Origin of the sequence: Kitasatospora sp. NPDC088160, from assembly GCF_044741445.1 — a bacterium.
Taxonomy (GTDB): Bacteria; Actinomycetota; Actinomycetes; order Streptomycetales; family Streptomycetaceae; genus Kitasatospora.
This window is the reverse complement of the sequence record NZ_JBIUSS010000005.1, coordinates 338,374-383,316: the sequence shown is the minus strand read 5'-3', so window position 1 is coordinate 383,316 and position 44,943 is coordinate 338,374. Positions and strand designations below refer to the sequence as shown.

Annotated in this window: 38 protein-coding genes, 1 tRNA gene and 1 pseudogene (1 of these 40 only partly in view); 22 read left to right on the top strand and 18 right to left on the bottom strand. The window is 71.8% G+C overall.

Annotated elements, in window-relative coordinates:
- Positions 1 to 111 precede the first annotated feature (111 nt).
- Positions 112 to 1,356 (top strand): phosphotransferase, encoded by a 1,245-nt coding sequence (locus tag ACIOGZ_RS10505; RefSeq protein ID WP_400985570.1) that lies wholly within the window; start codon positions 112 to 114, stop codon positions 1,354 to 1,356.
- 103 nt (positions 1,357 to 1,459) lie between these two features.
- Positions 1,460 to 2,017 (top strand): GNAT family N-acetyltransferase, encoded by a 558-nt coding sequence (locus ACIOGZ_RS10500; protein WP_400985568.1) that lies wholly within the window; start codon positions 1,460 to 1,462, stop codon positions 2,015 to 2,017.
- A gap of 61 nt (positions 2,018 to 2,078) precedes the next feature.
- On the opposite strand, the gene alaS is transcribed toward ACIOGZ_RS10500, so the two are convergent.
- From alaS to ACIOGZ_RS10470, 6 genes are all read right to left on the bottom strand, one after another.
- Complete coding sequence (gene alaS, locus ACIOGZ_RS10495; protein ID WP_400985566.1) at positions 2,079 to 4,730, bottom strand: alanine--tRNA ligase; 2,652 nt, start codon at positions 4,728 to 4,730, stop codon at positions 2,079 to 2,081.
- A 228-nt stretch (positions 4,731 to 4,958) separates the two neighbouring features.
- Positions 4,959 to 5,627: an HAD family hydrolase gene (locus tag ACIOGZ_RS10490; protein ID WP_400804147.1), complete on the bottom strand. Its 669-nt coding sequence runs from the start codon at positions 5,625 to 5,627 to the stop codon at positions 4,959 to 4,961.
- A complete protein-coding gene (locus ACIOGZ_RS10485) occupies positions 5,624 to 6,175 on the bottom strand; it encodes an orotate phosphoribosyltransferase (protein ID WP_400804150.1) in 552 nt (183 codons plus the stop codon). The genes ACIOGZ_RS10490 and ACIOGZ_RS10485 overlap by 4 nt, the downstream gene beginning before the upstream one ends.
- A complete protein-coding gene (locus ACIOGZ_RS10480) occupies positions 6,172 to 6,789 on the bottom strand; it encodes an LOG family protein (RefSeq protein ID WP_400985565.1) in 618 nt (205 codons plus the stop codon). The genes ACIOGZ_RS10485 and ACIOGZ_RS10480 overlap by 4 nt, the downstream gene beginning before the upstream one ends.
- Positions 6,786 to 7,658, bottom strand: a complete 873-nt coding sequence (locus ACIOGZ_RS10475; protein WP_400985563.1) for a hypothetical protein — start codon at positions 7,656 to 7,658, stop codon at positions 6,786 to 6,788. Before ACIOGZ_RS10475 ends, ACIOGZ_RS10480 begins: the two co-directional genes overlap by 4 nt.
- Before the next feature lie 36 nt (positions 7,659 to 7,694).
- Positions 7,695 to 8,528, bottom strand: coding sequence for an aspartyl/asparaginyl beta-hydroxylase domain-containing protein (locus tag ACIOGZ_RS10470; protein WP_400804159.1), 834 nt, complete (start codon positions 8,526 to 8,528; stop codon positions 7,695 to 7,697).
- Positions 8,529 to 8,907: 379 nt separating this feature from the next.
- On the opposite strand from ACIOGZ_RS10470, the gene ACIOGZ_RS10465 reads away from it, so the two are divergent.
- The 3 genes from ACIOGZ_RS10465 to ACIOGZ_RS10455 are packed head-to-tail and all read left to right on the top strand — an operon-like array spanning position 8,908 to position 11,301.
- A complete protein-coding gene (locus ACIOGZ_RS10465; protein WP_400985561.1) occupies positions 8,908 to 10,311 on the top strand; it encodes a hypothetical protein in 1,404 nt (467 codons plus the stop codon).
- 23 nt (positions 10,312 to 10,334) lie between these two features.
- Positions 10,335 to 10,934 carry a GNAT family N-acetyltransferase gene (locus tag ACIOGZ_RS10460; RefSeq protein WP_400985559.1) on the top strand — a complete coding sequence of 200 codons (600 nt, stop codon included), beginning with the start codon at positions 10,335 to 10,337 and terminating at the stop codon, positions 10,932 to 10,934.
- 4 nt (positions 10,935 to 10,938) lie between these two features.
- Positions 10,939 to 11,301: a hypothetical protein gene (locus tag ACIOGZ_RS10455; protein WP_400985557.1), complete on the top strand. Its 363-nt coding sequence runs from the start codon at positions 10,939 to 10,941 to the stop codon at positions 11,299 to 11,301.
- Between the two features lie 26 nt (positions 11,302 to 11,327).
- On the opposite strand, the gene ACIOGZ_RS10450 is transcribed toward ACIOGZ_RS10455, so the two are convergent.
- Complete coding sequence (locus tag ACIOGZ_RS10450; RefSeq protein ID WP_400985555.1) at positions 11,328 to 12,308, bottom strand: hypothetical protein; 981 nt, start codon at positions 12,306 to 12,308, stop codon at positions 11,328 to 11,330.
- A 383-nt stretch (positions 12,309 to 12,691) separates the two neighbouring features.
- Between ACIOGZ_RS10450 and ACIOGZ_RS10445 the strand changes: the two genes are divergently transcribed.
- A complete protein-coding gene (locus ACIOGZ_RS10445) occupies positions 12,692 to 13,732 on the top strand; it encodes a restriction endonuclease (RefSeq protein WP_400985553.1) in 1,041 nt (346 codons plus the stop codon).
- Positions 13,733 to 14,293: 561 nt separating this feature from the next.
- On the opposite strand, the gene ACIOGZ_RS10440 is transcribed toward ACIOGZ_RS10445, so the two are convergent.
- Positions 14,294 to 14,367, bottom strand: a tRNA-Gly gene (locus ACIOGZ_RS10440).
- 274 nt (positions 14,368 to 14,641) lie between these two features.
- On the opposite strand from ACIOGZ_RS10440, the gene ACIOGZ_RS10435 reads away from it, so the two are divergent.
- Positions 14,642 to 14,863, top strand: a complete 222-nt coding sequence (locus ACIOGZ_RS10435; protein ID WP_079135746.1) for a hypothetical protein — start codon at positions 14,642 to 14,644, stop codon at positions 14,861 to 14,863.
- Between the two features lie 72 nt (positions 14,864 to 14,935).
- Positions 14,936 to 15,511, top strand: coding sequence for a dCTP deaminase (dcd, locus tag ACIOGZ_RS10430; RefSeq protein WP_363579803.1), 576 nt, complete (start codon positions 14,936 to 14,938; stop codon positions 15,509 to 15,511).
- A gap of 84 nt (positions 15,512 to 15,595) precedes the next feature.
- On the opposite strand, the gene ACIOGZ_RS10425 is transcribed toward dcd, so the two are convergent.
- The 4 genes and pseudogenes from ACIOGZ_RS10425 to ACIOGZ_RS10410 form a co-directional block, all read right to left on the bottom strand.
- Entirely contained in the window at positions 15,596 to 16,486 is an 891-nt protein-coding gene (locus tag ACIOGZ_RS10425; protein ID WP_400985552.1) for a metal-dependent hydrolase, read from the bottom strand.
- 133 nt (positions 16,487 to 16,619) lie between these two features.
- Positions 16,620 to 17,684 (bottom strand): Yip1 family protein, encoded by a 1,065-nt coding sequence (locus ACIOGZ_RS10420; RefSeq protein ID WP_400985550.1) that lies wholly within the window; start codon positions 17,682 to 17,684, stop codon positions 16,620 to 16,622.
- A gap of 243 nt (positions 17,685 to 17,927) precedes the next feature.
- Positions 17,928 to 19,001, bottom strand: a pseudogene (locus tag ACIOGZ_RS10415) (sugar phosphate nucleotidyltransferase); the annotation flags it as partial.
- Positions 19,002 to 19,308: 307 nt separating this feature from the next.
- Positions 19,309 to 21,531 carry a (Fe-S)-binding protein gene (locus ACIOGZ_RS10410; RefSeq protein WP_363579806.1) on the bottom strand — a complete coding sequence of 741 codons (2,223 nt, stop codon included), beginning with the start codon at positions 21,529 to 21,531 and terminating at the stop codon, positions 19,309 to 19,311.
- A gap of 340 nt (positions 21,532 to 21,871) precedes the next feature.
- Here ACIOGZ_RS10410 and dnaK point away from each other — a divergent pair, with 340 nt between their 5' ends.
- The 5 genes from dnaK to ACIOGZ_RS10385 all read left to right on the top strand — a co-directional run bounded on the left by dnaK (position 21,872) and on the right by ACIOGZ_RS10385 (position 27,466).
- The gene (dnaK, locus tag ACIOGZ_RS10405) at positions 21,872 to 23,704 is read left to right on the top strand and encodes a molecular chaperone DnaK (RefSeq protein ID WP_350876573.1); all 1,833 of its coding nucleotides are present in this window, start codon (positions 21,872 to 21,874) and stop codon (positions 23,702 to 23,704) included.
- Entirely contained in the window at positions 23,701 to 24,336 is a 636-nt protein-coding gene (grpE, locus tag ACIOGZ_RS10400; RefSeq protein ID WP_063348542.1) for a nucleotide exchange factor GrpE, read from the top strand. Before dnaK ends, grpE begins: the two co-directional genes overlap by 4 nt.
- A 238-nt stretch (positions 24,337 to 24,574) precedes the next feature.
- A complete protein-coding gene (gene dnaJ, locus ACIOGZ_RS10395) occupies positions 24,575 to 25,732 on the top strand; it encodes a molecular chaperone DnaJ (protein WP_363579807.1) in 1,158 nt (385 codons plus the stop codon).
- Positions 25,733 to 25,739: 7 nt separating this feature from the next.
- Positions 25,740 to 26,264 carry a heat shock protein transcriptional repressor HspR gene (locus tag ACIOGZ_RS10390; RefSeq protein ID WP_363579808.1) on the top strand — a complete coding sequence of 175 codons (525 nt, stop codon included), beginning with the start codon at positions 25,740 to 25,742 and terminating at the stop codon, positions 26,262 to 26,264.
- Positions 26,265 to 26,458: 194 nt separating this feature from the next.
- The gene (locus ACIOGZ_RS10385; RefSeq protein ID WP_363579809.1) at positions 26,459 to 27,466 is read left to right on the top strand and encodes a helix-turn-helix domain-containing protein; all 1,008 of its coding nucleotides are present in this window, start codon (positions 26,459 to 26,461) and stop codon (positions 27,464 to 27,466) included.
- 18 nt (positions 27,467 to 27,484) lie between these two features.
- Here the strand turns inward: ACIOGZ_RS10385 and ACIOGZ_RS10380 are convergent, their stop codons facing one another.
- Positions 27,485 to 27,661 (bottom strand): hypothetical protein, encoded by a 177-nt coding sequence (locus tag ACIOGZ_RS10380; protein ID WP_363579810.1) that lies wholly within the window; start codon positions 27,659 to 27,661, stop codon positions 27,485 to 27,487.
- 352 nt (positions 27,662 to 28,013) lie between these two features.
- Between ACIOGZ_RS10380 and ACIOGZ_RS10375 the strand changes: the two genes are divergently transcribed.
- Positions 28,014 to 28,640, top strand: a complete 627-nt coding sequence (locus tag ACIOGZ_RS10375) for a hypothetical protein (RefSeq protein ID WP_063348539.1) — start codon at positions 28,014 to 28,016, stop codon at positions 28,638 to 28,640.
- Between the two features lie 7 nt (positions 28,641 to 28,647).
- Here ACIOGZ_RS10375 and ACIOGZ_RS10370 read toward each other — a convergent pair whose 3' ends face one another.
- The 4 genes from ACIOGZ_RS10370 to ACIOGZ_RS10355 form a co-directional block, all read right to left on the bottom strand.
- Positions 28,648 to 29,625, bottom strand: a complete 978-nt coding sequence (locus tag ACIOGZ_RS10370) for a LuxR C-terminal-related transcriptional regulator (protein WP_363579811.1) — start codon at positions 29,623 to 29,625, stop codon at positions 28,648 to 28,650.
- The gene (locus ACIOGZ_RS10365) at positions 29,625 to 30,614 is read right to left on the bottom strand and encodes a LuxR C-terminal-related transcriptional regulator (protein ID WP_400804193.1); all 990 of its coding nucleotides are present in this window, start codon (positions 30,612 to 30,614) and stop codon (positions 29,625 to 29,627) included. The genes ACIOGZ_RS10370 and ACIOGZ_RS10365 overlap by 1 nt, the downstream gene beginning before the upstream one ends.
- Positions 30,615 to 30,704: 90 nt before the next feature.
- The gene (locus tag ACIOGZ_RS10360; RefSeq protein ID WP_363579813.1) at positions 30,705 to 31,694 is read right to left on the bottom strand and encodes a LuxR C-terminal-related transcriptional regulator; all 990 of its coding nucleotides are present in this window, start codon (positions 31,692 to 31,694) and stop codon (positions 30,705 to 30,707) included.
- 580 nt (positions 31,695 to 32,274) lie between these two features.
- Positions 32,275 to 33,414: a TDT family transporter gene (locus tag ACIOGZ_RS10355; protein ID WP_363627872.1), complete on the bottom strand. Its 1,140-nt coding sequence runs from the start codon at positions 33,412 to 33,414 to the stop codon at positions 32,275 to 32,277.
- Between the two features lie 70 nt (positions 33,415 to 33,484).
- On the opposite strand from ACIOGZ_RS10355, the gene ACIOGZ_RS10350 reads away from it, so the two are divergent.
- The 4 genes from ACIOGZ_RS10350 (at position 33,485) to ACIOGZ_RS10335 (ending at position 39,281) form a co-directional block, all read left to right on the top strand.
- Complete coding sequence (locus tag ACIOGZ_RS10350) at positions 33,485 to 34,444, top strand: LysR family transcriptional regulator (protein ID WP_363627873.1); 960 nt, start codon at positions 33,485 to 33,487, stop codon at positions 34,442 to 34,444.
- 80 nt (positions 34,445 to 34,524) lie between these two features.
- Positions 34,525 to 37,131, top strand: coding sequence for an ATP-dependent chaperone ClpB (clpB, locus tag ACIOGZ_RS10345; protein ID WP_400985549.1), 2,607 nt, complete (start codon positions 34,525 to 34,527; stop codon positions 37,129 to 37,131).
- Between the two features lie 312 nt (positions 37,132 to 37,443).
- Positions 37,444 to 38,001, top strand: a complete 558-nt coding sequence (locus ACIOGZ_RS10340) for a YbjN domain-containing protein (RefSeq protein WP_363627875.1) — start codon at positions 37,444 to 37,446, stop codon at positions 37,999 to 38,001.
- A gap of 119 nt (positions 38,002 to 38,120) precedes the next feature.
- On the top strand, positions 38,121 to 39,281 hold the full coding sequence (locus tag ACIOGZ_RS10335; RefSeq protein ID WP_400985547.1) for a pyridoxal phosphate-dependent aminotransferase: 1,161 nt from the start codon (positions 38,121 to 38,123) through the stop codon (positions 39,279 to 39,281).
- On the opposite strand, the gene ACIOGZ_RS10330 is transcribed toward ACIOGZ_RS10335, so the two are convergent.
- A complete protein-coding gene (locus ACIOGZ_RS10330; protein WP_400985546.1) occupies positions 39,261 to 39,875 on the bottom strand; it encodes a TetR/AcrR family transcriptional regulator in 615 nt (204 codons plus the stop codon). The genes ACIOGZ_RS10335 and ACIOGZ_RS10330 overlap by 21 nt on opposite strands.
- 92 nt (positions 39,876 to 39,967) lie before the next feature.
- Here ACIOGZ_RS10330 and ACIOGZ_RS10325 point away from each other — a divergent pair, with 92 nt between their 5' ends.
- The 4 genes from ACIOGZ_RS10325 to ACIOGZ_RS10310 all read left to right on the top strand — a co-directional run.
- Complete coding sequence (locus ACIOGZ_RS10325; protein WP_400985545.1) at positions 39,968 to 41,383, top strand: amidase; 1,416 nt, start codon at positions 39,968 to 39,970, stop codon at positions 41,381 to 41,383.
- Positions 41,384 to 41,874: 491 nt separating this feature from the next.
- The gene (locus ACIOGZ_RS10320) at positions 41,875 to 42,405 is read left to right on the top strand and encodes a DUF2617 family protein (RefSeq protein ID WP_363579821.1); all 531 of its coding nucleotides are present in this window, start codon (positions 41,875 to 41,877) and stop codon (positions 42,403 to 42,405) included.
- 139 nt (positions 42,406 to 42,544) lie between these two features.
- Complete coding sequence (locus ACIOGZ_RS10315; RefSeq protein ID WP_363627879.1) at positions 42,545 to 44,182, top strand: polyamine aminopropyltransferase; 1,638 nt, start codon at positions 42,545 to 42,547, stop codon at positions 44,180 to 44,182.
- Between the two features lie 92 nt (positions 44,183 to 44,274).
- On the top strand, positions 44,275 to 44,943 hold the 5' portion of the coding sequence (locus tag ACIOGZ_RS10310; protein WP_400985544.1) for an SRPBCC family protein. Its footprint extends 351 nt past the window's final position; the window shows 669 of its 1,020 coding nt (coding positions 1-669); it begins with the start codon at positions 44,275 to 44,277; the stop codon falls past the right edge of the window.

Genomic DNA, 44,943 nt, shown 5'->3' with positions numbered 1-44,943 from the left:
CGGTCCGATATCCGCTCACTCGCAGGCGCCTTGACCTGCCCCACCCTCGCCACACCACAACCAACGAGACACCGACCACAAAGTCACCGGCATTGAACCTAGGCCCGCCCGATGGAGTTACTGGAGATCGGGCCACGTCCGGTCCTCAGGTCCTACATCGCGAACGCCATCGCCGTCAGCCAACACGCGTTCACGAACCTGTGCGCCCTGACCACGACGAGGTCAGCTGGAGGCTGGACTGGGGTACCCCCGAACCGACCGCATTGGTGTCCCTGCTCCGCTAGCCTGCTTGGAGTGACGGACGCGACTTTCAACGCCCCGAGTGGCGCTCGGTACAGCGAGATCGCGGAGGATCTGGCGGTTCTTGGCCAGGCTTTCGGGCTGGGTGAGGTTCGGGAGTGCCGCTTCCTGTCGGACGGGCTGATGAACGGGAACTGGCGGCTGGATACGGCCGAGGGCTCGTTCGCGTTGAAGCGGATCATGGATGTGCCGCTGCCGCTGGCTCGCCGGAACCTGGCTGTGCTGGCGGAGCTGACCGACAACGGCCTGCCGGTGGGCAGGGCGCGGCTCTCCGTAGCCGGGGACGCAGTGGTCGAGGTCGCCGGCCGCGGGTACTGCCTGCTTCCGTGGATGGAGGGAAGCCATCTACCGGGCACGGCACTCTCGATCGGGCAGGCCGGTGACCTCGGCGTTCTCCTCGGTCGGATCCATCGGAGCTTGAACAGTGAGCGGCTGGCTGGCCTGCTGCCGCCGGGGCCGGAGCAGGTGACCGTCTCGGTGACCAAGCCCGCTTCGGCTCGCGGGGAGGCTGATCGGTTCCTGGCGTTGATCGCAGGCTTGAAGAACCGTACGGCGTTCGACGTCGAGGCGACTGCGGCGCTGGCTGAGCGCAAGGTGCTGCTGGAGAAGTACGGGCACGAGCGCCCGGCCGGCGAGGTGGCGGTCGGCCCGGCAGGGTGGACGCACGGTGACGTCCAGCACCGGAACGTGCTGTGGCAAGACGGCGAGATCGTCGGGGTGATCGACTGGGACCGGATCCGGGTGCGGCCGTTCGGCGAGGATGTCGCCCGCACCGCCACGGTGCAGTTCGGCGGTGAGGACGGCTTCCTCGACCTGGAGCGGACCTCCGCGTTCGTGGCCGGCTACCGGTCGGTGGTGCCACTCCCGGTGTCGGCCCTGGCGGACGCGGTCGAGCGGCTGTGGTGGAAGCGCATGTCGGACTACTGGCAGCTGGTCTTCCACTACGACCGCGACGACCACTCCTGCGACCACCTGTTCCTGCCCACCGAGCGCTTCCTGGCCTGGTGGACGGAGCGGCGCGAGGACGTGCAGGAGGCGTTCGAGGCCATGCCCTGAGTGGCACCCGGTCGCTACGCGCTGGCCGGTCACGGGCAGCGCGTAGGCAAGCCCAACGGGTTCCCGGAGGCCCTCCGGCTGCATCGGAGCGAGACTGTTCGTTGTGATCTTGCGCAGCGTTCACGGCCGGGCGGCTGGCTCCGGGGGAGGCATCTCGATACGGCGATTCACCGATGGCGATTCGGCAGAGGAGCTCACCCTGCTCCTGCACCGCGCGTATGCCGCCCATGCAGCGGCTGGCAGGGTCTTCTTCGCGTCGTACCAGTCCGTGCAGGACACGGCTACCCGGGCGGGGAGGGGTGAGTGCTGGCTCGCCTTCCGGGGTGCTGAGCTGGTCGGGTCGGTGACAGTGGCGGCGCCGTACACGGTGCCCACGGGGTATCCGGCACCATCCGACGCGGGCTCGTTCTGGCAGCTGGCGGTGGATCCCGTGTGTCAGGGGACGGGCCTCGGGCACCGGCTGCTGACCGTGGCGGAGGACCGCATCGTCGCTCTCGGGGCCGCAGAAGCGGTCATCGATACGTCGGCCGAGGCCACTGAGCTGGTCGCTTGGTACCGCCGCCGGGGGTACGTCCCTGTTGGGACGTGGCGGTGGGACGTGACCAACTACGAAAGCGTGGTCTTGCTGAAAGACCTTGCCGCAGCCGGACGAGAGCGGTGAGAACGCGCGGTCGGCACCTCCCCAGCTGGGAGGCACCGACCGCACGCGCCAGCGGCCGGCGCTACTGGCCGAGGGCTCGGGCAGCGTCCTGGGCTGCGATGGTGAGGGCCTCGTCGAGGGCCTCGGTGTGGCGTCCGCCGGCACTGGCGACGGGGCCCTTGCCGCCGGCTCCGCCACCGACCGTGCGGGCAGCCGGGATGAGGATCTGGCTAGCGTGGGTGCCGGTGTCGTGGAGGCTGCGGGTGATCGCGGCGGCGAGGAGGGCCTTGCCTCCGTGCTCGGTGCCGAGGACGACGACGGCGTGGTCGTCGCCCAGGAGGTCGGCGGTGCGGGTGGCCAGGGTGCGGAGCTCGTCGGGGCTGAGGCCGGTGAGCTTCTCGGTGACGATCCGGCCGCCGGGGACGATGCGGGCGGAGGCGGCGAGTTGTTGGGCGCGGGTGCGGAGCTCGGCGTCGCGGAGGCGGGCGAGTTCCTGTTGGGCGGTGGTGAGGGCGTCGAGGCGCTTGCGGAGGGTGTCGGGGGCGTCCTGGGGGCGGGTGCCGAGGAGGGTGGCCAGTTCTTCGAGGAGGCGGCGTTCGGTGTCGTGGTAGGTGAGGGCGTCGCGGCCGGTGAGGGCTTCGATGCGGCGGAGGTTGGAGCCGATGGAGGCTTCGCCGAGGATTCGGACGGGGCCGGCGCCCGCGCCGTGGGGGACGTGGGTGCCGCCGCAGAGTTCGCGGGAGAAGTCGCCGATGTCGACGATGCGGACGTGGTCGCCGTACTTCTCGCCGAACAGGGCGGTGGCTCCGGCGGCCTCGGCTTCGGAGCGGGTGGCGTGCCAGATGCGGACTTCGGGGTCGTCGAGGAGGTGGTCGTTGACGAGGGTCTCGATGGCGGCGAGCTGGGTGCGGTCGACGGCGGAGAAGTGGGCGAAGTCGAAGCGCAGGCGGCCGGCGTCGACGAGGGAGCCGTGCTGGCGGGCGTGGTCGCCGAGGGTGCGGCGGAGCATGGCGTGCAGGACGTGGGTGGCGGAGTGGGAGCGGGCGACGGCGTCGCGGCGCTGGCCGTCGACGAGGGCTTCGGCCTGCTCGCCGGTGCGGATCTCGCCTTCGCGGACGCGGACGGTGTGAACGTGGAAGCCTTCCAGGCCGAGCCTGGTGTCCAGGACCTCCAGGAGCGCGCCGCCGGTGGTTCGGATGGTGCCGGTGTCGCCGACCTGGCCGCCGGATTCGGCGTAGAACGGGCTGCGGTCCAGGACCAGTTCGACGGTCTCGTCTTGATCGGCGCCGGGCACGACGGTGCCGTCGGAGACGAGGCCGAGGACGGTGGCCTCGGTGTCGAGGCGGTCGTAGCCGGTGAAGTCGGTGCGGCCGTGGCGGGAGGACAGCTCGCGGTAGGCGTCCTGGCGGCGCAGGGCCTCGGCGGTCTTGGCCTTGCCGCCTGCCTTGGCACGCTTCTGCTGCTCGGCGAGCAGGGCGGTGAAGCGGTCCTCGTCGACGCTCAGGCCGGCGTCGCGGGCGGCCTCGATGGTCAGCTCGACGGGGAAGCCGTAGGTGTCGTGCAGTTCGAAGGCGGTCTCGCCGGTGAGGGTGGTGGTGCGGCCCTCGCGGCTGCGGGTGATGGCGGCGTTGAGTAGCCGGGTGCCTTGGGTGAGGGTGCGGGTGAAGGACTCCTCCTCGGCGGTGACGACCTGCTCGATGAGGGAGGCCTGGCCCACCAGTTCGGGCCAGACGTCGCCGAGGTTGGCGATGACGCTGGCGGTGGTCGGGGCGAGGACGGGCTGGTCGATGCCGAGCAGGCGGGCGTGGCGGATCGCGCGGCGCATCAGGCGGCGCAGGATGTAGCCGCGGCCGTCCTTGGCGGGCAGGACGCCGTCCGCGATCAGGTAGGCGATGGAGCGGGCGTGCTCGGCGACGACCTGGAAGGAGACCTTCTCCTCGCCGCTGCCCGGGTAGTCGCGTCCGGCAAGTTCCTGGACGGTGGTGAGGGTGGGCAGGAGCAGGTCGGTGCCGCAGACGTTCTCGACGTCCTGGAGGATCGCGGCGAGGCGGTCGAGGCCGAGGCCGGTGTCGATGCTCTGCCGGGCGAGGTCGCCCAGGATCGGGAAGGTGCCGTTGTCGTCGTCCTCGCCGCGCAGGGACTGCATGAAGACGAGGTTCCAGATCTCGACGTACCGCTCGCCGTCGACGGCCGGTCCGCCTTCGCGGCCGAAGGCCGGACCCCGGTCGTAGTTGAGCTCGGAAGAGGGGCCGCACGGGCCGGGGACGCCCATGTCCCAGAAGTTGTCCGCGCCGAGGCGCTGGATGCGCTCGGCGGGGACACCGATCCTGCGCCAGAGCTGTTCGGCCTCGTCGTCGTCCTGGTGGACGGTGATCCAGAGACGGTCCTTCTCCAAGTTGTAGCCCTGGGTAAGGAGTTCCCAGGCGTAGGCGATGGCGTCGGCCTTGAAGTAGTCGCCGAAGGAGAAGTTGCCCATCATCTCGAAGAACGTGGCGTGCCGGTTGGTGCGGCCAACGTTGTCGATGTCGGAGGTGCGGGCGCACTTCTGGATGGTGGTGGCGCGCGGGTAGTCCGGGGTGACCTCGCCCAGGAAGTAGGGCTTGAACTGGTTCATGCCGGCGTTGGCCAGCAGCAGGGTCGGGTCGGACGGGATGAGCGGGCTGGACGGGACGTGGCGGTGGCCGCGCGAGGTGAAGAAGTCCAGGAAGGTGGAACGGATCTGCGTCGAGCGCATGGCGGTATGGCCCTCACGGAAGAGTCGCGGAGAGAGGTGGGGTGATCACACGCCGAGCCGGGCCGAGAACGAGGACTGAGTGGTTCTCAGTTCTCCAGCTCGGCGCAGATAGCTCGCGCCCCCACGGTGTAGACCATGACTCCGGTATCCGTCGCTCTGAGGTGGCGCAGCCGATACGGGACGCAACGGTCCGCTGCGACTGCGCCACCAACAGTAGCGGGTCCGGGGTCAAGATCGCTTGGAGTTGTCCTCCTGTCGGCCGATGCCGACCAGGAGGGGCAGGACGAAGGCGGCGTGGTCGGCTCGGGGCATCACGAGGTGGGCTCCGGCCCGGGTGAGCGCTTCGGGGCCGGCGAAACCCCAGCCGGCGCCGACGGCGGTGACGCCCGCGGCGTGGGCAGCGTGGATGTCGGTCTCGGTGTCGCCGACGAAGATGCCCGCTCTCGGGGTGACGTCGAGCCGGTCGAGGGCGAGCAGTACGCCGTCGGGGGCGGGCTTGGGCTGGGCGTCCTCGTAGCAGACGACCGTGTCCAGCTGGTCGAGGATGTCCTGTGGCAGAAGCCAGTTGACCCGTTCGCGGCTTCGCAGGGTGACGACCCCGGTGCCGACTCCGGCCTCGCGGAGCGCGGCGAGGGTCTCGGCGACGTACGGGAACACCTCGGCGGTGAGGGTGGCGGTGGCGCTCGCCGCCGCCCAGCTGTCCTCGTTGATCGGCCCGTCCAGCCCGAGTTCGGAGAGGACGTACTCGCGAGGGGTGGTCGCGGCGGCGGGCGGGAGGTCCGCGACGGTGACGCGCCTACCGAGAGCGGAGGTCGCGTAGCCCGCCAGCGTGGCGAGTTGGGCGGCCCGGCTGTCGACGAGGACGCCGTCGAGGTCGAAGAGCACGGCCCGCTTCACGCGGCACCACCCGTCCGGGGCGCCGGCAGGTCGGCCTCGGTGAGCAGGGAGTGCAGGGTGACGCGGTGGTCGGCCAGCAGAGCCCGGCCGCCGAGTGGGCGTTCCAGGACGCACAGGGCGTGGGTGACCGGTCCGCCCACCATCCGCAGGATGCGTGCCATGTGGAGCAGTTGGCCGCCGGAGCGGACCACGTCGTCGACGAGCACGGTGCGGCGGCCGTCGATGGCGAGGCCCTCGACCTGGTGGCACGAGCCGTAGCTCTTGGGCTTGCGGCGTACGAAGACGGCGGGCAGGCCAGTGGCGGCGGACAGCGCCACGACGAGGGGGACGCCCCCGAGTTCGATGCCGGCGAGTACCTGGGCGTCGTCGGGGACGAGGTCGGCCAAGGCAGTGGCGGTGTCGCGCAGGAGCGCGGGGTCGGAGGCCATCCTGTACTCGTCGAAGTAGGCGTCGAGCTGGGTGCCGTTGGCGAGCGTGAACGGGGCGTCGACGCAGGCGGTTTCGGCGAGCCGGGCGGCGAGGCCGGCCGGCGGGGTGCGGGTGGTCATGCTTCTCCGATCGGGGCGGTGTCGAGCGTGGCGAGGTGGGCGCGGAAGGCGTCCGCGGACTCCGCGGTGGCGAGGAAGCCGAGCGGCCGGGTCGGGGTCTCGTACAGCCACCGCTCCTCGCGCAGGAAGGCGAGCAGACGAAGGGCTGCCGGTCCGGCGACACAGACCGGGACGGACCGGATGACGGTCGCGTAGTAGAGGGCGGCGGTCAGCTCGTGGAGGGTGCCGACACCGCCGCCCATGGCGACGATCAGGTCGGCGTGCTCCAGGTAGTGGTTGAGTCGTGCGCCAGGGTCGGGCAGGTGAACGGACAAGGTGGTGTGCGGGTTGAACCCGCCCCACTCGCCATGCTTGCCGATCAGCGTGACGGCGGTGACCGTGGCTCCCTGGCCTCCGGCTCCGCGGGCGGCGGCCTCCATCAGGCCGTTGTAGCCGCCGTGCAGGAGCTGGTACCCGGCCTGGGCCAAGCTCCGGCCGATCTCCTCGGCCAGTGCCTCCTCCTCGGCCAGTGCCTCCTCCTCGGCCGAGGCGGGGACGACACCGCCGAAGAAGACGGCGGTCAGGCCCTCGCGGGCCCGGCTGGCGGCCGGGCCCGCGAGGTGGAGTGCGTTCACACCAGCTCCTGGTAGGTGCGGTAGGCGGCGACAGCGTCGTGCAGGCCGTCGAGCGCCTGCGGGCAGGCCCGCTCCGTCAAGGCGAGCACCCGCTCGATCGCCTCGGTGACATCGGCCGCCTCCGGGATCGCCGGACCGCTGATCGCCGCATCCAGGTCACCCAGGCAGGCCCGGCCGATCGGGGTGACGGCGATCTCCTCGCGCAGCTGGTACCAGCCCCAGTACCGCGAGGCGGGGGCCAGGGCGGTCTTGATCAGGTCCTTCGTCGCGGTGTGCAGCCGGTGCCACTCGGAGTACGCCACGAACCGCTGGCCGCGCCGGATCCGCTTGTGCAGGAGCACGGCCAGCACCAGGTGCTCGATCAGCAGCTCGGTGCAGGAGCGCGGCCGGGCGGCGAAGGCGGCGACGAAGCTCTCGGCCGCCGCGATGTCCGCCACGTCGACCGGTCCGGGCCGGCGGTCGAGGAGGACTGCGGTGCTGACCATCGCCTGCAGCCGCGGGATCCGGGAGGCCGGTGCGACGTAGAGGTCGATCTGGTGAAGCTTCCCCTCGTCCGGGACGAGGAAGACCATCCCGACGCCACCGAGGTCGGCGACGATCGTGTCGCGCCAGCCGGGCAGCAGAGCGCCGGCCTCGACGGGCATCAGGGTGTCCAGCGCCTCGACGAAGGCCGGGAGTTGGACGTCGTGGACGCCGACGACGAAGTCGACGTCGGACAGGCGGTCGGCGGTGCCGTGGGCCAACGACCCGCGGACCATCAGGTGAGTCACCGACAGGGAGGTGGCCAGGATGTCGGCGAGCTTCGACAGCAGCGGCAGCTGTGCGGGCCGGTTGGCCTGGGTGATCGCCGCCAGTTGCAGGGTGGGCATGCGCTTCTTCCTTCCGGGCGTAGGCGCGGGCTGGGATCAGGCGGGGAGGGCGAGCAGGCGGCGCTTGGCGGTCTCCCAGCGCGTCGCGGCCTCCATGTCGCCGAGGAAGGTGTGCAGTTCGGCGATCAGGTCGTACGCCGTGCCCTCCGGCAGGGCGTAGGTGTAGAAGAGCCGCAGCAGCATCCGCTCGGCCGCCTCCGTGTAGCCGAGGGCGGCCATGTTGCGAGCGGCCTCCAGCCGCTCCGCGAGGACCGTCTGGTCGGCGACGGGCAACGGCTCCGCGACGGTCGGGCTCAGCATGGGGCGGCGGGCCAGGCGCTGGTAGGCGTCGTCGGCGTACACGTCGGCGATCAGGTGGATCCGGTCCGGGCCGAGCAGGTTGCACACCCCGTGGGCGTAGGTCGGGGTGAGCCGCCAGATCCGCCCGCCGGCCATGTGCACCTTGGTGCCACCGGTGACCAGGAACGCCGAGGTGTTGGTGTGCAGCGGGACGTGCAGCCGGTGCCGCTCGACCTGGTGGAGCTCGTCGTAGTCGCGGTGCTCCCAGAGGAAGGCGTTGCCCTCCAGGCGGGCCAGCCGCACCCACATGAAGTTCAGGCCGAGGTCGGCCAGGAACGCGGCGGTGGCCGGCATCCGCCCCAGCAGGTCGGTCGGGCGGGCGGCGCAGTCGCCGATCGTCACGTCGGCGGCGTCGCCGGAGGCGTTCATCAGCGAGGTGGTCCACCAGCCGCCGGACTGGTAGGCGCCGTACTCTGCCTTCCACGGCGCCTGGGCGGTCAAGGCCTCGTGGCGCATCCGCTCCAGATGGGCGGAGTCCACGGCGTCCAGCTGGGCGATCTGCCCGGCCAGAGCGGTCAGGGTACTGTCCATCGGTTCCCTCCCGGGCCGGCTCACGGCATGGCGAGCCGGAATACACGTGGTGCTGGATGGGGTTGATCGGGCGCCGGTCCCAGCGCCCTTGATCTCACGCTTCGCTGCCATCGATGCACAGACAGTGAAGCGGCGTTCAGGATGGCGGCGCCCGGTGCGGCACCGATACGACGCGGCTGCCGTCGCCATCCCGTCGCCCTGAGGGCGGCGAGGCCGGCGCCATGGCGGTGTGCGTCATGACTGCCGTCATGGCCACCGCCATCTGGTCCGGTACGGCCTCGAACGGGTTTCCTGTCGAGTGCCGATGGCTATCGTCAGAGCAGACGAACGGGGACGGAGATGATCCGCGATGGCTGAAACTCCCACACTCCTAAGGGTTTTGACGCTTCAGCGGCATTGGCAGGTCTACGAGACCTTCCGCCTCCGGTTCGAGGCGACGGCGAACTCGCTCGCCGAGCAGGAGCGCGACCCCCGACTCCGGGGCCTGTCGGTCTCCAAGCGGCAGTTCGAGCGCTGGTACGGCGGAGCGGTGAAGACCCGCCCCTACCCGGACCAGTGCCGGGTGCTGGAGGCCATGTTCGGCGTCGGCGTCGACCAACTCCTCGCGCCCGCACCGGCCGGCCCCGTGCACGCCGCCACCGCCTCGTTCGTCGTCCCGCCACCACGGCCGGCCCCTGTCCTCCTCCCACCCGAGCAAGCAGCGGCACCGCCTGTCGGTGGCCCGTCCAGCAGCGAACCCCGCTTCGACGCGGGCACCACGGAATTGGAAAGGCAGGTCATGATGGCGGCTCGTCGCGCACTTCGGTTCACCGCGATGGCGGAGGGCAGCAGTATCGGCTCGGAGACCCTGAGCCAGATCCACGACGAGGTACGGCGGTTGACCGCCGCCTACCCGAAGCTGGCACTGCCGACCCTGCTCGGCGACCTGGTCGAGGTCCAGGACCTCACCTTCCGACTGCTGGAGCACGGACGGGTCAAGCCGTTGCAGGCCCGGGAGCTGTACCTGCTCGCCGGGATCACCTCCGGCATGCTCGCCAAGGCCAGCCACGACCTCGGCAACCCGAGCGCCGCGATGATGCAGGCCCGCACTGCCTTCGTCTGCGCCGACAACGCAGACCACCACGCCATGCGCGCCTGGGTGCGCTCGCTCCAGTCGCTCATCTCCTACTGGGCCGGCCGCCCCGGCGAGGCCGCCGAGTACGCGGCTCTCGGGCAGAGCGTGGCCGGCGACGTCCGCGGCACCACCGGCGTCTGGCTGGCCTGCCTCTCCGCCCGCGCCCACTCCCTCCTCGGCGACGGTGAGGCCACCCGTGCGGCCATCCAGCGGGCTGAGGACGCCCGCGAGGCCGTCGAGCCCGACGACCTCGACGCCTTCGGCGGCATCATGACCTTCCCGGTGCCCCGCCAGCTGTACTACGTCGCCGAGGCCACCGTGCAGCTCGGCCAGGACGCCGCGCTCGGCGAGAACCAGTCCGAAGCGGCCGTCGCCGCCTACCGCAGTGCCTCCGAGGACGAGTGGGCCTTCGGCGACCAGGCCGGCGCCCAGACCGACCTCGCACTCGCCCGCATCGCCCGCGGCGAGATCGAAGGCGCCGCCGAGGCCGTCCGCCCCGTGCTCGACCTCCCCGTCGAGCAGCGGAACTTCGGCATCGTGAGCAGCGCGCAGCGCGTCCACGCCGCCCTGCGCGGCGACGGCCGCCGCAGCGGCAGCGGCGCGGCGGCCGGTCTGCGCGAGGAGATCGAGGCCTTCACCGCCACCCCGACCTCGGTCCTCGTCCGGTGACCCCGCGGATAGGCTCCGCAGCCATGACTCCAGTTCACCTGACCGGCCCCAACCTGGCACTGCGCGAGGTCGAACCCGAGGACACCGACGACCTCCTGGCCATCTACGGCGACCCCGAGGCCACCCGCCACCTCAGCTTCGAACCCCGCACCCGCGAGCAGGTCCAGGCGATCACGGACCGCTCCATCGCCTCCGCGCACGCCTCCCCGCGCGACGAGTACTGCCTCGCCGTCACCCTCTTCGACGAACACCGACTGATCGGCTACGCACGCCTGGCCACCGAGCCGCAGCAGGCCGCCACCATCGGCTTCGCCCTCCACCAGGCTGCATGGGGCAAGGGCCACGGCACCGAGACCGTCCACCTGCTGTGCGCCCTCGGCTTCAATGTCCTCGGCCTGCACCGCATCTGGGCCGCCCGCTCCCCGCTCAATGAAGCCTCCGCACGCACCCTCCTGCGCGCCGGCATGACCGAGGACGGCCGCATCCGCGACCACGTCTTCGTCCATGGCGCCTGGCGCGACTCGATCACCTACTCGATCCTGAAACACGAGTGGTCACCGATCGCCGGGTTGGGGACCGACGAAGCTGCCGAATCCGACGGCGGACACAGCCCGGGCAGGTGATCCCATGCTGCCCGAGCCGCACATCGTGATCCCCGGCATCGCGGGGTTCGCCCGCGGCTACGTGCCCGACCCGCCCGCGACCGATGACGGCAACACCTGGTTCGACGGCTTCTGCTGGCTGTACTGCGGCCAGCAGTGGACCCGTGTCTTGTGGATCGGCCCTGCTCACGTCGCCGGCGCCCAGGCGCCCATGTATGCCTGCGGGCCCTGCATCCGCGAACTCCAGGAACGGGTCTGGCGCTCGATCCTGCTGAACGACGAGCCGTCCTGCTCGACCCAGCCCACCCCGCAGGGCCAAGAACCCCGGGCAGCCGCAGGGCGCCCGGGGCGGCACCGCCGTTCGCGCTGGTCGCTGATCCCCCGGTAGCGCCGGCCGCCGGACGGACGCGCCAGTCAGCCGACCGGGACCAGGGTGCCGATGCCCAGCCCGGTCGGTCGCGCAGTACGCAGAGCTGCCCGGACGCGGGCCGCTCCGCCGCGAGCGACCGCTTCGTCTCCCCCGACGGCGAGCGTGCGCCCGCCGAGGCCCGCACAGGGGCGGCAGATACCCGGCTGCGGTATGGGGTCGTGGCACTCGGTGCACTCGGTGCACTCGGTGCACTCGGTGCACTCGGCGTACCGCGCCGCTGCGGGGCGGGCAGGGACCGGAACAGGCGGCATCTTGTGCTCCAGGCGGTAGCGGACCACCGCTGCTGCCGAGTGAAGCGGGACGGGAAGGCCGGGCAGCAGAGCCTGGGCGAGGTCAGCGTCGGTCGCGCCGCGCTCCAGCCACTGGGCGACCAGCGGGGCGAGCTTCCGGGCCTCGGCCTCACCAAGGCGCAGGCGCGGTTCGGGGCGGATCGCCCGGAAGAGCGTGGAGACCGCCGCACGAACCTGCTCGTCGGGCAGCAGGTCAGCGTCACCGACTTCCTGCTGATCTTTCTCCCTCCCGCCCGGCTCCTCCACCTCGTCGTCGGCCGCCTGGCCGCCGACGAGGTCGGCAGGGAGGGAGAGTTCTTTCACCAGGTCCTTTACAAGGGTGCCAGTACCGCCGGTGGTCGCTTCACCGGAGACCGGACGGGTGACACCCGGCACCGCCTTGAGCTGCGGGGTGTCGTAGACGTGGGTCTCGGTGATGATCGTGCCGTCCGGCATGCGGATCTTCTCGACCCGGTAGAAGCCGGCGTCGGCCAGCTCCTTCAGGGCCTTGCGGATCGCGCCTCGGCCCTGGGGACTGGTGTCGGCCATATGCCGACCGTCCTCGCGCCAGCCGTTGGGACGGGAGAGGAGGTCCGCGAGCAGGCCACGGGCGGTGTAGGAGAGCCGTCGGTACTGCAGGACGGCGTTGGGCAGCACGGTGAAGTTGCGCACGTGGGCGCTACGATGGACGCGCATCGGGAGGTTGAGACTCCTGTTGCCGGACCCCGGAGCGTTGGCGCGCTGCCGGGGTCGCCTATTTTCAGTTGGACCACGGAACGTAGCACACGCACCGGTCGAAGATCGACACGATCGGCGAGCGATCACAATCACACCCCTCCGGTCTCACCCGATCTCCAAACGACAGAAGTCCAGTCAGCACTCCCACCCTCCACAATCGCGCGGTTCGAATGGTTTGCAACGCAAAGGGTCTCTCAGTTTTTCGAAGGGAGTCTCATGGCCTTACTCATCACTCCAGGCCCATTTGATTCAATCTCTGTTTAGAACTTCTGTTCTAAACTCGAACGAAATGCCCCTTTAATCGATGAACAAGGTGCCAGTTCACCGAGCGAACAACTGTCGTGGACACCGTGGTTGATGATGTGTCAGACCATCTCGGTAGCTTCTACCCCGTGAAAGATGTGACAACTAAACTTCTCGACGAGCTGATGATCCTCAGCGGCTGCGGTGTTCGCGACCTCTACCAACGCGAAACCGAGCTCCCCGGCCATGACCACGAACTACTCCCCCTAGTGATCGCCTGCCTTCGCCGCATCACCAAGGGGGGCGCATGGAAGCGCTCACCCATGCAATACCAGGACAAGCTTCTCGATACGGCAGCCCTGGCCGAGACGCTTCTGAAGATCTCGAAAGACGTCCAGGACCGCATGGACTCAGTCGAGAGGAAAGCCACGCCCGTGATGGCCGCCTGCAAGGGTTATCTGGGAGAACAGCGAGGCGTGGTTTCCTACTGGTTCCACGAGGAGGAGAAGAAGATCCGTAAGGCGCGGACTTCACTGGCCGAGCTCACCCATCTGTGCTGGAAATCGCTGGAAGACTGGCACCAGGAGGCCATCCCGAAGGCACAGCGCTCAAGGAGCACGTCGCCGATCGAGCATCCAGACAAACTGGTTGAGCTCGACTCCGTGGTCACTCAGTCCGCGACACAGATGATCACGTTGCTTGAGAAACAACCCGCCGTCTTGTTCGAGCCTGGCGGGAGGGTCCCGGTCGCCGCGATCAAGAACCTCGCCCCCGCCGCTTTCGAACAGCTAGTGTCCGCCCTGTTGGAACGCGACGGCTTCACCGTGCACCAGGCTGTCGGCCGCTCCGGCGACAACGCCGCAGACTCCGTCGCTACCGGTCCCATGGGACTGCGCTACGCGGTGCAGGTGAAGCACACCAAGGGCAACCGCAACATCGGCCCCACCCCCGTGCGCGAGTTGGCCGGAACCCTTCGCAGGGTCCACGGATCCGACATCGCCGTGATCGTCACGAATGGCGGCTTCACTCGACACGCGGTGACCAACGCCGAACAGACCCGCGTGCTCCTCGTCGACCTGTTCCGGCTCGAGCGCTGGGCGGAACACGGCGAATCTTTAGTCGCCGTCCTGAGCAGTTGAGACGCCGCTTCGGAAGCTCGCTGCGAATCTTCTGGAGCAGATCCGTCTCGAGAGTTGCTCGTGGCATCGGTCCTGCTCTGTTCCCTTGGTGTCGACGTCGAGGGCGATCAACCGGTATGCGAGGGTGCGTGTTTCGGGCTTGAGGCGGCCACGGAAGCGGGGGCGGGAGGGTTTCCCGCCCCCGCTGGGCTGGTTACCGCTTGGGACGGTACAGCCCAGACACTGGCGGCGCCGGGGGCGTGGGCGGTGGACAGGGCCGCGCGGGTGCGCCGTTCGTCCGGAATGGCGATCGGCGCCGGGGCGGGTAGGCCGCGTCGCGGCGAATGCGCCAGGTGAGCACGGCAGCGGGCGAGTCCACGGTGGCCAGCTCGCGTCGTCCGGCCGCGTGGGCGAGCAGGGCGGTCGGGTCGTGGCCAGCCGCTTCGGCCTGGGCGAGCGTGGCGGCAAGGGCAGAGGCCTCGCGCCAGGCCGACCATCATCTGGCACGGATCTGGCACGACGGGGCCGGATTGGTCTAGACAACGCGAAAGGCCCAGGTCATGTGACCTGGGCCTTTACTGCTGGAGCGGGCGACGAGAATCGAACTCGCGCTCTAAGCTTGGGAAGCTCATGTTCTACCATTAAACTACGCCCGCCTGATGAGCCGTCAGAGACCGCTCAATCCAGTGTCACTGTACCCCATTCGCGACTGTGGTTGCACGGCCCGCCCGGGGAGTGGCGGGGCGGGCGGGGGTGGAGGGGGGCGTACTGTGTGGGCCGCGTACGAGTCCTCCGGCGGGTGGGTTCGGGGCGGCGAGCCACGGTGTGGAATGTCCGGAGCATCCCCTAATGTGACGCTGTCCCGGGGCGAGGTCCCGCGGGGCGCGATGAGTACGGGTGAGTACTGGGTTAGGGATGGGAAGGGGATCGATGGAGCAGCGCGCCGTCGTTCGTTGTGCCGAGGGGCACCTGTTCAGCACCACCACGTTCCCGATGCAGAACCTCGGTCCGGGCCGGCTCGGGCCCGGGCGGCTGATCCGCTGTCCGCAGTGCGGGCGGCTGAGGAGTTCGGTGCTGGCCGACGTGCGGGAGCTGTCGGCGCCGCAGCTGGACCGGGCGCTGCGGCTGGAGGCCGCGGAGTTCCTGGCCTGACGGTCGACGCGAGGACGGAACGGGCCCCGGGCGGATTCGTCCGGGGCCCTGTCGTGCACGTAACCTCGAAGCGTGCTGCTCTCTGACAAGGACATCCGGACCGAAATCGACCTGGGTCGGGTCGTCGTCGACCCGTTCGACCCGGCGATGATCCAGCCGTCGAGCATCGACGTGCGCCTCGACCGCTTCTTCCGCGTGTTCGAGAACCACCGCTACCCGCACATCGACCCCTCCGAGGAGCAGCCGGACCTGACCCGGCTGGTGGAGCCCGAGGGCGACGACGCGTTCATCCTGCACCCGGGCGAGTTCGTGCTGGCCTCGACGTACGAGGTCATCTCGCTGCCCGACGACGTGGCGTCCCGGCTGGAGGGCAAGTCGAGTCTGGGCCGGCTGGGCCTGCTGACGCACTCGACGGCCGGCTTCATCGACCCCGGTTTCAACGGTCACGTGACGCTGGAGCTGTCGAACGTCGCGACGCTGCCGATCAAGCTGTACCCGGGGATGAAGATCGGGCAGCTCTGTCTGTTCCGGCTCTCCTCGCCGTCGGAGCACCCGTACGGCTCGGAGCGGTACGGCTCGCGCTACCAGGGCCAGCGCGGCCCGACGCCGTCCCGTTCGTTCCTGAACTTCCACCGCACCGACGTCTGATCCGGGCGGAGCGCACGCAGTACGGGCGGCCGACCCTCGCCGATGACGGACGAGGGGCGGCCGCCCGTCGCGTTTCCCGGGTGCTCAGGCCCGCTTGGGGCGGGTGACGGCGACCAGTTCGGTGCCGTCCTCGGAGAGCCGCAGTTCGGTGCGGAGTTCGGCGAGTTCGCCGAGGTGGTGCAGGTGGGTGCCGCCGCAGAAGATCTGCGCGCCGCCCTCGGGCAGCTCGCAGTGCCACTGGCGGCGGGCGGTGAGCTCGGGGCCGGGGACCTCGATGCGGACCGGGGCGTCGGCGGCGACCCAGGCGGCGAGCCGGGCGTTGACGGCCTCGGTGAGGGCGGGCAGAGCGTCGACGAGGGCGGGGAGCTCGTCGGTGGCGTCCGCCGTGAAGCCCTTCTTCTTCAGCGACTTGCCGAGCCGGTAGGTGTCGGTGCTGGCCTCGGTGTCCATCACCGAGGTGGCCATCGCGAGGCTGTCGAAGTCGGGGTGGCCGAGGGCGTCGGAGCGGCCCGGGTCCTTGCGCCAGCGCGGCGCGAGGGCCTCGTTGAGGGCGAGGGCGAGCAGGTGGCAGCCGCTGTGCGAGGCGCTGAGGGCGGCCCGGCGGTCGGCGTCGACGGCGAGGACGGCGGTGCGCCCGACGAGGTCGCCGGGGTCGGTGTCGACGACGTGCAGGACCAGCCAGGACCACTCCTCGTCGCCGCGCCGGACCGGGATGTCGGCGCCGGCCAGCGGCGTTCCGCCGTCCGGGCCGACGGCGCCGGTGAGGCAGTCGACGACGTCCAGCTCGGTGCCGTCGACGGTGAGGGTGCCGAGGTCCGCGGGCTGGTCGGGCCAGGTGTGGTCGAGCGGGTGGAACGGGGTGGCCCCGGTCACGACGGCGTGCCGACCGTCCCCCAGCGGGTGCACCGCGATCACCGTCGACTCGCCGGTCACCGCCCCGGCCGGGAAGCTGACGTGCGTGGTGGGGAGGGTCATTCCTGGCTCCGGTGACGTGGAACGGGTGAGGGGGTGGGGGAGTGAGGGGGTGGGGGGTGAAGGCTGAGGGGGTGAAGAGGGTGGACGGGCCCCGGCCTGACCGGGATCCGTCCACCATTGTGCCCTCCGGCCGTCAGCCCAGGGTCGGCAGCTTGATCAGCACCAGCAGCGCGAGCAGTTGCACCGCCGAGGCGGCGGCCGCCTTGCCCCAGGGCAGGTCGTGCACCCGCCGGACCATGCTGGTCAGCAGGTACGCGCAGAACGCCCAGGTGGCCCATCCGGCGACCTGGACGACCGCGCTGCCCGAGGGCAGCACCAGGTCGAGCAGCAGCCGGGGCGCGTCCGTCAGCCAGCCGATCAGCGCGGCCAGGCCGACCGTCGACTTCCACGGGCCGTCCCCGCCGAGCTGGCGGGCCAGCGCGTAGGTGACGCCGCCGAAGACCGCTCCGGCCACGGCGAAGCCGATCGCGGCGGCGGCGATGCCGGTCAGCGCGACGGTGAAGGTCGAGTCGACGATGTCGTCGTGGGTCAGGCCGATGCCGAGCACCGCGAGCGCGCCGTACAGCATCGAGACGGTGAGGGCGGGCAGCCAGACCTGGTGGTCGCGGGCGCGGTCGAAGGTCGCGGTGGGGGCGCGGAAGATGCCGATGAGCAGTTCGCGCCAGTGCGGGCGGGGCCCGGCGACGTGCGGGGCGGACTGGCCGCCGGCCCGGTAGACGGTGACGTTGTCCTGGCCGTACGGCGGCTGCTGCTGCGGCCCGTAGCCGTCCTGGCCGTAGCCGTCGCCCTGCGGGTGTCCGCCCTGGTCGTAGCCCTGGTCGTAGCCCTCGGCGCCGTACCCCTCCTGTGGGTACCCGGGGTAGCCGGGGTGCCCGGGGTAGCCGGGGTGCCCGGGGTACTGGCCCTGGTCGTAGTACCCCTGGTGGGGCGGCTCCTGCGCGTACGGGTCGCCGGTCGGGAAGGCCCGGGTGCCGCCGGGCCGGTCGGCGGCGTACGGGTCGTAGCCGCCCTGCGGGCCCGGGGCGCCGGGGCCTCCGGGCGTGCCGTCGGGGCCGTCGGTCACGCCCCGGTGCGAGGTCGTGAAGTACTCCGGCCCGTCCGTCTGCCCGTGCCCCCCGGGCCCCGCCGGCGGCGGAGGGGGCGCCCACCCGCCGTGGGGGTCGGCGCCCTGCCCGCTGTCGTATCGATTACCAGCCACGCTCTGACGGTACCCGTCCGGCCCAATCCGCGTGGGGCCTGGACGGAGCCGGGGCCGGTTTGCAGCGAGCCTGAGACGAACGCGGCCGAAATCCCGCCGCCGACGGCGCCACCGCCGACCCGGCGACAACGGCCCGGCCCGGCGACAGCGGCCCGGCCCGGCGTCCTGCTACCGCTGCGCGCTGACCGAGGGCCCGTGCACCGCGGCGGCCGCGGCGGTGCCGGCCGGGCAGCCGCCCGGGCCGGCCGAGGTGCGGACCGCGCCGACCGGCAGCAGGGTGCCGCAGGCGATCCGGATGCCGTTCGGCAGCTCGTTGTCGGACTCGACGATCGCGCCGTCGCCGATCACCGCGCCGTCCAGCGCCGAGCGGGCGCCGACGGTGGCGAAGGCGCCCACGATGGAGTCCTTGACCAGGGTCTCCGGGCCGACCACCGCGCCCGGCAGGATCACGCTGCCCTCGACGATCGCGCCGGCCTCGACCACCGCGTTCGCGGAGACCACGGTGCCGCCGCTGAGCACCGCGCCGGGGTGGACGGTGGCGCCGGGCAGCAGCAGGGCGTCGCCGGTCGGGCCGGGGACGGCCGGGGAGTCGACCTTGCCGAGCACCAGGTCGGCCGAGCCGCGGACGAACGCGGCCGGGGTGCCGAGGTCGAGCCAGTACGAGGTGTCGACGACGCCGCGCAGCAGCGCGCCGGTGGCCAGCAGCTCGGGGAAGGTCTCGCGTTCGACGGACACCTCGCGGCCGGCCGGGATGCGGTCGATGACGGACCGGGTGAAGACGTAGCAGCCGGCGTTGATCTGGTCGGTGACGATCTGCTCGGGCGTCTCCGGCTTCTCCAGGAACTCCAGCACCCGCCCGTTCGCGTCGGTCGGGACGAGGCCGAAGGCGCGCGGGTCCTCGACCCGGGTGAGGTGCAGGGTGACGTCGGCCCCGGCGGCCACGTGGCCGTCGCGCAGGGCGGCGATGTCGACGCCGGAGAGGATGTCGCCGTTGAAGACCAGCACGGGCTCGTCGGGGCCGCAGGTCAGCCCGGTCGCCGCGTTGCGGATCGCGCCGCCGGTGCCCAGCGGCTCGCGTTCGGTCAGGTAGACCAGCTCGATGCCGTACGGGGTGCCGTCCTGGAAGTGGTCCTCGAAGACCTCGGCCAGGTAGGAGGTGGCCAGCACGACGCGGGTGACGCCGGCGGCGGCCGCGCGGGCCAGCTGGTGTGCGATGAAGGGGACGCCCGCCACCGGCAGCATGGGCTTGGGGGTGTGGGTGGTCAGCGGACGCAGTCGCGTGCCCTTACCACCGACCAGCATGATCGCCTCGGTCATGGTCTGCGCTGTTCCCCTTGTGCTCTGCGGCCCGGCCCGGCGGGCCGATACCTCCGTCGGTGGTCAGGACCCGTCCGGCCGTCCGGAACGGGTCGACCGGCGCGAGGCCGGTCTGCCGCCTACTGTATTTCCTCCCAACGGGCGGACACTCAGGCGGCCGTGCGATTGGCACCACTCCCCTACGGGTCCCGCCCCGGATCCGCCCCCGGTCCGGCCCGTCCCGGCCCCCCAAAAGCCAGGCCCGGCGGGCGCTCTCGCGGCGACCACCGGGCCGGGCAGTTGTAGCAGAACTGTCGAACAGAGGACGCTACGCGTCCACCGTCGCAGGCTCCTCGGCGGCGGCCGGCGGGGTCGCCCTCACCGAGTCGAGCAGCAGCTGGGCGACGTCGACCACCTTCAGGTGCTCCTTGGCGGCGCCCTCGTTCTTCTTGCCGTTGACCGAGTCGGAGAGCATCACCAGGCAGAACGGGCAGGCGGTGGAGACGATGTCCGGGTTGAGGGACAGCGCCTCGTCCACGCGCTCGGTGTTGATCCGCTTGCCGATGCGCTCCTCCATCCACATCCGGGCACCGCCGGCGCCGCAGCAGAAGCCGCGCTCCTTGTGCCGGTGCATCTCCTGCTGGCGCAGACCGGGGACCTTGTCCATGATCTCGCGCGGCGGGCTGTAGACCTTGTTGTGGCGGCCCAGGTAGCAGGGGTCGTGGTAGGTGATCAGGCCCTCGACCGGGTTGACCGGGACGAGCTTGCCCTCGTCGATCAGGTGCTGCAGCAGCTGGGTGTGGTGGATGACCTCGAAGTGGCCGCCCAGCTGCGGGTACTCGTTGGCGATGGTGTTGAAGCAGTGCGGGCAGGTGGCGACGATCCGCTTGACCGGCGCGTCCTCCAGGGCCGCGTTCAGCGTCTCGACGTTCTGCGCGCCGAGCATCTGGAAGAGGAACTCGTTGCCCAGCCGGCGGGCGGAGTCACCGGTGCAGGACTCCTCCTTGCCGAGGATGGCGAACTTCACGCCCGCGGTGTGCAGCAGCTCGGCGAAGGCCTTGGTGGTCTTCTTGGCGCGGTCCTCCAGGGCGCCGGCGCAGCCGACCCAGTAGAGGTACTCGACCTCGGCGGGGTCGATGTCCTCGCCGATCACCGGCACCTCGATGCCGGTCTCCTTCTTGAGCTCCTTGACCCAGTCCAGGCGGGCCTTGGTGGCCATGCCCCACGGGTTGCCCTTGTTCTCCAGGTTCTTGAGCATCGTCCCGGCCTCGGTCGGGAACGAGGACTCGATCATCACCTGGTAGCGGCGCATGTCGACGATGTGGTCGATGTGCTCGATGTCCACCGGGCACTGCTCGACGCAGGCGCCGCAGGTGGTGCAGGACCACAGGACATCCGGGTCGATGACGCCGTTCTCCTCGGCGGTGCCGATCAGCGGGCGCTCGGCCTCGGCCAGGGCGGCCGCCGGGACGTCCTTGAGCTGCTCGGCGGTGGCCTTCTCCTCGCCCTCCATGTCCTTGCCGCCACCGGCCAGCAGGTAGGGCGCCTTGCCGAAGGCGTGCTCGCGCAGGCCCATGATCAGCAGCTTCGGCGAGAGCGGCTTGCCGGTGTTCCAGGCCGGGCACTGCGACTGGCAGCGGCCGCACTCGGTGCAGGTGGAGAAGTCGAGGATGCCCTTCCAGGAGAAGTGCTCGACCTGGGAGACGCCGAACACGGCGTCGTCGGCCGGGTCCTCGAAGTCGATCGGCTGACCGCCGCTGGTCATCGGACGCAGGGCGCCGAGCGCGGTGCCGCCGTCCTCCTCGCGCTTGAAGTAGATGTTGAAGAAGCCGAGGAAGCGGTGCCAGGCCACGCCCATCGAGGGGTTGATGCCGATGGTGGTCGCCCACGCGAACGAGATGCAGATCTTCAGCATCGCGAAGAGGTAGATCAGGTTCTCCAGCGTGCCGTGCGACAGGCCGCTGAAGGCGGAGACCAGCGGGTACGAGACCAGGTGCTCGGGCCCGTACGAGTCGACGCCGTTGAGGGCGCCCTCCAGGGCGCGCAGCATCAGGATGCAGAGGCCGATGCCGAGGATCGTGTACTCGACGTAGAAGGCCTGCCAGGCGATCGAGCCGGCGAAGCGGGACTTGCGGCCGGACCGGGACGGCAGGCTGAGCAGCCGGATCACGATCAGCGTCGCGATGCCCAGCGTGGTGAGGGTGCCGACGAGCTCGACGAAGAGCTGCCAGAGCATCCAGTGGCCGATGATCGGCAGCGCGAACTCGGCGTCGAAGAGCTGGCCGAAGGCGTTGACGATGGTCAGCACCAGGCTGAAGAAGCCGACCGCGACGAACCAGTGGGCGATGCCCACGATCCCCCAGCGGTTCATCCGGGTGTGTCCGACGAACTCGACCGCGACGGTCTTCACCCGCTGGGCGGGCTGACCGAAGCGGGTGGGGTCCGGCTGGCCGGTCCGTACCACTTTGTAGATGTACAGCGCCGCACGGGCGGCGAGCGCGGTGCCGATCACGAACGTGACCAGCGAGATGACGATCGCTGCTAGCTGCATCGGCTCTCCGTCTCCTGCGGCTTGCTGTTGAGCGGTCTTTGAACGGTCTTGCGTGGAAGGGATTGTACTCGCCGGTAACTTTCCGGGCCGACGGCCCGGACATTACCGCCCACCACCAGTCCTCCAGAAGGTTCCCAAGCTATGGCGGCAGTCACGTGGCGCCACACGCGCCGCGGCCGGCGACCACGGCCACGACCAAGGCCACGGGAAGTCGCCGCGGCCGCGGGAAGGAGACCGCTCAGCAAAGTTGAGCGGCGGCGACTCATCCCTGTTGACGACACCCATCCGGTCATGCATCCTTGAGCCTGTAAAGCTCAACTCTTCCGTGGAGGTATTTACGATGGCACGCGCGGTCGGCATCGACCTCGGTACGACGAACTCGGTCGTCAGCGTTCTGGAGGGTGGCGAGCCCACCGTCATCACGAACGCCGAGGGCGCGCGGACCACGCCGTCCGTCGTCGCTTTCGCGAAGAACGGCGAGGTCCTGGTCGGCGAGGTGGCCAAGCGTCAGGCGGTCACCAACGTCGATCGCACCATTCGCTCGGTCAAGCGCCACATGGGCACCGGGTGGAAGATCAACCTGGACGGCAAGGACTTCAACCCGCAGCAGATCAGCGCCTTCGTGCTGCAGAAGCTGAAGCGGGACGCCGAGGCCTACCTGGGTGAGACCGTCACCGACGCCGTCATCACCGTTCCGGCGTACTTCTCCGACTCCGAGCGCCAGGCCACCAAGGAGGCCGGTGAGATCGCGGGCCTCAACGTCCTGCGCATCGTCAACGAGCCGACCGCGGCCGCCCTGGCCTACGGCCTCGACAAAGACGACCAGACCATCCTGGTCTTCGACCTCGGCGGCGGCACCTTCGACGTCTCCCTGCTGGAGATCGGCGACGGGGTCGTCGAGGTGAAGGCCACCAACGGTGACAACCACCTCGGTGGTGACGACTGGGACCAGAAGGTCGTCGACCACCTGGTCAAGGTCTTCCAGGCCGGCCACGGCGTCGACCTGTCCAAGGACAAGATGGCCCTGCAGCGTCTGCGCGAGGCCGCCGAGAAGGCCAAGATCGAGCTGTCCTCGTCCTCCGAGACCTCGATCAACCTGCCCTACATCACGGCCTCCGCCGAGGGCCCGCTGCACCTGGACGAGAAGCTCACCCGCGCCCAGTTCCAGCAGCTCACCTCCGACCTGCTGGAGCGCTGCAAGGTCCCGTTCCACAACGTGATCAAGGACGCCGGCATCTCGCTCTCCGAGATCGACCACGTCGTCCTGGTCGGCGGCTCGACCCGCATGCCCGCCGTCGCCGAGCTCGTCCGCGAGCTGACCGGCGGCAAGGACGCCAACAAGGGCGTCAACCCGGACGAGGTCGTCGCCATCGGCGCCGCGCTCCAGGCCGGTGTCCTCAAGGGCGAGGTCAAGGACGTCCTGCTGCTCGACGTCACCCCGCTGTCCCTCGGCATCGAGACCAAGGGCGGCATCATGACCAAGCTGATCGAGCGCAACACCACGATCCCGACCAAGCGCTCCGAGATCTTCACCACGGCCGAGGACAACCAGCCGTCCGTGCAGATCCAGGTCTACCAGGGCGAGCGCGAGATCGCGGCGTACAACAAGAAGCTGGGCATGTTCGAGCTGACCGGCCTGCCGCCGGCGCCGCGCGGCCTGCCGCAGATCGAGGTCACCTTCGACATCGATGCCAACGGCATCATGCACGTCGGCGCGAAGGACCTCGGCACCGGCAAGGAGCAGAAGATGACCGTCACCGGCGGCTCCGCGCTGCCGAAGGACGACATCGAGCGCATGATGCGCGAGGCCGAGCAGTACGCGGAGGAGGACCACAAGCGCCGCGAGTCCGTCGAGACCCGCAACTCCGCCGAGCAGCTCGTCTACTCGACCGAGAAGTTCATCGCCGACAACACCGACAAGCTCCCCGCCGACGTCAAGGCCGAGGTCGAGACCGCCATCGGCGAGCTCAAGGAGGCCCTGAAGGGCGAGGACATCGCGAAGATCCGCGAAGCCTCGGAGAAGGTCTCCACCACCGCGCAGAAGCTCGGCCAGGCGCTGTACGCCAACGCCGACGCCGCCGCCCCGGCCGGCGAGTCCACCCAGGCCAAGGACGACGACGTCGTCGACGCCGAGATCGTGGACGACGAGAAGCCCAAGGGCGGTGCGGCATGACGGACAAGCCGCAGGGCGGCAAGCCCGGCGACGACTCCGCCGCCGACGAGGCTGTGATCAAGGCCGCCGAGGAGGCCGCCGCAGCCGGCGCCGCCGACTCCGGCTCCGGTGCGGGCTCCGACGAACTCGCCACTGCCAAGCGGGAGTCGGCCGAGCGCACCGCCGACCTGCAGCGCCTGCAGGCCGAGTACCAGAACTACCGCAAGCGGGTCGAGCGCGACCGGCTGACGGTCCGCGAGATCGCGGTCTCCAACATCCTGGAGTCCCTGATCCCGGTGCTCGACGACATCGGCCGCGCCCGCGAGCACGGCGAGGTCACCGGCGGCTTCAAGTCCGTCGCCGAGTCCCTGGAGACGGTCGTCGCCAAGCTGGGCCTCCAGCAGTTCGGCAAGGAGGGCGAGCCCTTCGACCCGACCATGCACGAGGCGCTGATGCACAGCTACTCCTCGGACGTCACCGAGGACACCTGCGTGCAGATCCTCCAGCCCGGCTACCGCATCGGCGAGCGGATCATCCGCCCCGCCATGGTCGCCGTCGCGGAGCCCCAGCCGGGCACCCAGACCACGGCCGCGCCCGACGGCGAGGCGAAGTCCGGGGACGCGGACAAGTCCGACGGTGGTTCGGACAGCTGACAACCTGTGACAGCTGACAACCAGTGCGCTGCGGAGTCGTACGCCGGCCAGTACGGCGGCCGGCTCCGCAGCGCGCTGTCAACAGCGCCCGGTGAAGCGGCTGTTGACAGCGCAGCGACGATGGACATCGGGAGGTGGCGGCAGCTATGAGCAAGCGCAGCGAGCGAATCGTTGAAAAACGAATCGTTGAAAGGCGCGTGTTGCGCGGAGCGGCTGCCGAGCGGAGCGAGGTGGACGCATGAGTGGCAAGGACTACGTGGAGAAGGACTACTACAAGGTCCTCGGCGTGCCCAAGGACGCCACCGCCGCCGAGATCAAGAAGACCTACCGCAAGCTCGCGCGCGAGTTCCACCCGGACGCCAACAAGGGTGACGTCAAGGCCGAGGAACGCTTCAAGGACATCTCCGAGGCCTACGACGTCCTGTCCGACGAGAAGCGCCGCAAGGAGTACGACGAGGCCCGCAGCCTCTTCGCCAACGGCGGCTTCCGGGCCGGCGGACCCGGCCAGGGCAACGGCAGCTACAACTTCGACTTCGGCGACCTCTTCAGCGGCAGCCAGAACACCGGCAGCGGCGGGCTCGGCGACGTCTTCGGCGGGCTCTTCAACCGCGGCGGCGGCCGGCAGGCCCAGCCCCGGCGCGGCGCCGACGTCGAGACCGAGGTGACCCTCGCCTTCGACGAGGCTGTCGACGGTGCGACCGTCCCGCTGCGGATGACCAGCCAGGCCCCCTGCCGCAGCTGCAACGGCACCGGCGCCAAGTCCGGCACCACCCCGCGGGTCTGCCCGACCTGCGTCGGCGCCGGCACCGTCAGCCGCGGCCAGGGCGCGTTCGCGCTCTCCGAGCCGTGCAAGGACTGCCGCGGGCGCGGCATGATCGTCGACGACCCGTGCGTCGACTGCCACGGCAGCGGCCGGGCCAGCTCCGCCCACACCATGCAGGTCCGCATCCCGGCCGGCGTCCAGGACGCCCAGCGCATCCGGCTCAAGGGCAAGGGCGCCCAGGGCGAACGCGGCGGACAGCCCGGCGACCTCTACGTCACCGTGCACGTCGGCCCGCACCCCGTCTTCGGGCGCAAGGGGGACAACCTCACCGTCACCGTCCCCGTCACCTTCCCCGAGGCCACCCTCGGCGCCACCATCGAGGTGCCCACGCTGAACGGGCCCGCCGTGAAGCTGAAGCTGCCCCCCGGCAGCGCCAACGGCCTCACCATGCGCGCCCGCGGCAAGGGTGCCACCCGCAAGGACGGCACCCGCGGCGACCTCCTCGTCACCGTCGAGGTCGTGGTGCCGCGGCACGTCACCGGGGACGCGCTGAACGCCCTGGAGCAGTACCGCGAGGCCACCGCCTCCGACGACCCACGAGCCGCCCTGTTCCGGGCGGCGAAGGGAGCGTGACGACCAGATGATCCCCGACAGCCCCATCGGCCCCGGCATCGGTGAAGGCCTGCCCGGCATCGGCTCCGGCCTGCCCGGCGACGGCCGCCGCACCCGGCGGCCCACCGCCCCGCCGCAGTACGTCCTCACCGAGGACACCCCGGTGTACGTCATCTCCGTCGCCGCCGAGCTCTCCGGCCTGCACCCGCAGACCCTCCGCCAGTACGACCGCCTCGGTCTGGTCAGCCCCGACCGCACCGCCGGCCGGGGCCGCCGCTACTCCGCGCGCGACATCCAGCAGCTGCGCGAGGTCCAGCGGCTCTCCCAGGACGAGGGCATCAACCTGGCCGGCATCAAGCGGATCATCGAGCTGGAGAACCAGGTCACCGCGCTCCAGTCCCGCATCGGCGAACTGGTCGACTCCCTCGAAGGCGCCACCAGCGCCCTCCAGCAGCGCGAGGCCGCCGTCCACGCCTCCTACCGCCGCGACCTCGTCCCCTACCAGCCCCCCACCCAGTCCAGCGCCCTGGTCGTCTGGCGCCCCAAACGCTGAGACTTGGCTGAACACCTCCGGCCGCCGGCTCCCCTCCACCCGGGGGGTGCCGGCGGCTTGATCGTGGTGAGAGAGTGCTGTCGAACAAATCTGGCCGCCCTCACCGATGCCACCCGATCTGGCATGCTGCACTGCGATTCCGGTATTGGTGCCCGGCAGGTAGTGCAGACACGGCCACGGCAAGGAGCCCGCAGATGAGTGGACGAGAACAGCCCAGTACCGCCGCGATTGGGCCCTCCGTCCTCTCGAAAGAAGCGCGGGAGTTGTATCTGGCGGTCATCCGCGAGAACGGACGGCTTCCGAAGGACTCCGACCTCGCCAGGGCGGGCGGAGCCCAGGAGGAGTTGGTGGCCATAGGCCTTCTGGTCGCCGACACCGACGAGCCCGGTGTCCTCGTCGCGGTCGACCCCCAGCAGCTGTCCGAGAGCCTCTCCGTGACCTGGCAGCGCCAGGCGCTCGACCTGCTCACCCGCGCGTCGGCCCTCGCCACCGATCTCCACGACCTGACGGCCGCCTACCACTCACCGGAGCAGGCCGGCGGCGCGATCGAGTACGTGCGGGGGAAGGTGCTGATCAACCAGCGGGTGCAGCAGATCGTCGCCAGCGCCTCGGAGGAGATCCTCGCCGCCCAACCCGGCGGGCCGCGCCCGTCGGAGGCGCTCACCGGCATCCTCACCCGCGACCTCGAAGCCCTCCGCCTGGGCATCACGCTCAGGACGATCTACCACCCGAGCACCCGGTACCACGCTCCCACCAGGGAATACGTGGCCACGATAACCAAGGCCGGCGGGCGGTTCCGGACGCTGGAGGAGCCCTACACGCGATTGATCGTCATCGATCGCCGAATCGCGGTCATCCCCATCGCCGAGGACCTCAATCTGGCTGCCTTCGTGCACGATCGGGCCGTCATCAGCTACCTGATCAGCGAGATCTTCGAGCGGAACTGGAGCCGGGCGCTGGACTTCGACGGCGCGCGCGCCGTTCCGCAGCAGGTGGTCTCCGGGATGCGGCAGACGATCATCGACCTCATGCTCGAAGGCGTGAACCACCGGGTGATCGCCCGCAGACTCGGCATCAGTGAAAGGACGCTCGCGCGGCACCTGGCCGAGATGCGCGACGAGCACAATGTCGAGTCGCTCTTCCAACTCGGGTACGCATTGGCCAGGAACAGCGTTCCGACCGACTCCGACAGCTATCACTGACCAAGCGTCGCGGCGGTCTCAGTTCCAGATCGTGTCATTGGCCAGCGCCATGGTCTTCGGCGCTGCCGCATCGTGGGAAACCCCGATGTTCCAGATCGTGTCGTCGGCCGGACTCGAACCGCTGCTGATGAAAAGCGCCAGACCCACAACGACTGGAACCAGGACAAACCGCACCACCCGGCGTATCCGAGACATGGTGCCCCCTCTCTTTGTTTAAGACTTGACGCGGGTACCCAGCCATTGTTTCGAACAACCTGCCACATAATGCCGCAAGCCCATGCCGGAAGCCAGGGGGCCTGCTACCCCAGTGCGTCATCTCTCTGCCAGGCATCGAGATGACACCACGGCTCTGTGGACGGTGGCGACGGTCGACAGAGACGATCAGTGCACTCCCCAACCCCTCTCGCGGGAGGGGGAAGACGGGGACACCACAAACAACATGTCCATGACTAGTTCGTTTCGACCACAACGAATGCACAGCAGCATTCCGATAGTCACCACCCAACGGGGCGATCGGCCTGGTTGGCACCTATCCCCGGAGTCGACAATGAGTGAGCCCTACCTGCGAGAGCACGCCGGACAGACCCCCGAGGGCCGGCGTGCGCGTGTGTTCCTGGCCGCGCCGCTGATGCGGCTGACCGGGCCCGCGGACAGTGTGGTGACGCTCGCCAGCCGGACGCGGCTGACGACGCTCCGTACCACCCTGCTCCGCAGCGGTGCCGCCGTGTACAGCGCGCACCACAGTGATGCCTGGACCGTCGCCGGGCAGGCGCCGGAGCCCCGGGTGCCGTCCGACTTCCGGGCCCTGCAGTCCGCGGACCTCGTGTTCGCCTACGTCGGGGCGCCGCTGTCGGCCGGGGTGAGCCTGGAGCTGGGGTGGGCGTCGGCGCTGCGGAAGCCGATCGTCCTCCTCGTCGACGAGGCCATCACGCACAACCCGCTGATCGCCACCATCGAGCAGGTCGCCCCCGTCCTGCCGCTGGTCTTCGACGACACCTGGTCGCAGGAGGCCCTCAACCACACCGTGGAGACCGCGCTCGACTGGGCCGGCATGGCGCTGTCCCTGCGCGAGGGCTTCTGGACCGCCCCCGGTGAGCAGTTCAACGTCCCCCGGCAGCAGCCCCCCGTCGTCGGCCGGGCCGGCTACTGGCCGACCAGCGCCGCCACCGGCTGAACAGCGCTCACCCATCGGGCTCCCCCGTCCGGGCGCCCCGCAGCTGCCAGCCCAGCTGGAACAGCGTCTCCGCGTCGTGCAGTTCGCGCAGCCGGGCGATGTGGCCGGCCACCGTCCGCTCGCTGAGGCCGAGGCGGCCGGCGATGGCGCGCTGGGTGAGGCCCTGAGCGAGGAGCCGGCCGACCTGCTCGTGGGCCGTCGACTCGGGAGCGGACGCCTGGTCGGCGCTCCAGAGGAGGCGGCCCGAGCGGGCCCAGTCCCGTTCGAACACGGCCAGGAAGTGGTCGACGGTCGCCGGATCCTCGATGAAGGTCGCGCTCCGGAGGTCGTCGGCGGACTGGAGCACGGCGATCCGGCGGTCGAAGATGTGCAGGTGGCGGAACGGCTCGGCCAGGACCCGGAAGCGGGCGCCCAGTTCGGTGCCGCGGGCGGTGTGGTCGGCGGTCGCCTGGTCCCGGACGGCGCCGGGTGCGTAGATCACCCGGATCCGGCCGCCCCGGCCGCAGAACCGGCCGATCCGTTCCAGGGCCTCCTCCAGCTGGTGGGCGTGGCGGGGCCGGCCGGGCTGGGCGACGAGGATCTCCTGGCGACAGGCCGCCTCCACCTCGGTGAACCGCCGGATGACCGCGCCGAGGCCCTGGACGTGATGCACCGTACCGGCGCGGTCGGTCGGGCGCGGGGCCGTGTCGTAGGCCTTGGTCAGGTCGTCTAGGGCCTGCGGGAGTTGGGCGGCCTGGACGAGAAGCCGGGTGCCTTCGGCCCGGAGCTCGGCACTGATCCGGTCGCCGACCGTCCGCGGGTTGACGGCGGTGCAGACGTCGGATTCGGGCCGGGCGAGCAGCAGCCCGAGCGCGAGCAGGTGTTCCAGGGCCGGCCGGTCGGCGTCGGCCACCTCGGCCCGGTCGATCCAGCCGCCGCGCCGGAGGATGCGCAGGTACAGGTCGTGTGCGGCCTGGTCGGGCCGCTCGGCGCCGCGCCCGTGCATCACGGCACCCGCCGACGGGCGGCGTCGGCCGCCGACCGGAGCTGCCAGCCGAGTTGGAAGAGCGTCTCGGCGTCGTACAGTTCGCGCAGCCGGGCGATGTGGCCGGCCACCGTGCGTTCGCTCAGGCCGAGGCGGGTGGCGATGGCGCGCTGGGTGAGGCCCTGGGCGAGGAAACGGCCGACCTGGTCGGGCAGGGAATCGGCTGGTTCGGTGGCTTCCGGGCCACGGGACCAGCGGACCCGGGCGGCGCGCTGCCAGTCGCGTTCGAAGGCGTCGGCCATGAAGTCGACCACCACCGGGTCCTCGACGAAGGCCGCGCGGCTGTTGTCGGACGCGGCGGGGATGACGGCCACCTTCCGGTCGTAGATCAGGACCCGCCGGAACGGCTCGCCCAGCACCCGGTACCGGCAGCCGATCTCGGCGGACGCGGCGGCGAAGGCGGCGGTCGCCGGGTCTGCGGCCGCCGCCGGCTCGTAGATGCCCCGGACGGTGCCGCCGCGCTCGGCGAGCCGCCGCATCCGGTCGAGGGCGTCCGGGAGCCCCTCGACGGGCCGGGCACCGCCGGGCTGGGCGGACAGCATCTCCTGCGAGCACTCGGCGTCGAGTTGGGCCAGGCGCAGGCGGATCTGTTCGAAGCCGTGCACGTACGTGACATCGACGGAGCACTCGGGGTGGCGCGGCGTGACGTCGAAGGCCTGCGCCAACTCGGCGAACCGCTCGGGCGCTTCGTCCGCCCTGGCCAGCAGTTCGCCACCCACGGAACGCAGTTCGGACCCGATCCGGCCGATGACGACACGCGGGTTCACCGCGGCGTAGGCCGCGTCCTCGACCCTCGGGACGACCAGTCCGAGGTCGAGCAACCGCCCCAGGACCGGTTCGTCACCCGGAGTCAGGTCGGCCGCCCGGAGGATGCCGCCGTTGCCGACGACGGCGAGGTACAGCGCCCGGGCGGCGTCGTCGGGCAGGGGGGAGGTCGACGGATCGGTCATGGGGATCCCCCCGGAGCCGCCCGCCGAGGTGGACGAGGGTACGGGCGCGGGGCGGGCCGGGCGGCTGGGGCCCGCTCGGCGGGGCCGGGTTCATCGGTCATCGCGGGCGCCTCTCATCAGCCAGCCGAGTTGGAAGAGGGTCTGGGCGCCGTGGCGGTCGCGGAGGCGGGAGATGTGGGCGGCGACGGTGCGTTCGCTGAGGCCGAGGCGGGTGGCGACGGCGCGCTGGGTGAGGCCTCGGGCGAGGAGCCGGCCGACCCGGTCGGGGATGGTGCGGGTGGGGCCGAGGGCGGCGGAGGTTTCGGCGGTTTCGGCGCGGGCCCAGTCGCGTTCGAAGGCGCCGACCAGGAAGGTGATGGCGGCCGGGTCGGTGATGAAGGCGGCCGTGCTGTTGTCGTCGTTGGCGGAGATCACGGCGACGGTGCGGTCGAAGACGAGCAGCCGCTGGAACGGCTCGTCGAGGACACGGATGAGGGAGCCGTGCTGGGTGACCTCTTCGACGTAGGCGAGGGCGGGCGGGTCGGCGAGGGCGACGGGCTGGTAGATGGTGCGCAGGGAGCAGCCGCGCTGGAGCAGGTGGAGGTCCTGGAGGAGGGCGACTTGCAGGGTGCCGGCGGGGCGGTGGCCGGGTTGGGCGGCGAGGACTTCGGAGCGGCAGTCGGAGGCGAGCTGGGAGATCCGCTGGCGGATGTGGACGTGGCCCTCGACGTGGACGGCGCCGCCGGCCCGGCCGGAGGGCCGGGGCATCGCGTCGTAGGCGCGGGTGAGGCCGTCGAGGGCGCCCGGGAGGTTCTCCGCGCGGACCAGCAGCCTGGTCGCCTCGCTGCGGAGTTCGGCGCCCAGGCGGTCGGTGACGGAGCGCGGGCTGACGGCGGTGTAGCAGTGGTCCATCGGGTTGGCGATGAGCAGGCCGAGGTCGACGAGCTGCTGGAGCGCGGCCTGGCCGGTGTCCTGGGTGTCGGTGAACGGGATGCGGCCGCCCCGGGCGAGGATCGCCAGGTACAGCTGCCGGGCGGCCTCGTCGGGTTCCTCGCCCGGTGGCTGTCCGTGCTGCGGCGCGACCGCCGGTTCCGCCGTCACGTCGCACACTCCCTGCCGGATGCTTCTCCCTCGTCGCCGCGCCCGCGCCGTCGGGCGCGGGGCTCGGCGGTCACGGTACCGGGCTCGACGTCGGCCCCCGGGGCCCGGGTGCCGTCGCACTCCGGGGTGTCCTGGGGGCCGACGTCGCCACGCCCGTGCCCAGGCGCTTCCGTCGAGGCGGAGCAGCAACGCCTCGACGGCTCCGGTTCCGGGGGCCATCACCACACATGGCGCCCCGGCCGGCGCTCTTCCCCCCCGTTTCACGCGTGCGGGACGTTGCACCCGTGGTCAGTTCCGAAGAGCAAGTCGCCACCATCGGGCTGCGGTGCCCGGACGGCCTGGCGTGACTCCACCCTCACAGCGCGACGGCCGGTGAACAAGTGTCGCCCGAGTGCAGGTTCGCGCAATTGCAGCTATCTGCACGACGGGTACGGCGGGAGGGGTCGAGCGGCGGGCCGGGTTCCGGTAAAGGCCGAGGCCAGCGCGGTGCCCGGGTGGTCACCGCCCGTACGGTCGGTCGGCCGTGCGCGGTCGGGCCGCGGGTGCGGGTTCCTGCAACGGCGGCGTGCCGCGGGAGGAGTCAGGCACGCCCCAGCAGGCGTCCCCGGGCGAGCCCGGCGGCGGTCCCGCCGGCGGCGAGCACCCAGGCGGTGGCCAGCAGCAGGTAGAGCCCGGCGGCGATCGCGGTGAAGCCGCCGAACCCGGTGTGCCGGGCGAGCGCGGAGGCGCCGGTGACGCAGGTGCCGATCGGGAAGGTGTACGCCCACCAGGTCATCGCGAACGGCATGCCGGCCCGGCGGGCGCGCAGGTTGGCGGTGAGCGCGACGGCCAGCCAGAGCATCGCGACGCCGAGCACCGCGACGCCGTACAGCTCCGCGAAGGGGAGCATGGCGGGGGCCAGCGCGGGCAGCACCGGGCGGGCGGCGTCGGCGAGTTGGTGGACGGCGGTGACGGACTGGCCGAGCGGGCCGAGCACCAGGAACAGCGAGGGGGTGAGCACCAGGGTGGGCAGCTTGCTGTGGAACAGCCCGGTGAAGACCACCGGCAGCAGCACCAGGGTGGCCAGCAGGCCGATCCCGAAGAGGGCCCAGCAGGCGTACAGCATGGCCTGCTGCGGCAGCCCGGCCGGCAGGTGCGGGACGAGGGCCGGGCCGGTGGCGGAGGCGACCAGCGGGGCGACCACCGGCAGCAGCCAGGTCGGGTTGGCTTCCAGGGCGGAGACCGGGTGCCGGGTGATCATCAGGTACGGGATGCCGCCGGCGACGGCCAGCGCGTACAGGGTGCCGACGCCCCACAGCACGGCGTCGACGGCGACCGCGGGGCCGGTGCCGATCACCCGGGAGCCGAGCAGCAGGGTGCCGAGGCCGACCGAGAGCAGGGCCATCGGCGGGCAGCCGTAGAAGACGGCGGTGGCCGGGTTGTCCAGCAGCTGGGTGCGGGCGGCCTCGCGGTGCCGGGTGAGGTGGACCAGCCGGGCCGCGCCCAGCACCAGCAGGGCCGCGAGTCCGAGCGCCCACATCACCTCGCCGAAGCCGATCAGCCCCGGCAGCCGGAGCGGCAGGACGGCCGCGCCGTTGCCCAGGATCGCGGTGCCCATGACGGCGGCGTACCAGTTGGGGCCGAGCTGGGCGAGGTCGAGGCGGGCACCCAGCGAGGAACGGGAGGGGCGGGAGGAACGGGAGGGGCGGGTGAGCGGGCGGGCATCGGCCAGGGTGGACATGGTTCCACCGTGCCGCCCCGCGCCGGGCTCCGGTAGCGCCGCGGGTTCTATGAGGACATAGCCTGGACCTATGGCCCTCTCCCCCCGCGTCCCCGAGCTCGGCGCCCTGGAACTGCTGCTCGCGGTGGCCCGGCTGGGCAGCGTCGGGCGGGCCGCGGCCGAACTGGGCGTGAGCCAGCCGACCGCCAGTGCGCGGATCAAGGGCATGGAGCGGCAGATCGGCGTCCCGCTGCTGGAGCGCTCGCCCCGGGGCAGCCGGCCGACCGAGGCGGGTCGGCTGGTGGTCGAGTGGGCCGGGCACGTGGTGGAGGCGGCGCAGGCGCTGGACGCCGGGATCGACGCGCTGCGCGAGCGGCGGGACGCCAAGCTGCGGGTGGTGGCCAGCCTGACCGTCGCCGAGTACCTGATGCCGGGCTGGCTGCTGGCCCTGGCCGAGGCCAGTCCGGGCACGGCGGTGACGCTGCGGACGGCGAACTCGGCGGAGGTCGCCGGACACGTGCTGGCCGGGGACGCCGACCTCGGCTTCGTCGAGGGCCCGTCCACCCCGCCCGGGCTGGCCGGCGCGGTGGTGGCGGCGGACCGGCTGGTGGTCGTGGTGGCGCCCGGCCACCCGTGGGCGCGCCGCCGGGCGCCGCTGACCGGGCCGGAGCTGGCCGCCACCCCGCTGGTGCTGCGCGAGTCGGGCTCGGGCACCCGGGAGGTGCTGGAGATGGCGCTGGCGCCGTACGGGGGCACGGTGCGGCCCCGGCTGGAGCTGGCCTCGTCCACCGCGCTGAAGGCGGCGGCGATGACCGGGGCCGGGCCGGTCTGCCTGAGCGAGCTGGCGGTGATGGAGGAGTTGGCCGTCCGGCGGCTGGTGGCCGTGCCGCTGGCCGAGGGGCTGGACCTGCGACGGCCGCTGCGCGCGGTGTGGCCGGCCGGGCAGCGGCCGAGCGGGCCGGCCCGGGAGCTGCTGGGGCTGACCCGCCGGACGCCCCGCGCGCAGCGGCCGCCCCGGGCGGAACGGGTGGAACGCGCGGAACGGGCGTAAGAACTTGAGCGGAATAGACTCAACTTAGTGCATGCTGTACGTAGCAGTGTTGAAGGACGACGAGGGAGGACCCCCCAGCAGTGGACGCCAGCAAGTTCACCACCAAGACGCAGGACGCCCTGTCCGCCGCGATCCGGCAGGCGGGCGCGGCCGGGAACCCGGACGTCAAGCCGGTGCACATCCTGATCGCCCTGCTGGAGCAGCCCGAGGGCATCGCCCGGCCGCTGCTGGAGGCGGTCGGGGCGGACGTCACCCGGATCGACGCGGAGGCCCGCCGCCAGCTGGCCGCCCTGCCCAGCGCGATGGGCTCGACGGTCGCCGCGCCGCAGCTCTCCCGGGACACCCTCGCGGTGCTCACCGAGGCCGGCAAGCGCGCCGACGACCTGGACGACCAGTACGTCTCCACCGAGCACCTGATGGTCGGCCTGGCCGCCGAGGGCGGGCCGGTCGCCGAACTGCTGGCACGGCAGGGCGCGACGGCGAAGGACCTGCTCGCCGCGTTCAAGGACGTGCGCGGCAGCGGCCGGGTGACCTCTCCGGATCCGGAGGGCACCTACAAGGCGCTGGAGAAGTACGGCACCGACCTGACCCAGGCCGCCCGGGACGGCAAGCTCGACCCGGTGATCGGCCGGGACCAGGAGATCCGCCGGGTCGTCCAGGTACTCTCCCGCCGGACCAAGAACAACCCGGTGCTGATCGGCGAGCCGGGCGTCGGCAAGACCGCGGTGGTCGAGGGCCTGGCCCAGCGCATCGTCGCCGGCGACGTGCCGGAGTCGCTGCGCGGCAAGCGGCTGGTCGCGCTGGACCTCAGCGCGATGGTCGCGGGCGCCAAGTACCGCGGCGAGTTCGAGGAGCGGCTGAAGGCCGTCCTGAACGACATCAAGCAGAGCAACGGCCAGGTCGTCACCTTCATCGACGAGCTGCACACCATGGTCGGCGCGGGCGCCGGCGGCGACTCCGCGATGGACGCCGGCAACATGCTCAAGCCGATGCTGGCCCGCGGCGAGCTGCGGATGGTCGGCGCCACCACTCTGGACGAGTACCGCGAGCGGATCGAGAAGGACCCGGCCCTGGAGCGCCGCTTCCAGCAGGTGCTGGTCGGCGAGCCCAGCGTGGAGGACTCGATCGCCATCCTGCGCGGCCTCAAGGGCCGCTACGAGGCGCACCACAAGGTGCAGATCGCGGACGCCGCGCTGGTCGCCGCGGCCACCCTGTCCAACCGCTACATCACCTCCCGCTTCCTGCCCGACAAGGCGATCGACCTGGTCGACGAGGCGGCCTCCCGGCTGCGGATGGAGATCGACTCCTCCCCGGTCGAGATCGACGAACTCCAGCGCTCCGTCGACCGGTTGAGGATGGAGGAGCTGGCCCTGGAGAAGGAGTCGGACGCCGCCTCGATCGACCGGCTGGCCCGGCTGCGGCGCGATCTCGCCGACAAGAACGAGCAGTTGAGCGCCCTGACCGCGCGCTGGGAGCAGGAGAAGAAGAGCCTCAACCGGGTCGGCGAGCTCAAGGAGCGGCTGGACGACCTGCACGGCGCGCTCGAACGGGCCCAGCGTGACGGGGACTTCGAGCGAGCGTCGAAGCTGATGTACGCGGAGATCCCGGCCGCCGAGACGGAGCTCGCCGAAGCCCAGGAGCGGGCGGCCGACCAGGACGCCTCCGCCTCGATGGTGAAGGAGGAGGTCGGTCCGGACGACGTGGCCGACGTGGTCGCCTCCTGGACGGGCATCCCGGCCGGCCGCCTGCTGGAGGGCGAGAGCGCCAAACTCCTGCGCATGGAGGAGGAGTTGGGCCAGCGCCTGATCGGCCAGGCGGAGGCCGTGCGGGCGGTCTCGGACGCGGTGCGCCGCACCCGTTCCGGCATCGCCGACCCGGACCGCCCGACCGGCTCGTTCCTCTTCCTCGGCCCGACCGGCGTCGGCAAGACCGAACTCGCCAAGGCCCTGGCCGACTTCCTCTTCGACGACGAGCGGGCCATGGTCCGGATCGACATGAGCGAGTACGGCGAGAAGCACTCCGTCTCCCGCCTGGTCGGCGCCCCGCCCGGGTACATCGGCTACGAGGAGGGCGGCCAGCTCACCGAGGCGGTCCGCCGCCGCCCGTACAGCGTGGTGCTGCTGGACGAGGTGGAGAAGGCCCACCCGGAGGTCTTCGACGTCCTGCTCCAGGTGCTGGACGACGGCCGGCTCACCGACGGCCAGGGCCGCACGGTGGACTTCCGCAACGCGATCCTGATCCTCACCTCCAACCTGGGCTCCCAGTTCCTGGTCGACCCGGCCACCCCGGAGGACCGGAAGAAGGCCCTGGTGCTGGACTCCGTCCGGGCCGCGTTCAAGCCCGAGTTCCTCAACCGGCTGGACGACATCGTGGTCTTCGACCCGCTGGGCACCGCCGAGCTGAGCCGGATCGTCGACCTCCAGGTGGCCCGCCTCGGCGACCGGCTGCGGGAGCGGCGGCTCACCCTGGACGTCTCCGAGGCCGCCCGCGACTGGCTGGCCCTCACCGGCTACGACCCGGCGTACGGCGCCCGCCCGCTGCGCCGGCTGGTCCAGTCCGCGATCGGCGACCAGTTGGCCCGGGCCATCCTGTCCGGCCAGGTGCACGACGGGGACACCGTCCTGGTCGAGCGGGACGAGGAGGGCGACCGCCTCACCGTCCGCAGCCGCGGACCGCTGGAGAAGTAGCACCACCAGCCCGGGCCGCCCGCACGACAGCGCGGACGGCTCGGGCAACACCATTGCCGCACAGCACAGTTGACGGCCCACTCGACTACGGCCGCACCCCGCCGCACCCCGCCGGAGCCCCGGCAGCGACGGCCCTCCAACCGGACACGCTCCGTCACCATCACCGCTCGCGGCGGGCGTCGGAGCGCCCCGGACGAAGATCGACGCGTGGCCGGGTGCCCCTGTGAGGCAGGCCCCGGATGAGGCAGGATGGGAAGTGGAAAGGGCGGCCTCTCATTGCCGGCCACCACGTGCACTGAGGAAGAGGACCCCATGAGCATCGACCCGTCGTCCATCCCGTCGTTCGGCGCACCCCAGGGCGGCGGCCAGCCCGGCGACCAGGGGCGGCCGGCCGGCCCGCCGCCGATCATCGTCCCGGACCAGGGCCTGGTGGCCCAGCTGCTGGACCAGATGCAGCTCAAGCACGTCGTGGACGAGGAGGGCGACCTCACCGCTCCCTGGGAGGGCTTCCGCGTCTACTACATGTTCCGCGGCGAGCAGAAGGAGCTCTTCGCGGTGCGCGCCTTCTACGACCGCGCGTACCCGCTGGAGAAGAAGGGCGAGATCCTCGACCTCATCGACGAGTGGAACCGCGAGACCCTCTGGCCCAAGGTCTACACCCACACCCACGAGGACGGCGTGGTCCGCCTGATCGGCGAGGCCCAGATGATCGTCGGCACCGGCGTCAACCTGGACTACTTCGTCACCACCACCGCCAACTGGACCCAGGCCGCCGTCGGCTTCGAGCAGTGGATCGTCGAGCGCCTCGGCCTGCAGAACGAGATCGAGGGCGAGGACGGCGAGACCCCCGAGGGCACCAACGAGGCGTGACCCTGCCCGCCCCGCGAGCGCACGGCCCGACCACTTGGCCCCAGGTGGTCGGGCCGTCCTTGTCCCCGGCCCCCGGCTGACCCAGGATGGGGCCGACGACGACGCGTGAGGAGCCACCGATGGGCAACAGGCCGCTGCTGAACCGCCGACTGGCCGGCATGGGGACGACCATCTTCGCCGAGATGTCCGCCCTGGCCACGGCCACCGGCTCGATCAACCTCGGCCAGGGCTTCCCCGACACCGACGGCCCGGCCTCGGTGGCCCGGGCCGCTGCCGACGCCGTGCTGAACGGGCGCGGCAACCAGTACCCGCCCGGCCCCGGCATCCCCGAGCTGCGGCAGGCCATCGCCGAGCACCAGCAGCGCTTCCACGGACTCGGCTACGACCCGGACACCGAGGTGCTGGTCACCGCCGGCGCCACCGAGGCCATCGCCGCCACCCTGCTCGCCCTGCTGGAGCCGGGTGACGAGGTGATCGCCCTCGAACCCTTCTACGACTCCTACGCCGCCTGCATCGCGATGGCCGGCGCCACCCGCCGCCCGCTCACCCTGCGCGCCCCGGACTTCCGCCCCGACCTGGACGAACTGCGCGCCCTGATCACCCCGCGCACCCGCCTGCTGCTGATCAACACCCCGCACAACCCGACCGGCACCGTGCTCACCGCCGACGAGCTGGCCGCCATCGCCGCCCTCGCCGTCGAGCACGACCTGCTGGTCGTCACCGACGAGGTCTACGAGCACCTCGTCTTCGGCGCCACCCACCACCCGATCGCCGCCCTGCCCGGCATGCGCGAGCGCACCGTCTCCATCTCCTCCGCCGGCAAGACCTTCTCCTTCACCGGCTGGAAGGTCGGCTGGGTCACCGCGAACCCGGCCCTGGTCACGGCCGTCCGCACGGCCAAGCAGTACCTCACCTACGTCAGCGCCGGCCCCTTCCAGTACGCCGTCGCCGAGGCGCTGCGGCTGCCCGACAGCTACTTCGACGGCTTCCGCGCCGACCTGCTCCGCAAGCGCGACCTGCTGGTCGACGGGCTCACCGCGGCCGGCTTCCGGGTGTTCACCCCCGAGGGCACGTACTTCATCACCACCGACATCACCCCGCTCGGCGAGAAGGACGGCATCGAGTTCTGCCGCGCCCTGCCGGAGCGCTGCGGCGTCGTCGCCATCCCGAACGCCGTCTTCTACGACAACACCGAGGCCGGCCGCAGCCTGGTCCGCTTCACCTTCTGCAAGCAGGACTCCGTGCTGGAGGAAGCGGTGTCACGGCTCCAGCGCCGCTGAGCCGTCGCCCGGCCGCCGCCCGAGGCCGGACAGGTGGGCGTTCAGGATCGCCCGGGCCTCGGGTGCGGTGAGGCGGCCGACGAGGACGTGCGTGGTGAGCCCGTCGGCAAGGGCCAGCAGCGTCTTCGCCTCCCGGGCGGCGTCCGGCCCGGCCGCCGGCGACGCCTCGGCGATCAGCCGGGCGAACAGGCCCTCCAGGGCCGCGTAGTCGGCGTTCAGCGGGCCCGCCAGCCGCTCGTCGACGGCGGCCTGCGCGACGAAGGCCAGCCAGACCCGCGCCTGGGAGCGCTGTCCGTCGCCGAGCAGCGCCGCCTCGGCGGCCGCGTGTGCCAGGAGGGCGGCGGGCGAGGGCGCCGGGTCGTCGGCGGGGTACGCCCGGACCCGGGCGGTGATCCGCTCACCGACGTAGCCGAGGGCGAAGCGGAGCATCTCGTCCTTGGTGCGGAAGCAGCGCTGGACGGCGCCGGTCGACACCTGCGCGCGGTCGGCCACGTCGCGCAGGGTCACCCCTTCCAGGCCTCGTTCGTCGGCGAGCCGGCAGACGGCCTCGGCGATCCGCCGACGCCGGCCGTCGTGGTCCACCTGTCTGGGCACGGGCTCCGCCTCCGGTTTATTCGATGCACTCGTATCGGCTCCCAGGCTACGGTACCGATACGAGCGCATCGGAACGAGGAGGGGAGTACGTCATGCAGGACGCCCTGTGGCGACTGACGGCCACCGCGCAGGCGGCGGCGGTACGCGGCAAAGAGGTCTCGGCCGTCGAACTGCTCGACAGCCACCTGGAGCGGATCAGCGCGGTGAACCCGCAGGTGAACGCCGTCACCCAGGTCCTGGCGGAGCGCGCCCGGGTGCAGGCCCGGGAACTCGACCGGCGCCTGGCCGCGGGCGAGGACCCCGGCCCGCTGGCGGGCGTGCCGTTCACCGTGAAGGAGACCACCGCCATCGAGGGCGTGGCCACCACCTTCGGGGTGCCGCGCTTCCGCGACCTGGTGGCGCGGGCCGACGCTCCCCCGGTCGCCCGGCTGCGCGCGGCCGGGGCCGTGCCGATCGGGCACAGCAACATGCCCACCATGATCCTGGCCGGGATGCACACCCGCAGCGAGCTCTACGGCGACACCGCCAACCCGTGGGACCGCAGCCGCACCCCGGGCGGGAGCAGCGGCGGCGACGGCGCGGCCGTCGCGACCGGCCTGGCCGCGCTCGGGCTCGGCAACGACTCCGGCGCGTCCGTCCGCGTCCCGGCCGCGTTCTGCGGGGTCGCCGGGCTGAACCCGTCCAACGGCCGGTTCCCCGCCGACCACCGCGCGTTCGGGCCGCAGGACCCGGGGCCGGCCTCCCAGTGGCTGGTCTCCGACGGCCCGCTCGCCCGGAGCGTCGCCGACCTCCGGCTGGCCTACGATGTGCTGGCCGGCCCCGATCCGCGCGACCCGCGCGCCCTGCCCGTGCCGCGCTACGGCGAGCCGCTGCCCGGGCCGGTGAAGGTCGCGGTGGTGGCCGATCCGGGCGGCCACGGCGTCCACCCGACGGTCCGGGCCGCGGTCGAACGCGCGGCGGCGGCGCTGCGGGACGCCGGGTACGACGTGCGCGAGGTGGCGGACGTCCCGCGGCTCGACGAGGCCCTGGAGGTGTGCGACCGGATCACCATGACCGAGTTCGCACCCAAGTGGCCCGCCGTACGCCCCCTGCTCGGCCCGGGCGGCGACCGCTACATCGAGCTGACGATGGCCCGGACCCCGCCCGCGACCGCCGCCGAGCTCATGGAGCTGATGGGGAGCTGGCTGGGCATCCGCCGCTCCTGGGCCGAATTCCTGGACGAGTACCCGCTGCTGCTCGGACCGGTGTTCACCGAACCGCCGGTCGAACCGGGCATCGAGTCCCGGAACGCGGCCGGGTGGGAGCTGGTCCGCACGGCGATGCGGCTGTGCAAGGTGACCAGCTTCGCGGGGCTGCCCGCGGTGGCGGTGCCCACCGGCCTGGCCGACGGGCTGCCGACCGGGGTGCAGCTCGTCGGGCGGGCGTTCCGGGAGGACCTCTGCCTGGAGGCGGCCCAGGCGGTCGAGGACCGGCTCGGGGTGCTCGCGCCGATCGACCCCCGGCCGTGAGGGGAGCAATGATGGCCCGGCGAGTGGGCCCAGTTCTTCTCAACTCGCCTGACAGTCATGGTTGGTTGACGTCTGGTTGACGATTGAATGATGTCTGTGAGGCAATTCCTTCGGCCTCGACGGAATGCTCCGACCGCCCTGCCCGCCCGGTGCGTGCAGGGCGGCGGCGCACGAGGCGTGCACCCGGCGCACTACCAGCGTGCACGGCGCACGACCCGGTCGTAGGGGCGCGCGCTGTGCAGAGTCGCACACCGGGTCGATCAGAGCCGGGAAGCAGGTGTGCTCGAAACGGTGAATGCTTGACAAAGTTGGGTAAATCACCGGCGGACCCGGCGTATTCATGCTTCTCTGCTGCTGAATCTCCAGCCGGAATCCCTCCTTCCACGGTCGGCCGCGCCCAGGGCCGCACAGCCACGAACAGCCTCGCCATCGCCTAGGCCTACTCGGTGCTGCTCGGCGGGCGCGCACGGAGCTGAAACGCGGAGCCGAGCATGCTCACCACACTGCAGACCTCCTACACGGACACCCGCGCCGGTGACCTGGCCTGGTGCCTGGGCGGCGACCCGCTGCCCGCTCTCGCGGTCCGCGACCTGAGACTCGACGGAGGCGGCCACCCCACCGCGTCCGGCACCCTCCAGCTGCGACTGCTCGGCGCTTCGCACCAGGTGGTGATCGCCGCCGGCCCCGGCGAGTGCCTGGAGACCGTCGCCTGCCTGCCCGGCCGCCGCACCCCGCTGCCGGCCCGGGTGGCCAAGCAGGTCGGCGGCTGGGAGTACGAGTTCGCGGCCCGGATCGAGGCGCTGCCCCCGCACGACTTCGCGGCCCGCGCGCAGGAACTGCTGGCCCTGGTCGAGGGCCACCCGCGCGGCCTGGCCGGGGTGTTCCCGGGCGACCCGAGCGCCTTCACCGCGCTGGTCACCCAGGGCGGCGCCGACCGGCTGCTCTGGCGGACCTGGCACGCCTACCCGCAGGAGGGCCGGCTGGTCTGCACCCGCTCCTCGCTGGTGGTGTCCGGGGCATGACCGCCAGCCGTCCGAGCAGGGTCGCCGATCCCGCCATGGCCTATGAATCGTACGCAGGAACGATTCGTCAATCCGGCGTCCCACACTGTCCGTCGAATGGGCGCAGCTATCCGTCCCGAACGTCCCCTAGCGTTTGTTCGTGATCAACCATCCGGCCGGTCCACCCGCCCGCTCGCGAGTGGACCTCGACGACGGCGCCCCACCTCGGCCCGGGCGGAGCCTCGCCCCCCTGCCCGCCCGCCGTCGGTCCCGGCTGCGCTCCCACCCCCGGCTGGCCCGCCTCACCGTCCTGCTGGCCGCGTTCGTCTGCGCGGCCTGCGGACTCGTCTACGAACTCGAACTCGTGGCGCTCGGCGACTACCTGCTCGGGGACTCGGTCACCCAAACCTCCGTCGTGCTCTCCGTCATGGTGTTCGCGATGGGCCTCGGCTCGCTCCTCGCCAAACGCCTCACCCGGCAGCCCGCCACCGCCTTCGCCCTGGTCGAATGCGCCCTCGCGCTCACCGGCGGCCTCTCCGTCCTCGCGCTCTACTCCTGCTGGGCCTGGATCGGCCGCTACCAGGCCGCCATGGTCGGCCTCACCTGCCTCATCGGCATCCTCATCGGCGCCGAGATCCCGCTCCTGATGACCCTCATCCAGCGGATCCGGCGCGAGGACGCCGGCCGCGCCGCCGCCGACCTCTTCGCCGCCGACTACGTGGGCGCGCTGATCGGCGGCCTCGCCTTCCCCTTCCTCATCCTCCCCGGCCTCGGGCCCGGCGACGGCGCCCTCGTCACCGGCGCCGTCAACGCCGTCGCCGGAGCCGCCGTCGTGCTCTGGCTCTTCCGCGAGGAACCCGCCCCCCGGATACGGCTCCTGCTCTGGGGCGGCTGCGCGCTCGTCCTCGCCCTGCTCGCCGCGGCCGCCGCCGGCTCCGGTGCCATCGAACGCGCCGCCCGGCACGCCCTCTACGGTGCGCAGGTCCGCTTCGCCGCCCGCAGCCGCTCCCAGGAGATCGTGCTCACCGGCCCCACCGAAGGCCCGCTCCGGCTCTACCTGAACGGCCGCCTCACCGTCTGCGGACCGGACGAGTACCGCGGCAACGAGGCCCTGGTCCACCCGGCGATGGCCGCCGGCCCGGACGCCCGCGTCCTGCTCCTCGGCGGCGGCGACGGCCTCGCCCTGCGCGAGGTGCTCCGGCACCGCGGCGTCCGCTCCGTCCGGCTCGTCGACGCCGACCCCGCGCTCCCCCGGCTCGCCCGCACCGACCCCGGGCTCGCCGCCCTCACCGACCACTCCCTCGACGACCCCCGCGTCCACGCCACCGCCGCCGACCCGATGGCCTGGCTGCGCGGCGCCGCCACGGCCGACGGACCATACGACGTGGTGCTCGCCGACCTGCCCGCGCCCGCCGACGGCGGACCGGTCACCTTCCACTCCCAGGAGTTCTACGGCCTCGCCACCCGGCTGCTCTCCCCCGGCGGCCGCGTCGCCGTCCGGGCCGGCGGCGACCCGGACGGCCTCTGGCCGATCGAGTCCGGCCTGCGGACGGCGGGACTGCAGACCGTCCCGTACTCCGTCCAGGGCAGCGCCACCGCGAGCTGCCGCCCCGACCCGCCGGGCGCCGCCCAGACCTTCCTCCTCGCGGCCGCCGCCCGGCCCCCGCTCACCCTCGCCCCCGACGCCCCACCGCCCCGCGCCCTCACCCCCGACGGCCTCCGCGGCTCCGCCACCCGCCTCGCCGCCCTCCGCCCCGCCCACCCCCCGGCCGCCCTCACCCTGCTCGGCCCCCGCTGAGCCGGGGGCGCGGGGCTGGACACCGGTGGTCCGGGGAAGTCGGGTGGCGGTGGGTGGGGACCGGGCGGGGTTGGGTCGGTAGGCTCCCTGACATGGAGCATGAGGTTGTCGTCCCGATGCCCGCCGAGTTGGTGCGGCAGGCCTTGCAGGATCCGGCTCTGCTGGCCCGTAGCGTGCCGGGGCTGAGCACCGAGCCGGCCGCGGTCGGCGGTGGGCCGGCGGAGGAGATCGGCGGCCGGCTGAAGCTGCGGATCGGCGGCTCCACCATCACGTACAGGGGCGTGCTGTCCCTGATCGAGGGGCGCGAGGGCGTGCTGACCGTGTTCGCCGAGGGCCAGGAGGCCCGTGGCAGCGGCGAGGCGACCGCCACCGTCCGGGTCAGCGTCGCGGACGGCGCCGAGGACGGTACCGCGGTGGTCCGCTTCACCGGCGACCTGAGCGCCACCGGCCGGCTCACCGAGTTCGACGAGGAGACCCTCGACGCCGCCGGCCGCCGTCTGCTGGACCGGTTCGCCACCGCGCTCGCCTCCCCGGACGCCGAGCCGGAGAGCGAGAGCGACGGCGACGGCGACGGCGACGGCGACGGCGACGGCGAGAGCGACACGGAGACCGGTGGCGAGGCCGGGGCCGAGGGCGGGACCGAGACCGACGCCGGCGTGGTGTTCATCGAGGAGCACCAGGACCAGCCCGGCGACGACCTCGACGACGACCTGTCCGACCTGATCGCCTTCTCCGACGCCGACGCCGAGCGCTTCGGCCTG

Excerpts from the sequence above, each read along its gene's own strand:
- ACIOGZ_RS10505 (WP_400985570.1), top strand. The coding sequence starts at position 112 with ATGGAGTTACTGGAGATCGGGCCACGTCCGGTCCTCAGGTCCTACATC.
- alaS (WP_400985566.1), bottom strand. The coding sequence starts at position 4,730 with ATGCGCTCGACGCAGATCCGTTCCACCTTCCTGGACTTCTTCACCTCG.
- ACIOGZ_RS10485 (WP_400804150.1), bottom strand. The coding sequence starts at position 6,175 with ATGACCACCCGCACCCCGCCGGCCGGCCTCGCCGCCCGGCTCGCCGAA.
- ACIOGZ_RS10475 (WP_400985563.1), bottom strand. The coding sequence starts at position 7,658 with ATGCCCACCCTGCAACTGGCGGCGATCACCCAGGCCAACCGGCCCGCA.
- ACIOGZ_RS10470 (WP_400804159.1), bottom strand. The coding sequence starts at position 8,528 with ATGGACAGTACCCTGACCGCTCTGGCCGGGCAGATCGCCCAGCTGGAC.
- ACIOGZ_RS10460 (WP_400985559.1), top strand. The coding sequence starts at position 10,335 with ATGACTCCAGTTCACCTGACCGGCCCCAACCTGGCACTGCGCGAGGTC.
- ACIOGZ_RS10455 (WP_400985557.1), top strand. The coding sequence starts at position 10,939 with ATGCTGCCCGAGCCGCACATCGTGATCCCCGGCATCGCGGGGTTCGCC.
- ACIOGZ_RS10450 (WP_400985555.1), bottom strand. The coding sequence starts at position 12,308 with ATGCGCGTCCATCGTAGCGCCCACGTGCGCAACTTCACCGTGCTGCCC.
- ACIOGZ_RS10435 (WP_079135746.1), top strand. The coding sequence starts at position 14,642 with ATGGAGCAGCGCGCCGTCGTTCGTTGTGCCGAGGGGCACCTGTTCAGC.
- ACIOGZ_RS10425 (WP_400985552.1), bottom strand. The coding sequence starts at position 16,486 with ATGACCCTCCCCACCACGCACGTCAGCTTCCCGGCCGGGGCGGTGACC.
- ACIOGZ_RS10410 (WP_363579806.1), bottom strand. The coding sequence starts at position 21,531 with ATGCAGCTAGCAGCGATCGTCATCTCGCTGGTCACGTTCGTGATCGGC.
- dnaK (WP_350876573.1), top strand. The coding sequence starts at position 21,872 with ATGGCACGCGCGGTCGGCATCGACCTCGGTACGACGAACTCGGTCGTC.
- grpE (WP_063348542.1), top strand. The coding sequence starts at position 23,701 with ATGACGGACAAGCCGCAGGGCGGCAAGCCCGGCGACGACTCCGCCGCC.
- dnaJ (WP_363579807.1), top strand. The coding sequence starts at position 24,575 with ATGAGTGGCAAGGACTACGTGGAGAAGGACTACTACAAGGTCCTCGGC.
- ACIOGZ_RS10390 (WP_363579808.1), top strand. The coding sequence starts at position 25,740 with ATGATCCCCGACAGCCCCATCGGCCCCGGCATCGGTGAAGGCCTGCCC.
- ACIOGZ_RS10385 (WP_363579809.1), top strand. The coding sequence starts at position 26,459 with ATGAGTGGACGAGAACAGCCCAGTACCGCCGCGATTGGGCCCTCCGTC.
- ACIOGZ_RS10380 (WP_363579810.1), bottom strand. The coding sequence starts at position 27,661 with ATGTCTCGGATACGCCGGGTGGTGCGGTTTGTCCTGGTTCCAGTCGTT.
- ACIOGZ_RS10375 (WP_063348539.1), top strand. The coding sequence starts at position 28,014 with ATGAGTGAGCCCTACCTGCGAGAGCACGCCGGACAGACCCCCGAGGGC.
- ACIOGZ_RS10370 (WP_363579811.1), bottom strand. The coding sequence starts at position 29,625 with ATGCACGGGCGCGGCGCCGAGCGGCCCGACCAGGCCGCACACGACCTG.
- ACIOGZ_RS10365 (WP_400804193.1), bottom strand. The coding sequence starts at position 30,614 with ATGACCGATCCGTCGACCTCCCCCCTGCCCGACGACGCCGCCCGGGCG.
- ACIOGZ_RS10355 (WP_363627872.1), bottom strand. The coding sequence starts at position 33,414 with ATGTCCACCCTGGCCGATGCCCGCCCGCTCACCCGCCCCTCCCGTTCC.
- ACIOGZ_RS10350 (WP_363627873.1), top strand. The coding sequence starts at position 33,485 with ATGGCCCTCTCCCCCCGCGTCCCCGAGCTCGGCGCCCTGGAACTGCTG.
- ACIOGZ_RS10340 (WP_363627875.1), top strand. The coding sequence starts at position 37,444 with ATGAGCATCGACCCGTCGTCCATCCCGTCGTTCGGCGCACCCCAGGGC.
- ACIOGZ_RS10335 (WP_400985547.1), top strand. The coding sequence starts at position 38,121 with ATGGGCAACAGGCCGCTGCTGAACCGCCGACTGGCCGGCATGGGGACG.
- ACIOGZ_RS10325 (WP_400985545.1), top strand. The coding sequence starts at position 39,968 with ATGCAGGACGCCCTGTGGCGACTGACGGCCACCGCGCAGGCGGCGGCG.
- ACIOGZ_RS10320 (WP_363579821.1), top strand. The coding sequence starts at position 41,875 with ATGCTCACCACACTGCAGACCTCCTACACGGACACCCGCGCCGGTGAC.